The organism is Acinetobacter sp. AS167, assembly GCF_037152175.1.
Classification (GTDB): Bacteria; Pseudomonadota; Gammaproteobacteria; order Pseudomonadales; family Moraxellaceae; genus Acinetobacter.
In genome coordinates, this window is the sequence record NZ_JBBCMP010000008.1 from 1 (window position 1) to 57,671 (window position 57,671).

The 57,671-nt window shown below is 39.2% G+C and carries 48 protein-coding genes and 1 riboswitch (1 of these 49 running past the window's edge); of the genes, 31 read left to right on the plus strand and 17 right to left on the minus strand.

All coding sequences use genetic code 11. From position 1 onward, the window contains the following. Positions 1-538 precede the first annotated feature (538 nt). A complete protein-coding gene (locus WFN33_RS13585; protein WP_336953605.1) occupies positions 539-1,681 on the plus strand; it encodes a PQQ-dependent sugar dehydrogenase in 1,143 nt (380 codons plus the stop codon). Between the two features lie 166 nt (positions 1,682-1,847). After that, positions 1,848-3,092, plus strand: coding sequence for an esterase-like activity of phytase family protein (locus WFN33_RS13590; RefSeq protein WP_336953606.1), 1,245 nt, complete (start codon positions 1,848-1,850; stop codon positions 3,090-3,092). Positions 3,093-3,177: 85 nt separating this feature from the next. Here the strand turns inward: WFN33_RS13590 and WFN33_RS13595 are convergent, their stop codons facing one another. Together WFN33_RS13595 and WFN33_RS13600 are read right to left on the minus strand one after the other, a co-directional pair. Continuing rightward, positions 3,178-3,945 carry a hypothetical protein gene (locus WFN33_RS13595; RefSeq protein ID WP_336953607.1) on the minus strand — a complete coding sequence of 256 codons (768 nt, stop codon included), beginning with the start codon at positions 3,943-3,945 and terminating at the stop codon, positions 3,178-3,180. 441 nt (positions 3,946-4,386) lie between these two features. Beyond that, positions 4,387-7,878: a PAS domain-containing hybrid sensor histidine kinase/response regulator gene (locus WFN33_RS13600; protein WP_336953608.1), complete on the minus strand. Its 3,492-nt coding sequence runs from the start codon at positions 7,876-7,878 to the stop codon at positions 4,387-4,389. 185 nt (positions 7,879-8,063) lie between these two features. Between WFN33_RS13600 and WFN33_RS13605 the strand changes: the two genes are divergently transcribed. The 4 genes from WFN33_RS13605 to WFN33_RS13620 all read left to right on the plus strand — a co-directional run bounded on the left by WFN33_RS13605 (position 8,064) and on the right by WFN33_RS13620 (position 13,147). Beyond that, positions 8,064-8,396, plus strand: a complete 333-nt coding sequence (locus WFN33_RS13605; protein ID WP_336953609.1) for a DUF485 domain-containing protein — start codon at positions 8,064-8,066, stop codon at positions 8,394-8,396. A gap of 1 nt (position 8,397) precedes the next feature. Continuing rightward, a complete protein-coding gene (locus WFN33_RS13610; protein ID WP_336953610.1) occupies positions 8,398-10,113 on the plus strand; it encodes a cation acetate symporter in 1,716 nt (571 codons plus the stop codon). A gap of 218 nt (positions 10,114-10,331) precedes the next feature. Beyond that, a complete protein-coding gene (locus WFN33_RS13615) occupies positions 10,332-11,012 on the plus strand; it encodes an ion channel (RefSeq protein ID WP_336953611.1) in 681 nt (226 codons plus the stop codon). Positions 11,013-11,179: 167 nt separating this feature from the next. Next, positions 11,180-13,147, plus strand: a complete 1,968-nt coding sequence (locus WFN33_RS13620) for a BCCT family transporter (protein WP_336953612.1) — start codon at positions 11,180-11,182, stop codon at positions 13,145-13,147. Positions 13,148-13,221: 74 nt separating this feature from the next. On the opposite strand, the gene omp33-36 is transcribed toward WFN33_RS13620, so the two are convergent. Then, complete coding sequence (gene omp33-36 / locus WFN33_RS13625) at positions 13,222-14,106, minus strand: porin Omp33-36 (RefSeq protein ID WP_336953613.1); 885 nt, start codon at positions 14,104-14,106, stop codon at positions 13,222-13,224. 876 nt (positions 14,107-14,982) lie between these two features. On the opposite strand from omp33-36, the gene blaOXA reads away from it, so the two are divergent. Beyond that, a complete protein-coding gene (gene blaOXA / locus WFN33_RS13630) occupies positions 14,983-15,828 on the plus strand; it encodes a class D beta-lactamase (RefSeq protein ID WP_336953614.1) in 846 nt (281 codons plus the stop codon). A 286-nt stretch (positions 15,829-16,114) separates the two neighbouring features. Beyond that, positions 16,115-17,827, plus strand: a complete 1,713-nt coding sequence (locus WFN33_RS13635; protein ID WP_336953615.1) for a GGDEF domain-containing protein — start codon at positions 16,115-16,117, stop codon at positions 17,825-17,827. A gap of 176 nt (positions 17,828-18,003) precedes the next feature. On the opposite strand, the gene WFN33_RS13640 is transcribed toward WFN33_RS13635, so the two are convergent. Both WFN33_RS13640 and uvrA read right to left on the minus strand, forming a co-directional pair. Continuing rightward, positions 18,004-18,573, minus strand: a complete 570-nt coding sequence (locus WFN33_RS13640) for a hypothetical protein (protein ID WP_336953616.1) — start codon at positions 18,571-18,573, stop codon at positions 18,004-18,006. 253 nt (positions 18,574-18,826) lie between these two features. Further along, positions 18,827-21,658 carry an excinuclease ABC subunit UvrA gene (uvrA, locus tag WFN33_RS13645; protein WP_336953617.1) on the minus strand — a complete coding sequence of 944 codons (2,832 nt, stop codon included), beginning with the start codon at positions 21,656-21,658 and terminating at the stop codon, positions 18,827-18,829. 478 nt (positions 21,659-22,136) lie between these two features. Here uvrA and WFN33_RS13650 point away from each other — a divergent pair, with 478 nt between their 5' ends. Then, positions 22,137-22,901, plus strand: a complete 765-nt coding sequence (locus tag WFN33_RS13650) for a hypothetical protein (RefSeq protein ID WP_336953618.1) — start codon at positions 22,137-22,139, stop codon at positions 22,899-22,901. Positions 22,902-23,001: 100 nt separating this feature from the next. Next, complete coding sequence (locus tag WFN33_RS13655; RefSeq protein WP_151801796.1) at positions 23,002-23,355, plus strand: GlpM family protein; 354 nt, start codon at positions 23,002-23,004, stop codon at positions 23,353-23,355. A gap of 111 nt (positions 23,356-23,466) precedes the next feature. Here WFN33_RS13655 and WFN33_RS13660 read toward each other — a convergent pair whose 3' ends face one another. Then, entirely contained in the window at positions 23,467-24,099 is a 633-nt protein-coding gene (locus WFN33_RS13660; RefSeq protein ID WP_336953619.1) for a TIGR00730 family Rossman fold protein, read from the minus strand. 373 nt (positions 24,100-24,472) lie between these two features. On the opposite strand from WFN33_RS13660, the gene WFN33_RS13665 reads away from it, so the two are divergent. From WFN33_RS13665 to WFN33_RS13695, 7 genes are all read left to right on the plus strand, one after another. After that, positions 24,473-26,056: a TerC family protein gene (locus WFN33_RS13665; RefSeq protein WP_336953620.1), complete on the plus strand. Its 1,584-nt coding sequence runs from the start codon at positions 24,473-24,475 to the stop codon at positions 26,054-26,056. Between the two features lie 182 nt (positions 26,057-26,238). Further along, positions 26,239-26,706, plus strand: a complete 468-nt coding sequence (locus WFN33_RS13670; RefSeq protein ID WP_336953621.1) for a YchJ family protein — start codon at positions 26,239-26,241, stop codon at positions 26,704-26,706. Positions 26,707-26,767: 61 nt separating this feature from the next. Further along, positions 26,768-27,412 carry a trimeric intracellular cation channel family protein gene (locus tag WFN33_RS13675; protein ID WP_004725253.1) on the plus strand — a complete coding sequence of 215 codons (645 nt, stop codon included), beginning with the start codon at positions 26,768-26,770 and terminating at the stop codon, positions 27,410-27,412. 61 nt (positions 27,413-27,473) lie between these two features. Continuing rightward, positions 27,474-27,977, plus strand: coding sequence for a GNAT family N-acetyltransferase (locus tag WFN33_RS13680; protein ID WP_336953622.1), 504 nt, complete (start codon positions 27,474-27,476; stop codon positions 27,975-27,977). A gap of 54 nt (positions 27,978-28,031) precedes the next feature. Then, positions 28,032-29,351: a niacin transporter NiaP gene (gene niaP / locus WFN33_RS13685; protein ID WP_336953623.1), complete on the plus strand. Its 1,320-nt coding sequence runs from the start codon at positions 28,032-28,034 to the stop codon at positions 29,349-29,351. Positions 29,352-30,083: 732 nt separating this feature from the next. Then, on the plus strand, positions 30,084-32,303 hold the full coding sequence (gene parC / locus WFN33_RS13690; RefSeq protein WP_336953624.1) for a DNA topoisomerase IV subunit A: 2,220 nt from the start codon (positions 30,084-30,086) through the stop codon (positions 32,301-32,303). Between the two features lie 149 nt (positions 32,304-32,452). Continuing rightward, positions 32,453-34,126 (plus strand): long-chain-fatty-acid--CoA ligase, encoded by a 1,674-nt coding sequence (locus WFN33_RS13695; protein WP_336953625.1) that lies wholly within the window; start codon positions 32,453-32,455, stop codon positions 34,124-34,126. A gap of 91 nt (positions 34,127-34,217) precedes the next feature. Here WFN33_RS13695 and WFN33_RS13700 read toward each other — a convergent pair whose 3' ends face one another. Beyond that, the gene (locus tag WFN33_RS13700) at positions 34,218-34,643 is read right to left on the minus strand and encodes a hypothetical protein (protein ID WP_336953626.1); all 426 of its coding nucleotides are present in this window, start codon (positions 34,641-34,643) and stop codon (positions 34,218-34,220) included. 67 nt (positions 34,644-34,710) lie between these two features. On the opposite strand from WFN33_RS13700, the gene WFN33_RS13705 reads away from it, so the two are divergent. Together WFN33_RS13705 and ppa are read left to right on the plus strand one after the other, a co-directional pair. Then, positions 34,711-35,109, plus strand: coding sequence for an MAPEG family protein (locus WFN33_RS13705; protein ID WP_336953627.1), 399 nt, complete (start codon positions 34,711-34,713; stop codon positions 35,107-35,109). Between the two features lie 121 nt (positions 35,110-35,230). Next, positions 35,231-35,755, plus strand: a complete 525-nt coding sequence (ppa, locus tag WFN33_RS13710) for an inorganic diphosphatase (RefSeq protein WP_151801800.1) — start codon at positions 35,231-35,233, stop codon at positions 35,753-35,755. Positions 35,756-35,855: 100 nt separating this feature from the next. Here ppa and WFN33_RS13715 read toward each other — a convergent pair whose 3' ends face one another. Continuing rightward, a complete protein-coding gene (locus tag WFN33_RS13715; RefSeq protein ID WP_336953628.1) occupies positions 35,856-37,181 on the minus strand; it encodes an OprD family outer membrane porin in 1,326 nt (441 codons plus the stop codon). 309 nt (positions 37,182-37,490) lie between these two features. Between WFN33_RS13715 and WFN33_RS13720 the strand changes: the two genes are divergently transcribed. From WFN33_RS13720 to WFN33_RS13730, 3 genes are all read left to right on the plus strand, one after another. Continuing rightward, positions 37,491-38,261 carry a TorF family putative porin gene (locus WFN33_RS13720; protein ID WP_336953629.1) on the plus strand — a complete coding sequence of 257 codons (771 nt, stop codon included), beginning with the start codon at positions 37,491-37,493 and terminating at the stop codon, positions 38,259-38,261. A gap of 286 nt (positions 38,262-38,547) precedes the next feature. Then, positions 38,548-38,787: a hypothetical protein gene (locus tag WFN33_RS13725; RefSeq protein ID WP_336953630.1), complete on the plus strand. Its 240-nt coding sequence runs from the start codon at positions 38,548-38,550 to the stop codon at positions 38,785-38,787. After that, positions 38,784-39,554 carry a TorF family putative porin gene (locus WFN33_RS13730; RefSeq protein WP_336953631.1) on the plus strand — a complete coding sequence of 257 codons (771 nt, stop codon included), beginning with the start codon at positions 38,784-38,786 and terminating at the stop codon, positions 39,552-39,554. Before WFN33_RS13725 ends, WFN33_RS13730 begins: the two co-directional genes overlap by 4 nt. Before the next feature lie 64 nt (positions 39,555-39,618). Here the strand turns inward: WFN33_RS13730 and WFN33_RS13735 are convergent, their stop codons facing one another. The 3 genes from WFN33_RS13735 to WFN33_RS13745 form a co-directional block, all read right to left on the minus strand. Then, positions 39,619-40,128, minus strand: coding sequence for a GNAT family N-acetyltransferase (locus WFN33_RS13735; protein WP_336953632.1), 510 nt, complete (start codon positions 40,126-40,128; stop codon positions 39,619-39,621). A 33-nt stretch (positions 40,129-40,161) separates the two neighbouring features. Continuing rightward, positions 40,162-41,649, minus strand: coding sequence for a YifB family Mg chelatase-like AAA ATPase (locus WFN33_RS13740; protein ID WP_336953633.1), 1,488 nt, complete (start codon positions 41,647-41,649; stop codon positions 40,162-40,164). Between the two features lie 71 nt (positions 41,650-41,720). Continuing rightward, the gene (locus WFN33_RS13745; RefSeq protein WP_004725282.1) at positions 41,721-41,948 is read right to left on the minus strand and encodes an accessory factor UbiK family protein; all 228 of its coding nucleotides are present in this window, start codon (positions 41,946-41,948) and stop codon (positions 41,721-41,723) included. Between the two features lie 291 nt (positions 41,949-42,239). Between WFN33_RS13745 and glnK the strand changes: the two genes are divergently transcribed. From glnK to ftsW, 9 genes are all read left to right on the plus strand, one after another. Beyond that, on the plus strand, positions 42,240-42,578 hold the full coding sequence (glnK, locus tag WFN33_RS13750; RefSeq protein WP_004725283.1) for a P-II family nitrogen regulator: 339 nt from the start codon (positions 42,240-42,242) through the stop codon (positions 42,576-42,578). Positions 42,579-42,645: 67 nt separating this feature from the next. After that, positions 42,646-44,052 (plus strand): ammonium transporter, encoded by a 1,407-nt coding sequence (locus tag WFN33_RS13755; protein WP_336953634.1) that lies wholly within the window; start codon positions 42,646-42,648, stop codon positions 44,050-44,052. Between the two features lie 144 nt (positions 44,053-44,196). Then, positions 44,197-44,661 (plus strand): transcriptional regulator NrdR, encoded by a 465-nt coding sequence (gene nrdR / locus WFN33_RS13760; protein ID WP_004725286.1) that lies wholly within the window; start codon positions 44,197-44,199, stop codon positions 44,659-44,661. A 34-nt stretch (positions 44,662-44,695) separates the two neighbouring features. Beyond that, the gene (ribD, locus tag WFN33_RS13765; RefSeq protein ID WP_336953635.1) at positions 44,696-45,808 is read left to right on the plus strand and encodes a bifunctional diaminohydroxyphosphoribosylaminopyrimidine deaminase/5-amino-6-(5-phosphoribosylamino)uracil reductase RibD; all 1,113 of its coding nucleotides are present in this window, start codon (positions 44,696-44,698) and stop codon (positions 45,806-45,808) included. Next, positions 45,805-47,109 carry a DNA adenine methylase gene (locus WFN33_RS13770; protein WP_336953636.1) on the plus strand — a complete coding sequence of 435 codons (1,305 nt, stop codon included), beginning with the start codon at positions 45,805-45,807 and terminating at the stop codon, positions 47,107-47,109. Before ribD ends, WFN33_RS13770 begins: the two co-directional genes overlap by 4 nt. Positions 47,110-47,201: 92 nt before the next feature. Then, entirely contained in the window at positions 47,202-47,861 is a 660-nt protein-coding gene (locus WFN33_RS13775; RefSeq protein ID WP_336953637.1) for a riboflavin synthase, read from the plus strand. Positions 47,862-47,969: 108 nt separating this feature from the next. Next, positions 47,970-48,515, plus strand: a complete 546-nt coding sequence (locus tag WFN33_RS13780; RefSeq protein ID WP_004725292.1) for a VTT domain-containing protein — start codon at positions 47,970-47,972, stop codon at positions 48,513-48,515. Positions 48,516-48,774: 259 nt separating this feature from the next. Then, positions 48,775-50,121 (plus strand): UDP-N-acetylmuramoyl-L-alanine--D-glutamate ligase, encoded by a 1,347-nt coding sequence (gene murD / locus WFN33_RS13785; RefSeq protein WP_336953638.1) that lies wholly within the window; start codon positions 48,775-48,777, stop codon positions 50,119-50,121. Positions 50,122-50,144: 23 nt separating this feature from the next. Beyond that, complete coding sequence (gene ftsW / locus WFN33_RS13790) at positions 50,145-51,341, plus strand: putative lipid II flippase FtsW (protein WP_336953639.1); 1,197 nt, start codon at positions 50,145-50,147, stop codon at positions 51,339-51,341. Between the two features lie 49 nt (positions 51,342-51,390). Here the strand turns inward: ftsW and gluQRS are convergent, their stop codons facing one another. From gluQRS to WFN33_RS13820, 6 genes are all read right to left on the minus strand, one after another. Next, positions 51,391-52,305: a tRNA glutamyl-Q(34) synthetase GluQRS gene (gluQRS, locus tag WFN33_RS13795; RefSeq protein WP_336953640.1), complete on the minus strand. Its 915-nt coding sequence runs from the start codon at positions 52,303-52,305 to the stop codon at positions 51,391-51,393. Between the two features lie 4 nt (positions 52,306-52,309). After that, on the minus strand, positions 52,310-52,834 hold the full coding sequence (dksA, locus tag WFN33_RS13800; RefSeq protein WP_336953641.1) for an RNA polymerase-binding protein DksA: 525 nt from the start codon (positions 52,832-52,834) through the stop codon (positions 52,310-52,312). 209 nt (positions 52,835-53,043) lie between these two features. Then, positions 53,044-53,853, minus strand: coding sequence for a 3',5'-cyclic-AMP phosphodiesterase (cpdA, locus tag WFN33_RS13805; protein WP_336953642.1), 810 nt, complete (start codon positions 53,851-53,853; stop codon positions 53,044-53,046). A gap of 9 nt (positions 53,854-53,862) precedes the next feature. Then, on the minus strand, positions 53,863-54,483 hold the full coding sequence (locus WFN33_RS13810) for an NUDIX domain-containing protein (RefSeq protein WP_336953643.1): 621 nt from the start codon (positions 54,481-54,483) through the stop codon (positions 53,863-53,865). Between the two features lie 75 nt (positions 54,484-54,558). After that, complete coding sequence (gene thiC / locus WFN33_RS13815) at positions 54,559-56,454, minus strand: phosphomethylpyrimidine synthase ThiC (RefSeq protein ID WP_336953644.1); 1,896 nt, start codon at positions 56,452-56,454, stop codon at positions 54,559-54,561. A 136-nt stretch (positions 56,455-56,590) separates the two neighbouring features. Beyond that, positions 56,591-56,724: riboswitch (TPP riboswitch) on the minus strand. 53 nt (positions 56,725-56,777) lie between these two features. Continuing rightward, positions 56,778-57,671, minus strand: the 3' portion of a protein-coding gene (locus WFN33_RS13820) for a hypothetical protein (protein ID WP_336953645.1). Its footprint extends 162 nt past the window's final position; only the last 894 of its 1,056 coding nucleotides appear in the window; its start codon lies beyond the right edge, outside the window; the stop codon is at positions 56,778-56,780.

The following is a 57,671-nucleotide window of genomic DNA, read 5'->3' on the forward strand; positions in this document are numbered from 1 at the left end:
GTGAAACCTCTTAGCGCTGATGGTAGTGTGGGGTTACCCATGTGAGAGTAAGTCATCGCCAGCTTTTAAATCTAAAACACCCCGGTCTCTAACGAGAACGGGGTGTTTTTTATGCGCAGTGCTTATTATCGGAATAAAAGAGATCTAGTCATATTAAGTAAATAGAAATATGCACAAGAATTAAAGTGCATAAACAACTGAAAATTAATACATTTTTGTAAATGCAAAAAGAAAACCCCATCATCCTGATGGGGTTTTCTTCGTATTGGTGTGTTAGATTTGACTCCTGTCGAATCTCACGTCCTGTGTGTTTTCTTGTTCTCAATGAGACTTCCTGTCTCTTTATGCTTTGTATGATAAGCGCAATGTCTAGGTCAGTATATTCGCTAATCACTGCGATTGTTGTAGGTTAAAGCTTACAAGATGATCCAATTAAAAATTAAGACCCAATTCGCTCAGTTACCAATATAAAATGGTGAGATGGATACTTTTGTTTAAAATAAATCGATAAGTCATAACAATATTGAGGGAATTTAAAATGAAGGCTTTTCGACAGTGCTTAATCTATTTGCCCCTATTGCTCAGCTGTAGCTTGTTGAGTGCATGTAATGCTCAAAATAATCAAACCACTACGGCTAATTCTTTAATTAACCAGAGCTATCAGGTCCAAAAAGTAGCGACATTTGGTGAACCTTGGGCAATGGCTGAGTTAGCTGATGGTCGTTTACTGATTACTGAAAGGAGAGGAAAGTTAAAACTGTTTGATCCTTCTACATTGAAAAGTATAGAAATTTTAGGGCTTCCCGAAGTGGCTTATGGTGGGCAAGGGGGCTTAGGCGATATTGTTCTACATCCTGATTTTGCAAACAATCATCAAATTTATTTAAGTTATGCCGAAACAGGAAAAGGGGGATATGGTGCGGTTGTGATTCGTGGTGAATTAAATCTTCAAGAGAAAAATCCCCGAATAATCAATATCAAAAGAATTTGGGAACAAGTTCCTAAAGTTTCAGGGCAAGGGCATTATGCACATCGAATGATTTTTGCAAAGGATGGTAAGCTCTGGATTAGTTCTGGTGAACGCCAGAAATTTGATCCTGCTCAAGATATGAATTCAAACTTAGGCAAAGTTTTAAGACTGAATGATGATGGTACTGTTGTTGCAGATCATCCATTTACTCAACAAGGTGAGATTGCAAAACAAGTATGGTCGTTGGGTCATCGTAATCCATTAGGTATGGCTTTTGATGCCAAGGATCAATTGTGGGTGGTTGAAATGGGGCCTAAAGGAGGAGATGAGTTAAATCTGATTAAGAAGGGCGAAAATTATGGTTATCCGATTGTTTCCAATGGTGATCATTATTCAGGAAAATCCATTCCCGATCATGCGACACGTCCTGAATTTAAAGCGCCAGAAATCAGTTGGACACCAGTGATATCACCCTCCAGTTTGGTCTTTTATCAAGAGGAATTATTTCCGAAATGGAATCATAAAGCCTTGATTGGTGGGTTATCTTCAGAGGCGATTATTGTGGTTGATACTGAATCAAAGCCTGTTCGTGAGGTACAGCGTTTGAACATGCAGCAACGCATTCGAGATATTCATCCCGCGCATAATGGTTCGATTTGGGTTTTGGAAGATGGGAAAAGTGGGGGGCTATTAAGATTGTTGCCTAAGTAAAAAATTAATTTAAATTAAGGAATTATTCAGCCTACTAATGCTTATATGATGAGTGAAGCATGTCTACGTATTATAAAACTGACGCAGTATTGTCATTGAAATGACCTCAAAATGTCATGCTATTGGTTTCTAATAAAGCTCATTTAAATCAATAAAAAAGACCTTTATGAAAAAAATTGCTTACTCTGTTTTAGCGTTAGGCATATTGGCTTTAACCGCATGTAATGATGATGACAAGGATTTCTCATTTGAATCATCTGTCTCCGTACCGACCTTGGTTTCATTTGCCAAACTTGATGTCGAAACTTATGCAGCTGGCCCAAACTCAGGTACCTTTGTAAAGGGCGCCAATGGCATATTCCCGCCTTTTAAAGGTCAGCCAGTTCAAGGTTTCTCGGGTGCTGTAAAGAACGGTGATGGCACTTATATGGTCATGGCAGACAATGGCTTTGGTACACAAGACAATTCATCTGACTTTCTACTACGTATTTATCAAGTAAAACCTGATTTTCGGACGAAATCGGCAGGATCAGCAAAAGTTCAAGTGATGAGCTTTGTTCAGCTTCGTGATCCCAATAAATTAATTCCATTTACAATCATTAATCAAAACAGCACTGATCGTTTGCTTACCGGGGCAGATTTTGATCCTGAATCGATTCAACGTACTGCGGACGGTACCTATTGGATTGGTGATGAATTTGGACCATATTTACTGCATTTTGATAAAGATGGAATACTGCTTGATGCACCGATAGCATTACCTCATCCATTGAAAGCTGGTGTGGAATTACGTTCTCCGCAAAATCAATTCAATAAAGCCAACCTAAACTATGTAGAGCCTTTGGTTCTGCAAAGTGGTGGCTTTGAAGGAATGGCATTGTCTAAGGATGGTCAATATTTATATCCTTTGTTAGAAAAACCGTTAAAAGGCGAGACAGCACAACAGTTGCTTATCTCACAATTTGATGTGAAGAAGAAAGCGTATACTGGTCGATATTATTATTTTACCTTGAATGCCAAGGCGACCAATATTGGTGACTTCCAAATGTTTGATGATAAGTCTGGCATTATCATTGAGCGTGATGCGAGTCAAAACAAGTTAGATGGTTATAAGAAGCTGATTCAAATTGAATTAGGGGATTCTGGTAAAGCGGTAAAACGTTCTGACTTAGTTGATCTTATGAATATTGCCAACCCGAATAATTTATATGGTACAGCGCGAGATGGGGATATTGGTACAGCAACAACTTTTGCTTTTCCATTTGAAACCATTGAAGATGTGATTATTGAAAATAAAAACACTTTAACTGTTTTAAATGACAATAACTTCCCCGGTTCATCAGGACGAAATGCAAAGCGTGCGGATGATAATGAAATTATTCAGATTAAATTGCCTAAAGCGTTGTATTAATAAGCGATAAAATATATTGGTGCTTCACTCTAACAAAGCCAGTCAATTGACTGGCTTTCTTTCTACATCATTCAAGTATGAGGGATTAAGCTAAACAGTCTTGTTTCGAAACTTGATCAGGGCAACCCAATGGATTTAAAGCACATTTTAAATCTTCAATTTGTTCATGGGTGACATAGCCTTTAGATTTTAGGTAATCTGCAACTCGGTCATCACGTAGACTTAAGAATGCTGCATCATAAACACCTAAATCTACAAATAACGCAGCTGCTTCTAAGCTATTAAAACGGTCTAGAAACACATCATTGCCATACATCAGGAAAACATGGTCGTAATCTGCATGTGCATCGATTTTTAAACGAGCTGCTAATGTTGTTGGAGAGGTTTTGATAAAAAGCAAATCTGATAATTCATCAAATTGGGTCATATCTAAGATATTTTCCCCAGTTTTTACTTTACCTAACCATGCTTTAAAGACCAGTACCGCACCGCCACGCAGTAACATGCTCCACACTTGATGGCGAACTTCATCATTTAAGCATTCGCATTCATCTTCGAGACGTTGAACCAGCTTTTCTTCTTGTTTCGCTAATTTATCAAATAGACCTAAGCCTTGAGGATGGTAAGCAACAGGGGTAAACACATCAAATTTTAATTCCTCAAATACTTGAAGTGCTAAAGGCACCGCAGCTTGATAAATCGTGTTGAGTGCTTGGATTTGTGTATCGTGGAGTTTGCTATGTTTAAAAAGATCTTGCCAATCAATTTCAGGCAAGATTGCATTTGCACCATATTGACGATGAAATTGTTGAGCTTGGTGTAGCCCATGTGGAACAGTTTCTGAAATATTCATGGTTAAAAATCCTATTTAAAATTGAATTCAAGCGCTGTTTTTGTTTTCCTAAACATGAGCGTGATTTTGTCTTGTAGTAATTTTTGATTTATCTGAGATGCAATAGGAATACGACTAAAGTTGTAGATGGGGTAAAAAGTGTTTTTTTATTTTTTAAAATCATATAAATAGAAAATTGTAACTAACTATACAAGTGTATATTTGATATTTTGATGTTATTTGCCATAGAAAAGAAGGCTTTGAAGTTTTTAGTCAATAAATGGGTTCGAGTTTTACTTTTTTTTGAATGCTTTTGCACAAAGCTTAAAAAAAATTGCTATTCCACTTAAAAAATTGCGTTACAAAACCTCTAGAATGTAACGATCTAGAGGTTGTAAATGTTTCAAAACATTAAAGAAGAACGTGATCAATAAATTGAAATGAGTTGAAAGTAGTGGAAGATTATTTAGAAATCTTCAAGCCAGATAACCATGCACGTAGAGAAGCAGGTTTCAATGGTTTCTTCAACAACACCACGTTGAGGTCTTTAACACGCTCAGGTAATTCAGGATCAGAATCAGCAGTAATCAGTGCTGACGGAACATTTTCCTGACGGTTTTCGACAATAAAATCTAAGCCAATTTTACCATGATTTAAATGCTGATCAACCAACCAGACTTGAATGTTTTCTTTTTGAATAATTTCCAAAGCTTGTTCAGGTTCAGTGGCTTTAAACACTTGATAACCCCATTTGGTCAGTAGCGTTGCCATACCTTCTAAGATTGTATCGTCATTGTCTAAACATAAGATTTTATAAGCTTTGGCTTTTAATGGTACCGCTTGTATAGGTGTTGAAACGACTTTAGGTGCTGCTACCATTGGCACATCAATCATAAAGCATGAGCCTTTGCCAAGCTCAGAGTAAACATGTACAGGATAATCAAGCAAACTGGTCATACGTTGCACGATTGCTAGCCCAAGTCCAAGCCCTTGTTCACCCCATGGCGAGGTATGTCCACAACGCTCAAATTCTTGAAACAACTTAATGCGTTGCTCTTCTGCAATCCCTGGACCTGTATCCCATACACCGATACGGATATGATTTGGACGATTAGACGCGCGCAATACACCAACAATCACACGTCCACGAGCAGTATAACGTAAGGCATTACTGACAAAATTTTGGATGATACGACGGATCCATTGTGGGTCGGTATCAATCCAGAATTGGGCATCATGGACATGCAATTGGATATTGCGTTGTGCGGCGATTGATTTAAATTGTAGTTCTAAATCACTCAATAAATCATGCAACGGATAAGCTTGGCGTTTCGGTTGGATTGAACCACCTTCCAATCGAGCAATATCCAAAAGGGCAGATAACATGCTCTCGGCACCATGTAAGGCACGATCAAGCTGCTGTAAGGTTTTACGGTCTTCATCTGATTGTACGCTTTGTTCTAAAGCAGTACTGAATAAGCGTGCTGCATGCATTGGTTGAAGCAAATCGTGACTAGCTGCTGCAATAAAGCGACTTTTTGACATATTAGCTTTGTCGGCTTGCTCACGTGCCAGTTGTTGTTCAGATAAGGCATTTGCAAGCTGTTGGGTACGATCAGACACGCGTGCTTCTAGTACCGCTTCATTTTCACGGAATGCGGTAATATCGGCAAAGGTTGTGACAAAACCACCCCCTTCAATGGGGTTACCACGCATTTGAATCACACGGCCATCTTTACGAATCCGTTCAAATTCATGAGCGCTACCGACTTTCATCCAATGTATTCGTTTACGTACATGCTCTTCTACCGAGCCTGGACCACATTCGCCACGTTCAGCGTTGTAACGAATCAAATCGGCAATGGGACAACCGACATAGACTAAATCTTTTGGATAATCAAACAGTTTTAAATATTGGTTGTTCCATGCGACCAAACACATGTTTTCATCAACCACACTCACCCCTTGGGTCATGTGGTCAATCATGGTCATGATGAGATTTTGGTTAAAACGTTGCCATTGTGAAGCTTGGTCGAGAATATTTGCCACTTGACCTAAAGCCAAGCCATTATTGACCATGGCTGTGGTGAGTAGTGTTCGTGCTGAGGCTGCACCGATTGTTCCTGCAAGGTATTGCTCAGTAAACCGCCACCACATCCCATTGGCACTACTATTCTCATTGAGCACCACATTATTCATAGTACAAAACTGTTGAAATGCGTGGGTTGCTGGGCCTTCGCCTGTAATACGCTTAGCAAGTGCAATCAGATCACCGACTTTAAGTTTAGCGACATCATGGTGTAAGTAATTAATATCAGTAGAGGTGTTTTGTGTAGGTAAGGGCTTAGTTTCATAGTAGAAAAAGCTCTCTGCCTGAATTTGTTCAGCAATACTTGGGCGATAAATACGAGAGACCCAAATATATAAGGTAATATTTAAGCCAAGTGCCCAGATGACACCATGTGTAAGCGGGGCAAAAGATTCAAAGCCAAATAAGGCTTCTGGTCTTAACCATTCAATATTTATAGGTCCAAACATCAAAAATTGATGTGCAAATTGGCTATATTCAACAGGTAGGCTACGTAAAATCGTGGGTAATAATAATGTATATGACCAAAGTATGAAGCCAACGACTAAACCTGCATAAACCCCTTGGCGACTTCCTCCACGCCAGTATAAACCGCCAATAAGCGCAGGCGAAAATTGTGCAACCGCACTAAATGCCAATAGCCCAAAGGTGGATAGTTGGTCAATATCATTAAAGAAGTGGAAGAATAAAAAACCGAGTAGCATCACCGCTAAAATACAAACACGACGAGTAAATTTAAGTACTTGTGGTAAGCGTTTGTCATGACGGGAAAGAATGCCAAACTTCCATAGAGAAGGCATAATCAAGTCATTACTGAGCATGATGGACAGTGCCACAGAGGATACTAAAAGCATACCAGTTGACGCTGAAAAGCCGCCTAAAAATGCCAGTAACGATAACCAGTCTTGATTATAACTAATCGGCAATGAGAGTACTGCAACATCAGGAATAGTTAGATATTTGGGTGCTGCATGAAGAGCCCAACTGGCGATTGGAATAATAGCAATAATGGTTAGAATCAAATAGGCAGCAAACCAACGTCTTGCACCACGAATATGTTTTTCATCGCGTAATTCAACCACTGCAACATGAAACTGACGGGGTAAACAGATAATTGCCAATGAGGCTAATAACGTTTGAACCCAGAAGGTGTCTGGCACACCAAACAGTTGTACTTCATGAAAAGTCTTTTGCACATCCTGTGAGATTTGTACAATATTTTGTGGATGATCAAAAATAAAGAAAAATGCCACACAAAGCAGGGCAAATAGTTTTACAAATGATTCAAAAGCGACAGCAAGCATTAAACCGCCATGTTGTTCCGTATTGGCGATTTGTCTTGTTCCAAACATCATCGCTAAAATCGCTAATACAGCAGTAAGACCAAGCACCCCATTGGTGGTGGTGGAAACTACTTGGGTATTGTGATCGAGCATGACGGAAGCGCTAAGCGCAATGGCGCGTAATTGCAGTGCTAAGTAAGGAATGATGGCGATTACAGCCAAGATTGTGACTAAGGATGCTAATGTTCCACTTTTACCATAACGTGCTGCCACAAAGTCGGCAATCGAAGAAATCGCATGATGTTGACGCACACGACCTAAGCGACGCCAGATGTCATAACCCAGCCAGACAAATAATAAAGGTCCTAAATAAATCGGCAGGAAAATAATCCCTTCACGTACTGCAGCACCTGTTGCCCCGTAAAACGTCCAAGATGAGCAATACACGCCCAATGTTAGACTAAAGAGAAGCATCCTGCCGCGCGTACTTAATCGACTCGCATGCCTCTCACCAAAGAAAGCACAAACGAATAGAATGAGGATGTAAAGGGCCAGAACCCCTATAATTAACCAACTGTTCATAAGGACTGCAGTATAAAAATCTGCGCCTATAATAACGCATCCATGAACTGTCTCGTTTATTTTGCTCAAAATTTAACGACCAAAGTCTAAGTTACGAGAACCCCACAATATTGTTAATTTTGACCATGTAAAAAAATATTAAAAAAAGCAACCAGTGTTCTGGTCGCTTATCAAGGAGCATGGTTATGGATGAGAGACAGGTAGAGGCGATTCTACAAAATCCAAAATTCAAGGAAATGGTTGCTAAAAAAAGTAAATTGAGCTGGACATTAACTGCAATTATGTTGTTCGTTTATGTTGGCTTTATGCTTTTAGTAGGCTATAACAAAGAATTTTTAATGAGTTCATTTAGTGGTGGTATAACTACTTGGGGGATTCCTTTAGGTCTGGGAATTATTGTTTTATCTTTCGTTTTGTGTGGTGTGTATTCATATATTGCCAACAATAAATTGGATCAACTGAATGCAGATGCAATGAAAGAAGTAGAAGCAATCACCCACGAAAAAGGACTGCACTAAGATGAAATGGAACTCTTTAAAGACTAAAGCAGCTCTTGCATCTACTGCACTGCTTTCTACTGTTGTACAAGCAGGCCCAGATTTAGGTGAAGCTCAACAGCAAGCAACCAACTGGCATGCAATCATTATGTTTGCAATTTTTGTTGGTTTAACTTTGTTCATTACCAAATGGGCTGCAAAACAAACCACAAATACCGCAGATTTCTATACCGCTGGTGGTGGTATCTCAGGTTTCCAAAATGGCTTAGCGATTGCAGGCGACTATATGTCTGCTGCATCGTTCTTAGGTATTTCTGCATTGGTGTTTAGCTCAGGCTTTGATGGCTTGCTTTATTCACTGGGTTTCATGGTTGGCTGGCCAATCGTATTGTTCTTGGTTGCTGAGCGCCTACGTAACTTAGGTAAATATAACCTGTCTGACGTGGTTTCTTTCCGTTTAGAAGAAAAACCAGTACGTACACTTGCAGCAATCAGTTCGCTTGTTGTTGTGGCTTTCTATTTGATTGCTCAAATGGTGGGTGCAGGTCAGCTGATCAAACTGTTATTTGGTTTGAACTATAACATCGCAGTTGTGATTGTTGGCCTTCTGATGATGGCTTATGTGATCTTCGGTGGCATGTTGGCAACAACTTGGGTACAGATCATTAAAGCAGTGATGTTACTTTCAGGTGCAACATTCATGGCGTTCATGGTGATGCATTCTGTCGGTTATAGCTTCTCTGAAATGTTCAGACAGTCTATTGATGTATTTGCAAAAGTACATGATGTCAGTCTTGATGATGCAACCAAAATTATGGGGCCAGGCAGTTTGGCGAAAAACCCACTCGATGCTTTGTCACTTGGTTTAGCACTCATGTTTGGTACAGCAGGTTTACCACACATTCTTATGCGTTTCTTTACAGTTAAAGATGCCAAAGAAGCGCGTAAATCTGTAGTTGTTGCAACAGGCTTCATTGGTTACTTCTACTTATTAACTTTCATTATCGGTTTCGGTGCGATCCTTTTCGTATCAAACAATCCACAATTTATTGATGTTGCAAAAATGGCTGTAACTGGCAAACTAGAATTAGTTGGCGGTAACAACATGGCAGCGGTACACCTTGCAGATGCAGTAGGTGGCGATCTGTTCATGGGCTTTATTTCAGCAGTTGCTTTCGCAACGATTCTTGCGGTAGTCGCAGGTTTGACACTGTCAGGTGCTTCAGCAATTTCACATGACTTATACGCAAACGTACTGAAAAAGGGTCAAACAACTCCTGAATCTGAATTACGTATGTCGAAGATTGCAACACTTGGTCTTGCGATCTTTGCGATGATTTTAGGTATTTTGTTCGAGAAACAAAACGTTGCCTTCATGGTAGGTTTAGCATTCTCTGTTGCGGCGTGTGCAAACTTCCCAGTATTGGTTCTTTCAATGTTCTGGAAAGGCTTGACTACACGTGGTGCTGTTGTTGGTGGTGTTGTCGGTCTAGTGACAGCGGTGACTTTAATTATCTTGTCTAAAGCGGTTTGGGTAGACACATTAAAAATCTCTGATACTCCGATCAACTCATTCAATGGTCCTGCAATCTTTGCAATGCCATTAGCATTCATCTGCTGTTGGTTGTTCTCTGTGACAGACAAATCTGCACGTGCAGAGGCAGAGCGCAAAGCATTTGATGCACAGTTTGTACGTTCACAAACAGGTATTGGTATCTCTGGTGCTTCAGATCACTAAGTGATTGGAGATCAGCCTAAAAAACACCTTCTCGAAGGTGTTTTTTTATGGAGGATGCAAAGCCAGAGTTCAATCATCCTAGGTTTAGCCTTTAAGCCATATTAAGCTTGTTTTATGCTGATTGATCAGTTGAATGATCACGAAAAATTGAAAGGATTTAAGAAACCCAATGAATATGTTAATTTGAATGTTTAAAAGAACAATCAGAATCAGAAAATATGCGTTCAATGCTCGAATTTTGGAAAGGTTTTAAACAATTACCGTCAGCATGGTTATTGTTGGTCCAGCTGCTTATTTTAGTTTTATCTGTCTATACCAATGCCAGTAGAAGTTATCAAATTTTAACTTGGTTACTGGGTGTCTCTGCATTATTGATTATTGCCAAAGTGATTCGACAAACACCGACATTTACACTGTTGGGCTTAACCTTTGTCACAGGGGCATTTGTACTGTCCTTTCTGATGCTGATCGGTTTTCATTCTGTTACTTTGCAAATCTTTGCACATTCATTTGAAGCAGCCGCTTATTTTTGTGCAGCATATGGCCTAATCCGCTATATGTTTGCAGATCGTTATTTAACCAAAGATGAGTTGTTTGCTGCGGGTGCGGTATTTACCCTGATCGCATGGGGATTTGCCTTTTTATACAGTATCTGCCAATTGATGGTTCCACAGAGCTTTCAAAACCCAAATCATGTTGCAGACTACCAATCTTGGCTGGATTTACTATTCATTAGTTTTAGTCTGCAATCGGCCACAGGATTGTCTGATTTGATTCCTGTTGCACCTGCTGCGCGGGTGATTTCAATGTTGCAAATGTTCTGTGGCGTGATGTATTTTGCCCTGATCGTCTCACGGATGATTGCCCTGCAATATATTGAAAACAAACCAAAATCATGAGTTAATGATCTTGTTACATTTAGTAAATTGTTGAAAATGTTAATTTAAATTATAATGTGGCCTGAATCCAATCGCTGTTCTACAGGATTCGTCTTTTTTCACACCTGTGAATGCCTTTTTTTGACTTTAAAAAGTCTGTCCATTGAGTATAAAAACCTGGGGGAAATATGCCTTCCAAAAAAATCACTTGGTTTGACAATGTCAATCCAAATGTTTTCTTGAGCACTGTTGGAATTATTGCGCTTTTTTTAGCCGTTGTTGTCTTTGCACCAAATGCCTTTGAATTGATTACCCAAAGGATGAATGGATGGATTACTGATTCATTTAGTTGGTTCTATGTTTTATCTGTCGCAATATTTTTAATTGTACTGATTTTTATTGCCTTTTCTGACATGGGTAAAATCAAGCTTGGACCAGATCATAGCCAGCCTGAGTATAGTAATGGGTCATGGTTTGCCATGCTATTTACTGCGGGTATGGGCATCGGGTTGATGTTTTTTAGTGTTGCAGAGCCTGTCATGCATTATGTCAATCCACCTACAGGTGATCCACAAACCATTGAATCTGCCCAAGAAGCAATGAGAATTACCTTTTTTCATTGGGGCTTACATGCTTGGGCTATCTATGCGGTTGTGGGCTTAACGCTGGCTTATTTTGCTTTTCGCTATAACTTGCCACTCAAAGTTCGTTCGGGTTTATTTCCGATTATTGGTCAACGAATTCATGGTCCAATCGGAGATGCGGTAGATACTTTTGCCACCATTGGTACGGTATTTGGTGTGGCTACCACGTTAGGGTTTGGGGTAACTCAAATTAACTCTGGCTTAAATTATTTATTTGGCTGGGAAAGTAATATTAGCACCCAAATCTTTTTGATTATTGTGGTGAGTACGCTGGCTTCATTGTCAGTTTTCTTAGGATTAGACAAAGGAATTAAACGTCTCTCTGAACTGAATCTGATTTTAGCCTTGGTATTGCTAGGTTTTGTATTCCTAGCCAGTTCCAGTATTTATATCCTACAAGCAACCATTCAAAACGCTGGACAGTATATTTCCAATTTGTTTAGCATGACCTTTAATTTATATGCTTATCAATCGAATGGCTGGATTGGTGGTTGGACCATCATGTATTGGGCATGGTGGATATCTTGGTCACCATTTGTTGGTATGTTTATTGCGCGTGTTTCAAAAGGTCGAACTATTCGAGAGTTTATTGTTGGTGTACTGCTTATTCCGACAGGCTTTACCTTGATCTGGATGGGTTTTATTGGCAATGCTGCCTTGTTCAGTATTATGGAACAAGGGCAGGTTGGGCTAATTTCTGCGGTACAAAAAGATTCATCAGTTGCATTGTTTGAATTTTTAACCCATTTGCCTTTTTCAGGTGTATTTAGTCTTATTGCGACACTGCTGGTGGTCTTGTTCTTTGTTACCTCTGCGGATTCTGGTGCATTGGTGACCGATTATCTCACTGCGAAAACAGAAAATTCGCCGATATGGCAACGCTTGTTCTGGACTGTTTTAATGGCGGTGTTGTCGATCATTTTATTAATGGTCGGTGGGCTAGGCGCATTACAATCGGCTACCATGATGAGTGCCTTACCGTTCACCTTTATCATGCTGCTGTTGTGTTGGGGCTTAGTCAAAGCATTGCGCTTAGATGTCACCAAAATGCAGGCTTTACAAGTGGCAAGAATCACGCCAAGAGCTGTACAAAATCCACGTAGTTGGCAGCAACGTTTAGGCTTAATCATGCACTATCCGCATACGTTGGCCGAAGTACAACATTATATTCAGGTTGATGTGATTAAGGCTTTTGAAAGTATTCGTTTTGAGTTTAAACGCCGTGATTTAAATGTGGTGATTAAAGAAACTGAAGACGGTATTCAACTCAGTGTGGATCATCATGATGAGTTCAATTTTATCTATAAAGTGATTGCACGCAAAATGGTTGCGCCAAGCTTTATGATGAATGAAGAACATCAGGAAACAGATGATTTTTATCAAGCAGAAATATTTTTAAGAGAAGGTGGTCAAAATTATGATGTGATGGAGTGGACGCAAGAAGACTTGATTCAAGACATCATTGACCAATATGAACGTCATCTACATTTCTTAAATGTATTGAGAAACTAAGTTATTTATTTAAAAGCAAAGGCAATAAAAAAGGACTCGTATGAGTCCTTTTTTTGATTCAATTTCTAAGCAAATTAGAAACGGAATTTAGCGTTTAAGCCAACAGTTTGCGTATCACCAACATACGAAATTGCTTGACCTTTATTCGCTTCGTAGTTTGCATTTACGTAGCTAGCACCAACTGCAATAGCAGGAGTGATGAAGTAGTTTACGTTTGCACCCCAAGCTGAATCAGGTGTACCTTCGTAGCTAGACGCTGCGTAAGAAGCACCAACGCTTAATTGTGGGTTCAAATAGAAATCAGTTTTGAACTGGTATGCAGTTGCATCACCATAGATAATGCCTGATTCAAACGCTAAAGACATATTTGTACCGTCAATACCGCCAACGTATTTAGCACGTGCAGTAATTGCGTCTTGGTCTTCACCAATTGTTGCAGCTTCAGCAGTCGCTTTAGCAACGCCGTTACCCATAACATTGAATGCATCCAAAGCAACTTGGTCAGCAACGTTAGTATAACCAACAGCGACTAAGAAGTTTTGAGTAGGAAGAGCACCCACTTCTAATGCAAAACGATCGCCTTGATCGTTTGACAAGCCATTTTTACCGTCAAGGATTGTGTGGCTATAAGAAGCACTCGCGTATGCAGGTACATATGGAGTAGGAACATAAAGTTCAGCTTTAGCGCCGTAGTTATGTACAACTACATCAGCGTCTAATTCGCCATAGTTATATGCTAAAGAAACATTTGATGCTTGGTTTAAGAACGCCGCTTCAGCCAATGGACCTTTTGAAGAGTCAACATTTTTGAAGTAGTAAGTACCTTGCAAACCACCAGTGAAATCTTTGTCATTTTCAGTCGTATCGATATACTCTGATTGACCTTGAATTTCGAATTGGTATGCTTGAGCGCCGGTCATGGCTAATAATAAAGCAGTGGCTAAACCGAGTTTTTTCATAATCTTTTCCAATAGGAGAAATTGGTGAAACAGACGGCATTGTATTGTAACAAGATATTAAGTCAATGATGTTTAAGGCCAATGTTTACAAAGTAGATACATGAAATTCACATTGTTCAAAAAACGCACATCTGAGTGGCTTTGCGTCAACCTAGAAAAAAACTGAATCAGAACAACAAACTAAATTCAGACAAAAGTTTTATTTCATATAAAACTGAGATCAAATTGTTAAATTAATGCATTTGTTTTATTGTTTATTTGTATATTTTAATCGATATTACCGATGGTTGTTTTACGATCAATGTCAAGAAAATGTCATTAAATTCTGCTTATTTTTAGAATTAATTTGTGACTTTATAATCATTTTATATTTAAATTGTATTTTTATTCTCATTTATTTGTAAAAACGATAAATAATTTATATCCGATCAATTTAATTGGTTTTACAAAGTAAAAGATATTTTGGATAATGAGTCAATAAAGTTCATTTATTTAAATGAATTTTTTTGAAATTTTGAGTTTATATGCCCAGCTTTCCCCAAAGTTGGGCTTTTTTTTATTTTAGATTCAAAACAAAATGCATTAAACAGAGAATAAAATATTGCACCAATATAGAGCATAATTATGCAAAATATAAATTAGCTTGGCATGATTCTTGCCAAAAAAAATCCCAATTTTCAAAGAAAACTGGGATTTTTCGCCAAAATCTGGAGCAAATCAATAAATTCTGCTGAGGAATATTAATAAATTGCCCTAATGAGGTGCATTATGCACCAATACATTGCATCTGTAAATATTTTCTTACATTCAATTTAAAAAATAATTTATAGGCTCATCTACACTATTTCAGATGTAATCGATACCTAAGTAAATTTTATGAGTAATCACATATTTAAAGTCAAAATAAAAACCAGTCTATGGATTCTCCTGATTAGCGTGGCATTTTCAGGGTGTGCCTCCGATCTTAAATTGCGTGATTCAGTTTCATCACAAAGAAAAAATGAAATCCCTTTATTGTTTAATTATGCTCAAACTCAAGCTGTCTTTGTGACCTATGACGGAACTCACCTTAAACGCTATGGAAATGATTTAAATCGAGCTAAGACCTCGTATATCCCAGCTTCTACTTTTAAAATGTTGAATGCTTTGATTGGCTTGCAACATGGTAAAGCCACAAATACTGAAATATTTAAATGGAACGGGGAAAAAAGATCTTTTCCTACATGGGAAAAAGATATGACCTTGGCAGAAGCAATGCAGGTTTCAGCTGTACCTGTATATCAGGAGCTAGCGCGACGTATTGGTTTGGACTTGATGAGTCAAGAAGTCAAGCGTGTTGGTTTTGGCAATACACAAATTGGTCAACAGGTCGATAATTTCTGGTTGGTTGGACCATTGAAAATCACCCCAGAACAAGAAGCTAAATTTGCTTATCAATTGGCAAAGAAAACATTGCCTTTTGATGATGCTGTACAACAGCAAGTCAAAGATATGCTTTATGTCGAAAGACGTGGTGATTCCAAGCTTTATGCTAAAAGTGGTTGGGGAATGGATGTTGAGCCACAAGTAGGTTGGTACACAGGATGGGTGGAGCAGCCGAATGGTCAGATCACCGCTTTTGCTTTAAATATGCATATGCAGACAGGGGATGACCCTGCTGAACGCAAGCAAATGACATTAAGTATCTTGGATAAATTAGGTTTATTCTTTTATTTGAGATAACCGCAGTAGATAAAAAAATGCCCAGTTTATTGGGGGAAACTGGGCAATAAAAAAGATATATTTTCAAATCGTGAGAATTTCTATCTAAGTCTGATTTTATGCAAATTCTATTGATATGTAAAATGTGAATTTTGAATATTACTCATCTATTAAAACGATAATATAAAGGAGCTGAACGCTGTAGATTAAACTTGATTATGTGGAGTAGTTTATGTGTATATATTCTATAATATAAACAAAATTTCTTTAGCTTTATTACGATATAATTTCCCACAGGACCATGGTGATGGTGCATGAACTCAGATCAGAACAAATAAGCACCCGTTTGCTTATCCTCATGTCAGTCATCATTTTGTCTGTTTTATTAATTGCTGTTCCACAAATCATCAGTAATTATCGAGAGTATAGCCGAGCAAATCGAGCTTTAGTCAATATTCAAGCCTTGCAAGTTTTTGCTGAAACATCCAATAAAATTTCACGGGAAAGAGCGCCAACAAATAAAGCAATGTCGAGCTCGACAGCAAATTTTCCAGACAGAATAAAAGAATTGCAGGACTTTCGTAAGGATGTAGATCAGCAGATTAATTTAACCGTCGAGACCTTAAACAAAGCAGGGTTTACCAGTTTGGCGGATCAAGTTAATGTTCAGTTAAGATATGATTTGAACATCGCCCGTAAACAAGTTGATGCATATTTAGCCTTACCGTTAAAAGAACGTAATTCAGTGCAAATGGATCAAGTGATTCAGGGAATGTTTCGGGCGTGGGACAGTTGTAGAGTCATGTTGCAGCAATTAATCAATCATTCAAAAAAGAATAATAGCGATGTGACTGACTATGCTTCAATTGTGCTGATATTGGCTGATTTGCGTGATCAATCTGGACGGGTCGCGTCTAACATCATGGCACCCCTGAGCTTTTCCGAACCCCTGCCTGAATATAACAAAGCACGCTCGTTACAAACGCAAGAACAGGTTAAATATTTATGGCGTTTGATGGATACCATGCAAATAGAGTCTTTAAAAACCCCTGAGTATCTTTATTTATATGGTCAGGTGAAAACTCAATTTATTGACCAAGGTTTACCCATCGTAAATCGTTTGGTGCAAGAGAGTAGAAATCAGCAGCCGTATTTTTTAACGGCAAACCAACTCACAGATGCAATCGTGGATAAGTTTACCACGGTGGTAAATTTACAAAAATATCTACTTGAAACGCATGCCTTAAGTGCGCGCCATCGAATGGAATCGGAGCAACGTCAATTTTTTATTACGCTATTTATTTCTCTTTTGTCATTGTCGGTAGCAGTTTTTACGATGTTATATACACGTAAAAAGTTATTTGAACCTTTGATATATGCAAGAAATATGATTTTGGAACTATCACAAGTTCAACAACGTGATTATTTAGGGGATGCTTCGATACAAACCAAAGAGGTGCATACCTTAACCGATGCGCTTGATAAATTAAAAGAAATGCTCAAACAACGCGATGCTTTTGAATTTCAATTACAAAATAGTGCCAACACCGATAGCTTAACGGGTGTTTCAAATCGATTGGCTTTAGACGTTTATTTAAAAAATATTGCGACACAAATGGAGCGATTTCAAGAGTTGACCTTGATCATGGTGGATATTGATAATTTTAAATATGTGAATGATCGCTTTGGACATATTTTAGGTGATTCGGTTATTGTTGAGATTGCTCGGTGTTTAAAAGCAAATATTGCGCAATCTGATTTAATTGTACGTTTTGGTGGTGATGAGTTTTTAATTTTGATTGATCGCATCCAATGGGATTGGGCATTACAAATTTCTGAAAGTATTTTGGCTGATGTATCTAGGTTAAGTTTTAATAGTTCTATGTCTACAGAGCAGTTGAATGTTTCTGTCAGTATTGGCGTTGCGACAGGGGCTGAAAGTTGGGAAGCATTGTTTACACGAGCAGATGCATCATTATTTAAGGCCAAAGCACAAGGTCGAAACAAAGTTGTGGGCTGATTGGCTGATTTTACAGTCTATAGTGATATAAATATAAAATAAAAGCATCTAAGAGAGGCTTTGAAAATAAAGATTAAATGAAGTGGGTATTGAACAAGAGCATATGGCTCGTGATGACGATTAAGCAGTTTGGACGTATTGATTTAACATCATCATTCAATGGTGATAACGCTAAATTATTTTGAACTGACTTTAAGCAACTCTGCATACAATTGATTTAAAAATTTTTGCTGTTCTGTATTCTCTTGAAAGTGACGTTGATACAGCACACTACAGCTTTCTACATCGACAATATTATTTAGATTAAATGACCAATCATTGGTATTTTTAATACTAATCCCCAGATTATCGCCACAGCGTTGCCATTGTTTGGAGAAGCCAGAGTTTTGATTGGGAGCAAGCTGCTTAAATTCTGCTTTAAGGCTAAAGCCGCGCATTTCTGAGTTGGTGAATTTGTTGATCGTACTGATGGGTACGCCGCCCCAAGTAATGGTTTGTCCACTCGGCATGGAGATGCCTTGTAGTTCACTTTCATTCATTAACTGACTTTGTCTGCCAGTTTTAAAGCCCTGTTTTTCGTAGGTTAAAGTAGAGCCCACAGGAAGCTGTATTTTTTTAATCAGTAAGGGCTGGGTGGTGATAAAATAAGGATTGTCGGGTCTGCCATTACCACCTGCAATGTTTATGCTACAACTGCTGAGCAAACAGATACTTGGGACTAAAAGGCATGAGTAAAGAAGCTTCATAAGGAAAATATCCTGTGCTATGTATTGATCTTGCCTTGTTTGAATGAGAAATGCAAAATTTGCTTTAGAAAATCCCCAAATTACGCAGATGATTATTGAAATATATGAAGAAAAAGGCTGATAATCTGAGTTTTATAAAAATTATATGAGCTATTTAATTTGGAGCTCAGATGATTAATCTCTCCCTAAGTCCTGTGAGAGAAAGAGGGAAACACCCTCCTTATTTAAAGGAGGGTGTGGAAGATGTAGTGAATTACTTCAACAGCGGTTTTAAGAACTTCGCTGTATGTGAAACTTTAGATTTCACCACTTGTTCTGGGGTGCCTTCCGCAATAATCTGACCACCACCTGCGCCACCTTCAGGGCCTAAATCAATCACCCAGTCCGCCGTCTTAATCACATCGAGATTATGCTCAATCACCACAATGGTATTTCCTTTATTGCGTAGTTCATGAAGAATATCGAGCAGTTTGGCAATATCGTGGAAATGCAAACCAGTGGTTGGTTCATCCAGTACATACAAGGTTTTACCTGTATCACGTTTTGCCAGCTCACGTGCCAGTTTGACCCGTTGCGCTTCACCACCCGATAGCGTTGTTGCAGACTGACCTAAGCGGATATAACCTAGCCCGACTTGGTTTAATGTTTCCAAACGACGGTGAATCACTGGGATTGCATCAAAGAAATGCATCGCATCTTCGACTGTCATTTCCAATACGTCAGAAATATTCTTGCCTTTATAACCAACTTCCAAGGTTTCGCGGTTATAACGCTGACCATGACAGTTGTCACAAGGCACATACATATCGGGTAAGAAGTGCATGGCAACTTTGATCATACCATCCCCCTCACACACCTCACAGCGTCCACCTTTAACGTTAAACGAGAAACGACCTGCAGCATAACCACGGGCTTTGGCTTCAGGGGTTTGTGCAAACAATTCACGAATCGGGGTAAACAAACCGGTATACGTCGCTGGGTTGGAACGTGGAGTACGTCCAATCGGACTTTGGTCAATGTCTACCACTTTATCAAGGAACTGTAAGCCATCAATCGAATCAAACTTTTCAGCAGTTAAGGTGGTTGCACCATTTAATTGCGTCGCTGCAAGTGGTAATAGGGTACGGTTAATTAAGGTGGATTTACCTGAACCTGAAACACCAGTCACACAAGTCATCACACCTAAAGGAATCGTCAAATCAACATTTTGTAAGTTATGCCCAGATGCACCCATCAGTTTAATTTGTTCTTCAGGTTTCGGTGGTTTAACACGCTCTTTGGGTACAGCAATTTTTAACTTACCAGATAGGTATTTTCCTGTTAGTGAGTTCTCATTGGCTGCGAGTTCATCATAGGTGCCTTCGGCAATGATATGACCGCCATGTACACCAGCGCCTGGACCGATATCAATAATATGGTCAGCTGCACGGATTGCATCTTCATCATGTTCAACCACTAAAACCGTATTACCAAGATCACGCAAACGAACTAGTGTTTCCAATAAACGATCATTATCACGTTGATGTAAACCAATGGATGGCTCATCTAAAACGTACATTACCCCCATTAGACCAGCACCAATTTGTGAGGCTAGGCGGATACGTTGTGCTTCCCCACCTGAAAGTGTTTCAGCAGAGCGAGACAGACTTAAATAGTTCAAACCGACTGATACAAGGAAGTGCAAACGCTCGCGAATTTCTTTAAAAATTTTATCGGCAATTTCACCTTTGGCACCTTCAAGATTTAAATCTTGATAGTAGCTTTCAGCATCCCCAATCGACATTTTGGTAATTTGGGCAATGGTTTTATCTTTAACACGGACATGACGTGAAATTTCATTTAAACGTGAACCGCCACAAGCATCACAAGCGGCATTAGATAAATACTGCGCCAGATCATCACGGACATAATTAGATTCAGTTTCACGATAACGACGTTCTAAATGAGGCAAAATTCCTTCAAAAGGTTGTACCCGATTATGTTTACGACCACGCTCATCGATATAACTAAGATCAATTTTTTCTTTGCCTGTACCATAGAGAAATTTCTTTTTCGTATCAGCATCGAGTTCATTCCAAGGGGTGTCTAAAGAAAACCCAAAATGATCTGCAACTTTCTGAATCATGCTGTAATAGTATGGACGTTGTCTGTCCCAGCCACGGATTGCACCTTGGCTAATAGAAACATCTGGGCTTGGAATCAGTTTTTCAGCACTGAAATGACTACGGGTACCTAAACCGTCACAGACAGGGCATGCACCAAATGGGTTATTGAACGAGAACAGACGTGGCTCTAGTTCAGCAACAGCACGGTCGCATTCAGGGCAGGAATGTTTTGCTGAAAATACACGGTCAGGATGTTCACCACCCATCCACGATAAAATCGCCAGATCACTGCCTAAACGTAATGCTGTTTCAAAGCTTTCGGCAATTCGGTTACCCAAGTCATCACGGACTTTAAAACGGTCAACCACAACTTCAATGGTGTGCTTTTTCTTTTTATCAAGTTCTGGGGGTGTATCGATATCAATCACTTCACCATCCACGCGCGCGCGGACAAAACCTTGGCTCTGTAATTGCTCAAACAGGTTGCTGTATTCACCTTTACGTTCACGAACAACTGGTGCAAGGAGCATCAATGCTGTGCCTTCCTCCAGTCCTTTCACGGCATCGACCATTTCAGAAACAGTCTGTGCAACCATCGGCAAGTCATGCTCTGGGCAGTAGGGTGTGCCAACACGCGCATACAGTAAACGTAAATAGTCGTAGATTTCAGTAATGGTTCCTACGGTTGAACGGGGGTTATGGCTGGTAGATTTCTGTTCAATCGCAATCGCAGGGCTTAAACCTTCAATTGAATCAACTTCAGGCTTTTCCATTTGTGAAAGAAACTGACGTGCATACGCAGATAAAGATTCGACATAACGGCGCTGACCCTCAGCATATAAGGTATCGAAAGCCAGAGATGATTTCCCTGAGCCTGAGAGTCCTGTGATGACCACAAACTTGTCACGTGGAATATCGAGTGACACATTTTTTAAATTATGGGTACGTGCGCCTCGAATACGGATATGACTTTGACTCATAAAAGCTTTCTCGAAATTATGCGAATTAAAGGGGTATATGATAGCGATTTAATTTTGTTCAAGCTGTAAAAAATAGTTTTTAAACGACAAATTGTGTCATGTAACTGACCATTTAAAACTGTGATGGAGTTTGAGTTTTTGAATAAAATAATAATATTCATATGTTTATGATAGTTTTCAATAATTTTTAGGGTCGCATTCAGCTAATTTAAAATCAAAGCTATAATTTATTTAAAATAAGTCATTGAAGAAAAATGAGATATGCAGTCAGTTTTTTGATGCTGTGCTGATTTCTGAATACTTATTTCGATATTGCATAAGTTAGAACGAATAAACCAGATCAGCTTTAAGATTGGTCATGTGATGTAATCAATAATCACTTATCTAAAAAAGAGAATTGTTAGACAAAAATTCTGTGATTAACTATTGTTTTTATTATAAAATGTGTGAAATATATCGCACTTGTGGGGGCTTGAAAATGAATATACGAAAAATTATATCAGTTGTTTGTTTTGCATTTTCTTGCAATGTCTTGGCAGGCGAGACTTCACAAGTTTTATTTGATCAAGCGTTCAATTTAAAACCCAATCAATTATACGAATTAGAATTAGAAAATGTACAAGCGGGGGATCAGATTTGGACAGCGGTTTATTTGGTTGGACGACAAAATTATCCAGGACTTACTGCAAAAGTTGAGTTTATCATGGACAATCATGGCCTGTTAAATAAAGCCAATCCCAGTGAGCATGCTGTATATCAAACACTGATCGCAGAAAATTTGACGCAAACCAATCAATATTCACTCAAGCAATTCAAAGGCTTAAACACATTCATCGAAGATACGTCAGAACAGCTGATTACAGATCCGATATTGGAAAAAACTGATAGCATACGTATTTATAGTCAAGTAAATGACTGGATCCCTGAATACAACACTTATGAACCCACCAAAGTGAAATTTGGCATTCAAAATCCTTTGGATTTTGACATTGTTGCGGCTTATGTTTTGGTGGGCAAAGGTGAAAAGCCTGCTGAACTCAGTGAATTAAATTTTAAAAATATTCAAGCTACTTATGCCTCACCTTTGCCTCCAGTACCAGCCGATTTTACTCAAGCGGAAGTGAATAAATCTGAGATGCACTTGAGTAGAGGTGAGCTAAAATTTATCTTTTTTATTGTGATGGCGATTGTCATGGGTTTGGTTGCGTTTATTAACCGAGGCAAATTAAAACGCGCTTTTTAAAGGTTTAACTTATAGCGCATTAAATTTCTAATATTTTAGATTTCAAATTTACATGCTTGGCGTAAACTCTTGCACTGATCATGTGTTCGAGTAATTTTAGATGTTGTCTTTATTTTTGAAATGTATTCTGGGTGCAGCAGTGGTTTTGTTGATTTCAATTCTTTCAAAAAGTAAGGCATTTTATATTGCAGGTTTAGTTCCACTTTTTCCAACATTTGCATTGATCGCACATGTGATTGTGGCGCAGGAAAAAGGTGCTGAAGCCTTAAAGCAAACAGCCTTATTCGGGCTGTGGTCGTTGATACCGTATTTCATTTATTTGTTCATGGTTTATTTACTGGCAACTAAGCTTTCGATGTGGTCTTGTTTAGGGATTGCAACGTTATGCTGGATTGTAGCTGCTGCTGTGTTGATTTATGCATGGCAATTATTTCAGAATGGATCGGTTTTATGATTTATTGAATCAAGAAAAAGAGTTGCAATGAATACTTTTGAGTTGATTGTAAAGTTCATGAGCCTTTGATCAAGGCTCATTTTTTAGGGATGAATTTTAATAATGAGATATTTAAACAATAAACTGTTTTGGGCTTTCTAGGTTCTTAATGGCATTGTAAATTTCATCTGCATGATTACACACAATCAGTTTTGCCCGATGTTGAGGCGGTAAAAAGCCTTCAATAACAGCATGGTCTAATTGCGCAATCAAATGGTCATAGAAACCATTGACGTTATATAACATCATCGGTTTTTGATGTTGATTCAATTGTCCCCATGTCGCGACTTCTAGAATTTCTTCAAAGGTACCAAAGCCACCTGGTAGAGCGACAAAAGCACTCGCGCGTTCAGCCATCATAGCCTTACGTTCATGCATGTTTTGTACAATATGTAATTCTGTTAATTGGTTATGGGCAATTTCATAATCCAGCATAAATTCGGGAATAACACCCACAACATCACCACCATGTTCCGTGACCGTATCTGCAACTTGGCCCATTAAGCCAATACTTGCACCGCCATAGACGATCCCAAAACCTTGTTCTGCGATACCTTGGGCAAGTTGGATGGCTTTTTCTCGATAGGTGGGGTTATTTCCGGGTCGGGAACCACAATAGAGTGCGATTAAACATTGTGTGGCTTTATGTTGTTGTTGATCTAATTCGAAAGGTTTATTCATCATTACAGGCAATACACTATTCATAATTTATTTTTTCACCTTAACTTATCATGTTCTTATACATTTCTACTACTTTAAGTAAGAAATGTGACAAAAACATGTTGTATTATCGGCGCTTTTGCAATGATTTGTATCACTTTGATTTTGTATTTAATTTTAGATAAATCAGTAAAAATCCTGATAAATGAGATGAAATTCCTATCTGGATTGCCTATAATTAACGCTTATTTATCAACAAATGAATCATCATGGGTAGTGGTTGTAGTCGCTCCGAAAATGCACAATCTTTAGACAAAATAATAGTTCAAAATACACTAAAGTTTTCTTATCAATTCCAAAATTTACAGTTCTCACATGCTGAAAATAGCTATTGCACATTTTCAATGGAGCAAGATCAATGATACTTGAGTGGATGTCTGATCCTTCTGCATGGATTGGTCTTGCAACTTTAGTTGTTTTAGAAATCGTTTTGGGTATTGATAACCTTGTGTTTATTGCAATTTTGGCAGAAAAACTTCCGCCTGAACAACGTGATAAAGCAAGGATTATTGGGCTTTTACTTGCCCTCTGTATGCGAATGGTGTTACTGGCATCCATTGCATGGGTGGTGACATTAACCGAACCATTATTCCATCTCTTTGAGCATGCTTTTTCTGGGCGTGATTTGATCTTGCTGTTTGGTGGTGTGTTCTTATTGTTCAAAGGCACAATGGAACTACATGAACGCCTTGAAGGTGGTCAGGATCTTAAAGAAGAAAATCCTGTTCATGCTGTATTTTGGATGGTCATTGTCCAAATTGTTGTTTTAGACGCCGTATTTTCCCTAGATAGTGTGATCACCGCTGTGGGAATGGTGAAAGAACTCTCAGTGATGATGATCGCTGTGGTGATTGCCGTAGCTATTATGCTGTGGGCATCAAAAGCCTTGATGGACTTTGTCAATAAGCACCCGACAGTCGTGATTCTATGTCTTGGCTTTTTGATGATGATTGGTTTTTCATTGATCGTCGAAGGTTTTGGTTATCACATTCCAAAAGGTTACTTATATGCAGCGATTGGTTTCTCGGTACTGATCGAGTTTATGAACCAAACCATGCGTAAAAACCAAGAGAAAATGGTGACAACGACCGACTTACGTTTCCGTACAGCTTCAGCAGTCTTGAAAATGTTAGGTGGAAAAAGTGCCGATAGTCAAAATGGTAAAGCGGATGATGTGATCGCAACACAAGCACTGGCAGATGAAATTTTTGATGATGAAAATGGCGCTTACCATAGTGTTATGGTTCAAGGGGTCTTGGGACTATCAGAACGTCCTGTAAAATCGGTCATGACACCGCGCCCTGAATTAGAATGGTTAGATTTGGATGAAGACGAAGCCAGCATTAAAGAAAATTTGATGGCAATGTCACATTCTCGTTTAATTTTGGCCCATGGTGAATTGGATAATATCGCGGGTATTGTTTTAACCCATAAAGTCTTGAATGATTATATCGAAACGGGTGTTTTAAATTTTGAAAAACACTTACGCGAGCCTGTGATTGTGCATGAAAATGCACAAGTATTGATGGTGATGGAGCAACTTCGTCAGGCACCCTTACAAATGGCGATTGTATTAAATGAATATGGGTCAATTGAAGGGATTGCAACGCCGATTGATGTGCTTGAAGCAATCGCAGGCGAGTTCCCTGATGAAGATGAACTAGAAGCTGCTGCGGAAAGTCTTGAAGATGGTTCGTTGATCCTTGAAGGTTCAACCGATATTCGTCATGTTTCTTTGCTGTTAGGTCGTGATTTAGTCGATGAGTCAGAACAATACTCAACCCTTTCGGGTTATATCTTGTTCCATCTCGGGCGTTTGCCTGAAAATGGTCAAAAGCTTCAAGTCGATGGTTATGAGTTTGAAGTGGTAACGATGGATGGGCATAAGATTGAGAAGGTGCATATTATGGCATTAACAAAATCTAAAGATGCTGAGTCCTAATGGATTTGTTGTAATGAAGCCAGTCGAAAGACTGGCTTCTTTTTATTTTGTTTTTGAAAATAATGATTTAAACCATATCGTTAAAATGATGTCTGAATGGCATCATTCATATAGAAAGAATAGGTTTCGATTTCCAGCTGGGTTGGATTATCATTGAGCCTATTCAGATTTTGAGTATTTTCATGTCCAATCTATCCTGCCCATGTGGTTCAGCGCTTTATGCTGAATGTTGTCAGCCGCTACACTTGGGACAGAACAAAGCCAAGACAGCAGCACAATTGATGCGTTCGCGTTATAGCGCTTTTGCCAAACATGAGATTGATTATATTGTTCAGACCACTGCGCTTGGGCAGCAACAAGCTTTGGATGTTAAAGCGATTTCAGATTGGAGCAAAGCCAATCAATGGCTCAGTCTCGAAGTGGTACAAGCCCAAGAAAAGCTGGATAAAAATCATGCTCAAGTTGAATTTAAAGCACATTTTCATGATGGTCAGCAGGCTCAAATACACCATGAAGTTTCACACTTTGTCCAGCATGATGATGTATGGTATTTCTTAGATCCAACCACAGATCAGCCAATCACTATGAAACAGCCATGTATTTGTGGATCCGCCAAAAAATTTAAGCAATGTTGCGCACAATTTTTATAACTATTAGTTCGTTTTTGACTTAAAATAGCGCGCATCTTTTCCCATCAGTGGATGAAGGGCAATGTTACTGACGATTATTTATATTATAGCCATTACAGCAGAAGCCATGACTGGAGCGTTGTCCGCAGGACGACGTAGTATGGACTGGTTTGGGGTGATACTGATTGCCTGTGTCACTGCACTCGGTGGCGGTTCTGTGCGAGATGTTTTACTCGGACATTATCCACTGACTTGGGTCAAACATCCTGAATACCTTGTCCTGACGTGCTGTGCTGCCTTTGTCACCATTATTATTGCCAAATGGATGAAGCACTTACATTCCATTTTCTTATTATTGGATGCTTTAGGCTTAATTGGTTTTACCATTATTGGCTGTCAAATTGCCTTGCAAATGGGCCATGGTTTTGTGGTTTCCGCCGTTGCTGGAGTATTAACAGGGGTATCTGGTGGTATTCTACGAGATATTCTGTGTAATGATGTTCCATTGGTATTCCGTCGTGAATTGTATGCGTCGATTTCCTTTGTTGCAGTGATTTTCTATTGGTTCTGTATTGATTTTGGTTTATCGCTTGAAATTACTGTGGTTTCTACTTTAGTTTTTGGTTTTGCATTACGTTGTGTGGCGATTTATTTTGGTTTGGAAATGCCGAAATTTATCTATAAAGATGATGATGAACAATCGGCATCTTCTAAAGATGAGTCCTAAGGATGAATGCTTGAAGAGCAACTATTGATTGTGAATTCCTGCATTTAACTTTGAGCTTGGTATGTCATATCGGATTCATCAAAATATTAAACTTGAAAAATTTACAGACATAGATTTTGCTGTGTATTTTGAATTGGTCAAAAATATTAAAGTCATGCAAATGATTACCGAAAGAGCATTAACGCTTGAGGAAGCACATTCAGAATTTAGTAAGATTTTATCTAAGAATGCCTATGATGTGGCATTGGGAAATTATAAAATTCTTGATGCTCAAACACATGAATTTATGGGTTTAGCCAAAATTGAATTGGATCAACCAATAGCACGAACAGCGGAATTGGGCTATATGCTTTTACCCGAATACTGGGGGAAAGGCATTGCCAGTCAGGTTGTAGCATTTTTAATTGACCATGCAAAAAAACAACCCCATTTAACACATCTCATGGCTATTATTGATCCTGAAAATATACCTTCAAGAAAAATATTGATAAATAATGGTTTCCATTCTAAAGAATTTAAAGATTTTGACGGACTAGCAGGAGAAATTCTCCTGTTAAGTCTTTAAAGTTAAACAGCGTGCCAAAGTTATTTCTGCTTTTACATATTTGTTGAGTGCATTATGGATTTAGTATCACGTGTACAACGCTTACCCATAGGGAAATTTCACTATACCTTACTCTGGGTAATTGGACTGGGCTGGATGTTTGATGCCATGGATACAGGACTCATTTCCTTTATTCTCACCAAAATGGCAGAAGAATGGCAAATGACCCCTACTGAAAAAGGTTGGGTGGTCTCCATAGGCTTTGTGGGTATGGCAATTGGTGCTGTATTTTCAGGTGGGTTGGCCGATCGAATTGGTCGTAGAACAGTCTTTGCGATTACCTTAGTGACCTATAGCATTGCAACCGCATTATGTGCTTTTGCGCCGAATCTGACTTGGTTATTGGTATTCCGTTTTATTGTCGGATTAGGGCTGGGTGGCCAACTTCCTGTGGCTGTGACTTTGGTCAGTGAATATATCCCCGCTCAAGTACGTGGTCGATTTATTGTACTTTTAGAAAGTTTCTGGGGACTTGGCTGGCTTGTTGCTGCACTTATTTCTTATTTTGTGATTCCTGAGTATGGTTGGCATATTGCATTTTTGATTGGTGGTTTACCTGCCATTTATGTTTTTATGATTCTCAAAAAAGTGCCAGAGTCTGTTCCCTATCTGATTAATCGTGGACGAATTGAAGAAGCTCATGCATTGGTACAGAAACTGGAACGGCAATGTGATGTGGAAGTGATTGAAACCATTGAAGTCAAATCTGTTTCAGCAAAACAAACAATTACATTTTCACAACTTTGGTCTGGTAGTTTTGCTCGCCGAACTTTGATGTTGTGGTTGATTTGGTTTGGGATTGTTTATTCTTATTATGGTATTTTTACATGGTTACCAAGTCTGCTGGTCAAGCAGGGTTATACCATTGTGCAGTCTTTTGAATATGTACTCGGGATGATTTTGGCGCAATTACCCGGTTATGTGGCTGCGGCTTGGTTGGTGGAAAAGCTTGGACGTAAAGCAACCCTCGCTGGTTTTATTGGTCTGTGTGCGCTTTCTGCTTACTTCTTTGGCCAAGCGACCTCAGTCAATATGATTATGTTGTGGGGATGCTTAATGTCGTTCTTTAATTTGGGTGCATGGGGGGTTTTATATACTTATACGCCTGAACAATATCCAACCAATATTCGTGCTTTTGGCTCAGGCTGGGCATCTGCAATCGGTCGTATGGGGGGGATTGTCGCACCGTTGGTGGTGACCCATATGATGGTGGCAAGTGATGGGTTTAGTTCAGTCTTTATGATGTTTACGATTGTACTTTTCGCTGTTGCCGCTGTGGTTTTGATCTTGGGTGAAGAAACCAAAGGTAAGACCTTAGAAGAGATTGGGTTATAGTTGTTTATTGAAATATATAAAAGAAAAGAGCAGAAAAAAACTATAGTAAAAAAAATTATAGAATGGCTGATATAGGGTTAATCTTACCTCTCAGCCATTTTAATTTCTCTAACGTTAAAATTAAAAAAACCAATCATTTATAGAGATATTATCAAATAGATCAGACCAGTATTGAGGGCGGAATAATGAAAAGTAAAATAGGATTAAGCTTTTGTATTGTTTATCTTTTACTTACCGCATTTTGTCTTTATATCGCGTTAGATCCAATGACGGATAACAAAGGAAACTTTGTTTTCTTACAATTACCCATAGGTTTTCAAGTGTCAGCACTTAATGCAATTGGCTTAGGCCCTTTATTCGAACGGCTGTCTTGGACGCAAGCGTACAGTTTTGTAGTTCCTGTTACTTTGCTGCTTCTATATGGGATCGGGTGGTTGTTGAGTTCGAGCATCCATTCTATAAAAACGCGAAATGGGTCACTTCAATAAGTTTGAGCATTTATAAATTTCATTGGAAATAAACTGCATATCCAAATTTTAAAATACCAATTTAAATAAAAGTTGCTCATTTGTTAAAAAATGGATAATTTTACCTCATTAGAAAGATCTAAAGACGCAATTTGTCGTTGTAGGGTACACTTGCACTTGTGTAGTCAGACCCTGCGACTTAGCATAAGAACGTAGATACATAAACATTTATTTAGAACGAACTTATTTAGGATAAAAGGTTGTTATGACAAGCCTTGCGCATCATGCGACAGAAAACCGTTCCGTAGCAGAATTTACAGAACAAGCTTACCTTAACTATGCCATGTACGTGATTATGGATCGTGCATTGCCACACATCAGTGACGGTTTAAAACCTGTACAACGCCGTATCGTTTATGCGATGAGCGAATTGGGATTAAAACCAAGCGGTAAGCCGAAAAAATCTGCACGTACAGTCGGTGATGTATTGGGTAAATACCATCCGCATGGTGACTCAGCGTGTTATGAGGCCATGGTCTTGATGGCACAGCCGTTTAGTTATCGTTACCCGTTTATTGAAGGGCAAGGTAACTGGGGTTCACCTGATGATCCTAAATCATTCGCAGCCATGCGTTATACCGAAGCCAAACTTTCACCCTATAGTGATCTGTTACTTTCTGAATTAGGTCAAGGCACTTGTGATTGGCAAGATAACTTTGATGGCTCAATGAAAGAACCAGTTAGTTTACCTGCGCGTGTACCGAATATTTTACTGAATGGTACGACAGGTATTGCGGTAGGTATGGCAACCGATATTCCACCCCACAATTTACGTGAAGTCGTTAAAGGTACGATTGCTTTAATCCGTAATCCAAACTTAACGGATGAAAAAATTGCAGAATATATCCCTGCACCTGACTTACCGACCAAAGCAGAGATTATTACGCCACGTGATGAATTATTAAAAATTCAAATGACTGGACGCGGTAGTTATCGAACCCGTGCAGTATATACTATTGAAAAAAATGAAATTATTATCACTGAGCTACCATATCAAGTTTCTGGCTCGAAAGTCATCACCCAAATTGCTGATCAGATGCAAGCTAAAAAACTGCCATTGGTCAGTGATTTACGCGATGAGTCAGACCATAAAAATCCAACCCGTTTGGTAATTGTATTACGTTCAAACCGCATTGATGCCGATGCAGTAATGAGTCATTTGTTCGCGACAACCGATTTAGAATCGAGTTATCGTGTCAATATGAACATGATTGGTGCAGATGGGCGCCCACAAGTCAAATCAATTCGTAGAATTTTATTAGAATGGATTGAAATTCGTAAGAGTACTGTCACACGTCGTCTGCAATATCATTTGAATAAAATTGAAAAGCGGCTACATATTCTCGGTGGTTTGATCATTGCTTATTTGAACATTGATGAAGTGATCAAGATTATTCGTGAAGAAGATCAGCCTAAACCGGTGTTGATGCTGCGTTTTAATATTGATGAAGTTCAAGCAGAAGCAATTTTAGAGCTCAAGTTACGCCATTTGGCAAAACTTGAAGAAATGGAAATGCGCCGTGAACAAGAAGAACTTGAGGCGAGAGCAGCTGTGATTCGTGAACAACTTGCAAATCCTGAGTCATTAAAATCTTTGATTATCGAAGAGCTCAAAGATGATGCGAAAAAGTTTGGTGATGATCGCCGTTCACCAATTGTACAGCGTGAGGAATCACAAGCAATTAGTGAACAAGATTTAATGCCTGCTGAAGCGGTAACAGTGATCCTTTCTGAAGCGGGTTGGGTTCGTGCAGCAAAAGGTCATGATATTGATATTGAAAAATTAAGCTTCCGGGCTGGTGACCGGTACCTAAGTTCAGCACAAGGTAAGTCTAACCAGAAAGTATATATTTTAGATGAAAAAGGACGAAGTTACGCTTTGGCCATTAATAGTTTGCCATCGGCTCGTGGTTTAGGAGAACCGTTGAGTTCAAAACTTTCTCCTGCCAATGGTGTGGGCTTTATGCAAGTTCTCATTGAAAATGAAGAAAAGGAAATAGTTGCTGTAAGTTCAAAGGGTTATGGCTTTAAATCACACGCTAAACAATTGGATACAAACGCTAAAGCGGGTAAAACATTCCTGACCGTTGCTGAAAATGCGACAGTAATGCCAATCGAAGTCATTGAAAATCATACTCATTTGGCTATACTCAGTTCAGCAGGACGCCTACTTTTAATTGAGTTATCAGAGTTGCCAACGCTCAATAAAGGTAAAGGAAATAAGTTGATACAACTTGAAACCAAAGAGTCTATTCAGTTTATGTTAACTTTGAATTTAGATGAGGTAATACAAGTGCTTGCAGGGCAGCAACAATTAAAATTAAAAGGGGATGATTTGCAGAAATATATCGGTAAACGCGCCTCAAAAGGTCAATTGTTACCGCGTGGATATCAAAAAGCAAATAAACTGTTGATTCAAAGATAAAACTAGCATCCTGGGATTGAAATACGTTATATATGCAAAGTGTTCGTGAAAATGGATGCAATATTGAGCACAAAGAAGCCAAAAAATTATGTTCAATATTGAGAAAAACAGTTTAAAACTAAGGATTACTGATTGGAGATTATGGCATTATGGAAAAAATTTGGTTCACTGAATATCAAAAGACTGGAATTCCAGAAACAGTAGAATTGCCACAGGAAAATAGCTCTCTTATTGATATTTTTGAGCGTAATTTCCAAAAGTTTGGTTCACGTGATGCCTTTATCTTCATGGATAAAGTGATGTCATTCAGTGACCTTGAATTGGCAAGCCGTAAATTTGCAACGTATCTGCAAAGCTTAGGTTTGGCAAAAGGTTCACGTGTTGCTGTGATGATGCCTAACGTCCTTCAGTATCCAGTTGTCGCTTTAGGTGTATTCCGTGCAGGTTTGGTACTTGTGAATGTGAATCCACTTTATACAGCACGAGAATTAGAACACCAACTTAATGATTCAGGTGCTGAAGCATTGGTCATTGTTGAAAACTTTGCGACTGTTTATCAAGCGATTATTGGCAAAACACCTGTAAAACATGTTGTTGTTGCATCCGTTGGCGATATGTTGGGTACTTTAAAAGGTACTTTGGTGAATTTTGTTTTACGTAAAGTGCGTAAACAAATTCCAGACTGGAATATTCCAGGACATATTAAGTTTAATGCAGCATTGGCAAAAGTAAGCCCAAGCAATTATAAACGTCCAACCATGACCCTCAGTGATACTGCTGTACTTCAATACACAGGTGGTACTACGGGTGTTTCCAAAGGGGCGGAGCTGACGCACCGTAACTTAGTTGCAAACTTGTTGCAATGTGATGGTATTTTCCAAAGTAAATTTGGTCAAGGTGATGGTGCGAAAGACGATCGTATCTTCTGTGCTTTACCGCTTTATCACATCTTCGCATTCATGGTGTGTGCGATGTATGGTATGTATAAAGGTCAGGCAAATATTCTGATTCCAAATCCACGTGATTTACCAGCGGTGATTAAAGAATTACGTAAATACCAACCGGGTTTCTTCCCTGCGGTAAATACCTTGTTCAATGCACTGGTACATAATGAAGAATTTAGACAGCTTGACTTCAGTAAGTTAAAAATGGCGATGGGCGGCGGTATGGCCGTGTTACCGTCAACTGCTGAAGAATGGAAAAAAGTTACTGGAACCATCATTATTGAAGGTTATGGGTTATCTGAAACTTCTCCAGTCGCAACTGCGAACCCGCCTGCAACGACTGAGTTTAGTGGCACAATTGGTATTCCGTTACCATTGACTGATGTCGCAATTTTAGATGATGATGGCAATCATTTGTCACAAGGTGAGCAGGGTGAAATTTCGATTCGTGGTCCTCAAGTGATGAAAGGTTATTGGAATCGTCCAGATGAAACTGAAAAAGTTATGACAGCTGACGGTTATTTCCGTACAGGTGATATTGGTTTCATGGACACACGTGGTTATTTTAAAATTGTAGATCGTAAGAAAGATATGATTTTAGTATCTGGCTTTAACGTTTATCCTTCTGAAATTGAAGAAGTGATAGCTCAACATCCGAAAGTTCTTGAAGTGGCAGCAATTGGTGTACCTGATGAAAAATCTGGTGAAGTGCCAAAATTATTTGTGGTGAAAAAAGATCCATCTTTAACCACAGAAGAAGTGCTCGAATATGCAAAAGAAAACTTAACAGGGTATAAACGCCCGCGTTATGTTGAGTTTATGGATGATTTACCAAAATCTAATGTAGGTAAAATTCTCCGTAAAGATTTACGTAAGTAATTGAAAAATTAAACATAAAAAAGCGCCAATCGTGGCGCTTTTTTATGTTCTATCGAAAATAATAGCTAGGTATATTTGTTCAATTCAAAATCTAATTTTTATGAGAACGAATATACCAACCATCGATATAGGGGCGGCTTAAGCCAACAATCCCTGTAAATGTCAGCATGGTTCCCATTTGACGACCTAGTGCTGAGGGGTTAATACTGCCATAGCTAAAATAGATATCAATTAAACAGTACACGATAATAATGGCTAACCAAAAATATAGATTCATACGCTTTATGCCGACGGCAAAAAAGGCCGCCACCAGAACGACGAGCGTTCCCAAGGTAGATTGCCAATTATAATTTGCACAAATCACGCATAATAGAAAAGCCAAAATTGGCAATACAATTTTAAGAATACGATCAATCTCAGCTTGTTGATGGCGCTGCTTTTCTAAAACCTCAAACAATTCATTTTGATCTGGTTGCACGTTATTGTCCTCACTACACAATTTTGCAAAACTCTGCATTTAACAAAAAATATTCTGTTCATGCCATGCTATGATAACTCGCATTAACACTTCATGAGAAAAAATCATGTCTGGGATAGATGGCATCATATATTTAATTCTAATTGCCTGTTTACTTCCTTATGTTTTTACCATTATTGCGAAAGCATCTGGTGGCTTTAAAGCTGCTGATAATCAGAATCCGCGTGAATTTTTAGCAAAAACCACGGGTTTAGCTGCACGTGCCAATGCAGTACAGCAGAATAGTTTTGAGAGCCTACCTTTATTTATTGCTGCGATTCTGATGGCTGAATACATGGTGGTCTCACAACATTTGATTATGATGTTAGGGATCGCCTATATTGTTTTACGCATTATTTATGGGATTTGCTATCTTGCTAATATTTCAGCACTACGGACCATCATTTGGGCTTTGTCCGTAGCTTGCCCAATTATTTTATTGTTATTGGTTATTCGAATGGTCTAAGTAGTTTTCGATAAAATTCATTCATTTTGATGATGCAAAATGTATAATCCGCATCTGTTTGCGCAATTTAGCGTTATAATCGACAAGATTTTAAATAAGACCTCACTTGAAAGAGTATCCTATGAGCTATAGCAATATTCCTGCTGGTAAAGATGCACCAAATGACATCTATGTAATTATCGAAATCCCAGCAAATGCTGCACCGATTAAATATGAAGTAGATAAAGATTCAGACGCTTTATTTGTAGATCGTTTCATGGGTACAGCGATGTTCTACCCAGCGAACTATGGTTATGTACCAAATACTTTGTCTGAAGATGGTGACCCATTAGACGTATTGGTTGTAACTCCACACCCATTGGTACATGGTTCAGTGATTCGTTGTCGTCCTGTTGGTAAATTAAATATGGAAGATGATGGTGGTATTGATGCGAAGCTTATCGCAGTTCCACATGACAAATTGACTCCACTTTATAAAGATGTGAAAGAATATTCAGATCTTCCAGCTTTGTTAATTAACCAAATTGAGCATTTCTTTGCACATTATAAAGATTTAGAGCCTGGTAAATGGGTTAAATTGACAGGTTGGGAAGGTTCAGAAGTTGCAAAAGCTGAAGTATTGAAAGCAATTGAAGCTGCGAAATAATCCTGATTTAAGCGAAGTTTAAAGATAAAATAATCTTTAAACCCATAAAAAACCTGCATTATTAAATGCAGGTTTTTTGTTTCTTTGGATTTATTCTAAATTAGAAAAATTTCACAGGAATATCTAAGAAAATACGCCATTCATTGGTATCACCAATGTAGACAGGATTATACGCTTCACTTGCACGGTAGTAAGAGTGACGTAGACGTAAGCTCGCATCTTTTGCAAAACCACTTTGCATGGTGTATTTCACCTGATTAAAGAATTCACGTTCTTGTGCATCATCAGTGACATTGCGGACTTTAATATCCCAACCATACACAAATGCTGTGGTCCAATTTAAGCCAGGAACACCATAATTGCTAAAATCTAGGTTGTATTGAACTTGAGCTGATTTTTCATGATTACCAATAAAATCAGACATATAAGAGTTTGGTAGATAAATACTTTGGAAACCATCAGCATTTTGACCATAGTCATAACCGACATCACCTGTATTTTGTTGATAAGCCAACATAACAGTATGTGGACCTTGGTTATAAGTAGAAGACAATGCCCAAATATTATTGGTTTTTTCTACGCCTGCTTTACCTGTGCTTGAGTAATCAACATCGACAGGACCAGTTGCAGAATAGGTGTTGGCATTTTTATCAAACTTGGTGTGATAACCACTGAAATCAAAAGTTAAAGAACTTTGATTTGCTAATGGGTATTTATAATTGGCATTAATATAATGACGTTCTAAGGCATTTTTAGAGTCTAAACCATAATAAGATGCAGTAAGCTGGTCATCAAATTTGTATTTGGCACCCCAAACAATCGCATCATCCAATTTATTACCATCTGTTTTGATCTGATCAGACATTTGGTCTTTGGTGAATTTACCCGCAACTAGTTCTAAATTTTTAATTTCATGGCTGGTTAATAATGTCCCTGTGAAATATTCAGGGACAAGACGTGTTGTATTACTTGCAAGTACAGGGAGGTCTAAAACTTGAGTACCATAACGTACAGTCGTATTTGAGAAACGAGCTTTTACATTTGCTCCACCACGTGCCCAATGATCATATGGATCAACTCGTCCATTTGCATCTCTTGCACCATTATTTTTGAGTGCAATCATGTTATTGCCAGCATGGTTGTTCGGACCGATTTTAAAAGAACCATCGCCAACCACACCAACACCGAAACCGACGATACCTTGAGTGAAGCCTGAATCTAAGTCGACAATTGCAGTTTGTGCAAATGAGCTTTGATCGTCAATACCATGTTTTTTATCACGAAGGATATAGCCTGTACGAAACAATACAGAACCTTTGGCATCTTCAACGAACCCTTTTGCATCACTTTGTTCGCTAGCAAATGTAGGGGATATTAGAACCGCGTTAATTAATACAGCTAAAGTAAGTTTTGGAGCATTCAACATGAATTGCCTCGTGAACGAGAATAGATTGCACTGACTGATCGAATTCAGAACAGATTGTGGATGAATTGTATATTTAATCTATAAAAAGGGAATCTCTTTTGCTTAAAAATATTACATTTCTGTAATCTTTTACACAATATTAATTTCTTTTCTTATGAAAAAAATTTCTAAAGAGTTATTAAAATACTAATTTTGTGTGAAATATGAAATAAATTGGAAAATATGCTGAATTTATCTCCATGTTTTTTACCAAAAATTTAAAAACACAGTAAAATTCGCCTTTATTTATACGCCCACCCATTTGTTATCATGAATTCACTTATTTCTAAACTATTACGGGCAATGCCTATCTGTATAGCGTCGTGCCCAGCATTTGCTGAACAAGCAAATGTTTTGGTTAAAAATGGCATGATTTCTGGAAATGTGGGATTGGTATCTAAGTATATCTATCGAGGAGGAATTGAAAATGATGATATCGCTGTTCAAGGTGGTTTAAGTTATGCACATAAAAGTGGCATCACGTTTGGCTATTGGGGTTCTACACTGAGCTATAATCCTACAGATGTTATGCAAGATCATGGTTTTGAAAATAATTTTTATTTGGCTTATGCTCAGGAAGTTGCGCAAAATTGGAGCTATAGCTTAAGAACCACCGCATATGTTTATCATAAAGGCGGTACTATTTATGCAGATCAAGCAGATCATCGTAAAACTACATATACAGATCTATCTGCTGAACTGAGTTATAAAAATTTAACCGCAGGTGCTTCAGTGATGTTAGCTGATGCATCCTCTGCCAATGCTGGTGATATTTATCTAAGCATTGCGTATCGTCATGCTTTGGCTCAAGATTTTATTTTTAACACTTCTATTGGTGCATCTCTTTATAACAGTCATCGTGATGACAGTATTGTGCAGACAGAACAGGATTTTACATTGAGCGAAATGCGCTTGGGGCTCAGTAAAACCATTGCCAATACAGGTGTTACTGCTTCATTAGACTATGTGATCGGTGGTAAAGATCGTTTGGGTGAAGGTTGTAAGGACAATATGTTATTTGGTTTGGCTTATAGTTTTTAAGATTAACTTATAGTTTTTAATAAGAAGAATATGCCTGAGAATTAGCCTTTCTTATTTTATCAAAGTGTATGACCGAAGATAGGAAATGCACTTTTTTTAGGCGTTTTTAAAACTGTGTGCTTTTTTTGAGCAAAAGAACAATATGCACCATTACAATAAACTGATATGAAAAGCATAAAGTAATATTTATACGTTTTTTATGACAACAATAAAGCACCTTATAGAAAATTTACGCTCAGATTTTTCATACTATTTTGCATTAAAACCATGCTTAAAGTAGGTCAATATGAATCAGCTCCATCAAGTGATGCTTGAAATAGCATATGTTCAACAGCTGAAGAATAAAAAAAATTATCCACAATATTTTAATTCTAAAACATTGATTATAAAAATATTAATATGTATTTCTGAATTTTATAAAAAGCTTGAGTTTCATTTTGGCATGGCAATTGCTAATTGCTTAGGGAGTTCATCAAATTTTAGCATAACAAATAAACATCGTATGATGGGGGAGCACTCAAGATGAAATTCTCAACTAAAGCACTAACATTGGCAGTTCTATCGTCTACAGCAACAATGGCAATGGCGGAAGACAACGCACTGTCAAAATTAGGTTTAAGCTTTGCAGGTAGTGCTGCCGTAACGAGTGACTATCGTTTCCGCGGTATGACTCAAACATTAAGCGACCCAGCAGTACAAGCGGGTTTTACCTTATCGCATAGTTCTGGTTTATATGCGGGTCTTTGGGGTTCAAATGTGAATTTTGGTTCATCTGATCCACATTTAGAATTAGATCCTTCTATTGGTTATACAACAGCCTTGGCGCTATCTCCAACCTTTAAACCAACTTTGGATGTTGGTGTTGTTGAATATAATTATCCAAGTGCAAGCAGTGATTTTAACTGGACTGAGTTTTATGCAAAATTAATATTTGCAGACGTCTTGATTAAAGGCAGTAGTCTATTGACCAATGTGAACTATACCAATGACTGGGCAGCAGTCGGTGGCAACAGTTGGAATTTTAACGTTGGCTATTCAGCTCCATTTGGTGATACTGGTTTCGGTGGGCTTGCTAATGTTGGCTATACTACAATGGATGAAAAAGCATTACCTGATGGTAAAGACAATTATGTCGACTGGAAAGTTGGGGTGAATTATGCGGTTAGATCTATTCCTGGGGTAACTGCGGAACTTGCTGCAGTCGGAACCAATATTGATACTGATGGATTCACTAATTCTGTGAAACGTGGTGTTGAAACAGGTGCCGTGTTTACTTTAACTAAAGCTTTCTAAGAGCAAATTAAAATAAATAAAGGTGACCATGAGTCACCTTTATTTTTTGCGATTTTGAAATCAGTTAGGCTTTCACTTCAAATGCTGGATGATATTTTACCGTTCCATGTGGAATGCTTTGGTTAAAAGCAAGGACTTGAAAATATTCAGCAGGCACATCGTCAAGAATCAAACTGGCGTGTGGCTGAAAGCCAAATTTGGAATAATAGGCAGGATCTCCAAGCACAACACATCCTGCTGCATTGAGTTGTTGTAACTGCTGTAATGCGTGTTGGATTAAAGCTTTACCAACACCTTGTTGTTGATATTCTGGTGCAATTGAAATTGGGCCTAAGCCATACCAATGTTGTGCGCCAGAAGAAATTTCAACAGGTGAAATCGCCACATGCCCAATAATCTGTCGATCCAATTCAGCAACAACTGAAATAGTTAATTGATTTGCATCCCTGAGTGCATTGACGATCAAGTGTTCAGTATGGTCGGTATGCGTTGCATTTAGAAAAACCAGTTGAGTGAGATTGAAAATATTTTCAATGTCGTCTGCATGTTCGTTGCGTAGGCTTAAATTTAGCATGCTATGTATTTTCTATATGTCATAGGTTAGATTCTAAGATTGAGTTCCACGATATGACAAGGCTTCAGTTAAATGCGCACTTTGGATTTGCTCACTTTGAGACAAATCTGCAATAGTTCTTGAGACACGTAAAATACGATGATACGCCCGCGCAGATAAATTTAAACGTTGTTGTGCCATTTCGAGCATTTGCTTAGATGTTTCATCTAAAACCACATATTTTTCTAAGTCTTTTGGCGATAAGCTGTGATTTAAATGGCCTTGTCTTTTGATTTGGAAGTCAAAAGCATCAATCACCCGTTCCCGTACTGTTGCTGAATCTTCGACAGGTGTTTGATCCTGTAATTCTTGGGCTTTTAATGGTGGTACATCGATATGTAAATCAATACGATCTAATAATGGACCTGAGATTCTATTTTGATAGCGTTTAATTGCTTCAGCAGAACACTGGCATCGACTGTCCTGATTAAAAGCATAACCACAAGGACAGGGATTCATTGCTGCAATCAATTGAAAGTTTGCAGGAAATGTAATTTGGCGTGATGCTCTAGAAATAACAATTTCTTTAGATTCAAGTGGTTGTCTTAAAACTTCGAGTACTTTTTTATCAAACTCAGGCAACTCATCTAAAAATAGCACACCTAAATGCGCTAGGGTAATCTCTCCTGGTTTTGGATTTGAACCACCACCGACGAGGGCGATCGCTGATGCAGTATGGTGAGGGGTGCGAAATGGACGTTGTCCAAAATGATGTTTTGCCTTTGCAATTGAATAAATACTGGCAACCTCAAGATTTTCTTGTGGATTTAAGGCTGGCAAAATACTCGGTAAGCGAGAAGCTAAAAGGGTTTTACCGGTACCTGGCGGGCCTTTAAATAAAATAGAATGTCCACCTGCGGCTGAGATTTCTAAAGCACGCCGTGGGCGTAATTGCCCTTTAACATCCGATAAATCAAATTTGTAGGCATTATTTTGCTGTATTTTTTGTGTAGCAGTGACCTCAATTTTGTGTAGATTTAAGAAATGCTCACACACCTGTTTTAAGTGCTGAGCAGCAAAAACTTGAAATTCAGGCAATTGCGCTGCTTCAGCGGCATTTTCCTGTGGCAGCATCAATTGATGTTTGGCCATCTGACATGCCATTGCAATGGTTAAGGTCCCTGTGATTGGTCTTAAGTGTCCATCTAGTGCTAATTCACCAATAAACTCAAAATGATCTGTGACATTTTCAGGAAGTTGTCCCGTGGCAATTAAGATACCCAGTGCAATGGGTAGATCTAGACGAGAGCCATCTTTGGGAAGATCCGCAGGTGCGAGATTGATGGTCAAGCGCTTGGTTGGGAATTGATAGCCACTGTTAATGATGGCTGATCGAACGCGATCCTTACTTTCACGAACTGCTGCTTCAGCTAAGCCAACAATTGTTAAAGAAGGAAGCCCTGCACTAACATGGACCTCAACTTCAATTAAAGGTGCATGCAGCCCGAGCAAGCCTCGGGTATAAATTTTGGCTAAAGACATTGTTGTTTTCCACTGGTGCTTTATTTTTAATCATTATTATATTTTTTGCACCAACAAAGTGCAAATTTAGTTTATTTTTTATCCTGAATCAGCACCTCAAGTGCTTTGACCTGTTCTTGTAAATCGGTCAATCGTAAATTGGCATTATTTAGTGCAGTCTTTTGGCGTTCAATTTCGTCTTTTGAAACGATATCCATTTTAGAAATGGCTTCGTTTAGCAAAGCGCGCAAATTATGTTCTATATCTTTTTTAGGCTGATCGACCTGTTCTAAAATTGCTTGTAATAATGTTTCAATCATGAGGAATCCAAATTAGTAAAGCTCTTCGCCTAGTGTAACATCGCGTATTCATTTTATTTAAGTAATTTTTTATCCGCTGCTTAAAGCATAATGTCTCCTATAATTTAGCAATGAAATCTAAAAAAACACGCAATATTATGTGTTTTTTAAAGTTGCAACTTCACCTAAGTATATACAATAGGTTATAAAGGCAATGCATGTTGATTGAATTAATCACCCCAACCATTAATAAGATTGGCATGAAAATTGAACATAAAACCTTACTGGTGAAATAAGCCGAAGGAAAACAATATGAAGCTCGTAACTGCAATTGTAAAACCGTTTAAATTAGATGACGTGCGTGAAGCACTGTCTGATATAGGCGTTCAAGGGATTACCGTAACTGAAGTTAAAGGTTTTGGTCGTCAAAAGGGGCATACTGAACTTTATCGTGGCGCTGAGTATGTTGTTGATTTTCTGCCTAAAGTGAAAATCGAAATCGCAATCAGTGATGACATGGTAGATTCAGTGATTGAATCTATTACACGCGTTGCTAGCACTGGCAAAATTGGTGATGGAAAAATTTTCGTGACTAATTTAGAGCAAGTAATTCGTATTCGTACAGGTGAAACAGGTCCAGACGCTGTTTAATTTGGCACGAAGATTGCTGGTTATGTATATCAATACATAACTCACAAAATTAGGTTGGGGGATACGAATGAAAAAAATGCTATTAGCGCTCAGCCTGTCTGGCGCACTTCTTGGCGGATCAGTTGCGTGGGCAGAAGAAAACGTAGCTGAGCCTGCATCTACAGCTGTTGCAACGGCAAGTGATGTGACTGCGACAGTCGCCGATACATCGGCAACCGTTGCGCCTGAAACGGTGGCTGCCACAGCTGCGCCAGCAGCAGAAGTAGAAAAACCAACTTTAAATACAGGTGATACAGCGTGGATTCTTGTATCTACAGCACTTGTATTGCTGATGACAATTCCCGGTTTAGCATTATTCTACGGCGGTATGGTGCGTAAGAAAAATGTGCTTGCTACTATGGCGCAAAGCTTTACTGCTGCAGCAGTGGTCAGCATCGTATGGGTGGTCATTGGTTATTCACTTGCATTTGGTTCTGGTAATGCTTTTATTGGTGGTTTCGATAAAATCATGTTATCTGGGATTACAACAGATGCGCTGAGTGGCACAATTCCAGAAATTCTTTTCGTTATTTTCCAAATGACTTTTGCGATCATTACCGTTGCCATCATCAGTGGTTCTGTGGCTGATCGTATGAAATTTAGTGCTTGGATCACGTTCATTACAATTTGGGTCATTATTGTTTATGCACCAATTGCTCATTGGGTATGGGGCGGTGGCTGGTTAATGAATGATGGTGCGCTTGATTTCGCGGGTGGTACTGTTGTTCATATTAACTCTGGTGTTGCAGGTTTAGTTGCTGCGTATTTGCTGGGTAAACGTATGGGCTTGGGCAAAGAATCTATGGCGCCACACAACTTAACCTTAACTGTATTGGGTGCAAGCTTGGTATGGGTCGGTTGGTTTGGTTTCAATGGTGGTTCTGCTTTGGGTGCAAATGGTTCAGCAGCGTATGCTTTAGTAACGACTCAAATTGCAGCAGCAGCTGCAGCAATTGCTTGGTTAGTGGTTGAAAAAATTGTTCGTGGTAAAGGTTCAGTATTGGGTGCGGCATCGGGTGCAGTTGCTGGTCTGGTTGTGATTACGCCAGCGGCAGGTTTTGTGACTGTAAGTGGTGCGTTGATCATGGGCTTAATCGGTGGTGTAGTATGCTTCTGGGGGATCTCTGGTCTTAAACGTATCCTTAAAGCAGACGACTCATTGGATGCGTTTGGTTTACACGGTGTAGGCGGTATTGTTGGTGCGATTTTAACAGCTGTATTTGCAAGCTCATTCATTATGGGTGATAAAGCACCAACGGATGTAATGCATCAATTATGGGTGCAAGTTGAAGGTGTGTTAGCAACCATCGCATACTCAGCAATTGTGACTTTTATCTTGCTTAAAATCATCGATGTTGTGATTGGGATCCGTGTTGAATCTGATGATGAACGTATGGGGCTCGATTTAAGCCAACATGGCGAACGTATCGAATAATTAATAAGATCTGAATAATAACTATATATAGTATAAAACAGTCCGTAAGGGCTGTTTTTTTTCCATATCTTGCGAAAGGCTCAACAAAATCAGGTTTTTTTGCTACACTAGCTGAAATCATGAATTTTGTTCAATAAAACCACTATGCACTGTCCATTTTGCAATGCTGCAGATAGTAAAGTAATCGACTCTCGTTTGGCTGCTGAAGGTAGCCAGATTCGTCGACGTCGTGAATGTATCAGCTGTGGCGAACGTTTTACGACATTTGAGAGTTATGAGGTGGTGATGCCACGTGTGACCAAGTCAGATGGTAAAAATGAACCATTTGACGAAGCAAAATTACGACGTTCTTTAATGCACGCCTTACAAAAAAGACCTGTGACTCAAGAACAGATTGAAACCGTCATTAGTGATATTCAATTACAAATTCGCCGTTTGGGTGAACGTGATGTACGTTCACGCACCATTGGTGAAATCGTCATGAAATCTTTGTTTGCATTGGATCATGTGGCTTATGTGCGTTTTGCATCGGTGTATCAGGATTTCCAAGATATCGATGCTTTTCGTCATCAAATTGAACAAATGCAAGATCGTGGGCAAGACCACTAATTTTATTTTTTGAACGTTATTGATTAGGAATTTTATGTCTGAGTTTGATTCAAACTCTAAACCCGAAGATTGTTTAAACATAGATCAGGTTTGGATGCAGAAAGCAATTGAGCTTGCGAAGCTTGGACAATATTCCACACGACCAAACCCGAACGTCGGTTGTGTCATTGTAAAAGATGGACAATGGGTGGGAGAGGGTTATCATCCTCGAGCTGGGCAACCACACGCAGAAGTTTTTGCAATGCGTCAAGCAGGCGAGTCTGCGAAAGGTGCAACTGCTTATGTTACATTGGAACCTTGTGCGCATTATGGCCGTACACCACCTTGTGCCAAAGGGCTGGTTGAAGCGGGTGTAAGTAAGGTTGTTGTTGCATGTGCTGATCCAAATCCTTTGGTGGCTGGTAAAGGTGTTGATATCTTACGTCAGGCAGGGATTAAGGTTGAAACAGGGATCTGTGAGCAACAAGCGGCACAACTCAATAAAGGCTTTTTAAAGGCAATGGCAACAGGGTTGCCTTATGTTCGTTTAAAAGTTGCTTCCAGTTTAGATGGCCGTACTGCAATGGCATCTGGTGAGTCTAAATGGATTACTGGGGCCGAATCACGTCAAGATGTTCAGCATTGGCGGGCCATTTCAGGTGCAGTGATTACTGGGATTGATACTATTTTGGCAGATGACCCACAATTAAATGTACGTTCATTGGGCGATATTGATATTGCAAAGATTGTACAGCCTAAGCGCGTGATTTTAGACCGACAAGGTCGCTTGCCACTCAATGCTCAAATTCTTAACACACCTGAAACAGTGGTGGTCATGGGGCCATTTCGTCAAGAACTTGCTAAGCTGGGCGTGGTACAATTAGAAGTTCAATCTTTAAAAGATTTGCTTGCTACTTTAAAAGATTTCCAAATTTACGATGTGTTGGTTGAAGCTGGTGCGACATTATCCACTGCATTTTTGCAGGGAAATCTGGTGGATGAATTAATCAGTTATGTTGCCCCGACCTTTTTAGGACAATCAGCACGTGCCATGTTCAATGCCGAATTTGAAACGATGGCACAACAATTACGTTTTAAGTTACAAGATGTTCATCAGTTTGGTGATGACATTCGCTTAAGACTTATCCCTTCACAAGAGTCAGTATGAATCCAGAGTCAACATCATCGGTTTACCATAAACGTCGTCATGCTGCGCGTACAACAGATGAATATCTTTTTCATCAGTTAGTTCCCTATTTAGGAAACAAACGCCGTTTGTTGCATCTGATTCTTGAAGCGCTTGAAATCACAGGAACTTTGAATCCTAAGGGTAAACGCGCCCCAATTTTTGCCGATTTTTTTGCTGGCAGTGGTGTGGTTTCGCGCTTAGCTCGTCAAAATGGCTATAGGGTGATTGCCAATGACTGGGAACCTTATAGTCATGCATTAAATCATGCCATTTTGGCATGCACAGATGCACCTGCATTTAAAGAATTGGGTGGATATCAGAAAGCCATCGATTATTTAAACCGCTTGCCTGAAGTGAAAGGGTGGGTTACCCATAACCTTTGTCCGCGCAATGATGAAATTTATGACCCTGCACGAGACCGTTTATTTTTTAAACGCCGCAATGGGATGCGCATAGATGCAATTCGCCAGCAAATTGCTACTTGGCAAGCACAGGGTGCAATTGACGATGTAGAAATGAGTGCGTTATTGGCACCTTTGCTCTATTCGGCAAGTTTTGTCAGCAACACCAGCGGTGTATTTAAAAGCTTCCATCATGGTTGGGGTGGAAAAACCCAAACTGCGTTAGAACGTATTGAATCTTTATTATGGCTAACACCCAGCCGCTTTAGTGAAGTAGGACATAATCAACAGAAAACCCCTATGGCAGAAGTGTGGTGTGTGGATGCACAGCATTTGGCGAATCAGATGAGTGGTTTTGAAGTTGATGTGGCTTATCTAGATCCACCGTATAACCAACATGCCTATAGTAGCAATTATCATGTGCTCAACTCGCTAACACTTTGGGATCAAACTGATTTACCTACACCGGATACAAAAGGTTTTAAAAGCGGGATTGACCGTGCATGGCGTAAAGAACGTCCAAGTCCTTATAATTCCTCTAAGTATGCACAAGAAGCCTATGAGAATTTACTGGAAACCATTAATGCGCGTTATATTCTCACCAGTTACTCCACTGATGGCAATATTGAAGCCAAAGACTTATTGGCAGCTAATCTGAAACGTGGCAAAGTCACCTTATTGACTCAGGATGTGCCTCGCTATCGTGTCAGTAAACAACGTCAGTCTGAGCGCGCACGTGTTCTTGAGTTTATTGTGATCACCGATACCCATGCCAAATCCGGACCACCATTGCGTCAGCTGTTGGGTCAACTCTATCATTTTGCAGAATTGGGTGGTGTGGATACATCAGGTGTCAGTACGCAATTGGCCTTATGGTAACAACTCGCCTTTGCCTTTAAAATATGTAGCAAGTGCAAAATAAACAAGATTGAACTTCATCAGTTTCTCTCACTGCAGCAGTAGGTAGAATTATGTTCACAGGTATCATTGAAAGTTTGGGTAAAGTCGAAAGTTTACAAAATGTAGGTGGTGATGTGCGCTTACGTATTCAGACTGACTTGGATATGTCAGATGTGCATTTGGGCGACTCTATTGCGACCAATGGGATCTGCTTAACTGTGATCGACTGGGGTAACAACTGGTATGCTGCTGATGTATCCCGTGAAAGTTTAAATCGTTCGACTTTAGCAAGTTGGAAAGCGGGGCAGGCGGTCAATGTAGAAAAAGCAATGTTGCCAACAACACGCTTCGGTGGACATATCGTCAGTGGGCATGTCGATGCTGTGGGTGAAATCACCGTAGTACGTTCAGATGCTCGCTCACTGTATTTCGAAGTCACTGCACCTGTTGAAATTGCTAAATATTTGGCTGAAAAAGGTTCTGTGACTGTAGATGGAATTAGCCTTACTATCAACCATTTACGTGGAAATATATTAAGTTTAAATTTAATTCCACATACTGCTGAACGGACCAATATTGGAACGTGGAAAGTGGGTTCTCAAGTGAATTTAGAAGTGGATGTATTGGCACGTTATATAGAAAGATTGTTACTTGGTGATAAAGCTGCTGAGCCAAAAGCAGAGTCTAAACTCAGTATGGAATTTCTGGCAGCCAATGGTTTTTTAAAATAAATAAAAACAAAACCCGATTAAAAAAGCCTAATTTATTTAGGCCTTTTAATATATACATGATTAAATTAGGCTAATATATCGTGAATTCTTCTGTAAGAGAGTTGAGTATTGCTTGAATTTTTATTGCATTTAGAACAATTATTGCCCACTTTTTTAGAGAATTACGGGTTGTGGATTTATGCCATTTTGTTTCTAATCATTTTTGCAGAAACTGGCTCAGTCTTTATGTTTTTTCTCCCTGGCGATAGTTTATTGATTGCTGTCGGTGCTTTATGTTCTACCGCTGAATCTGTGCATTTGCACTATATGGGTGTGTTGCTGATTATTGCTTCAATTTTGGGTTATATGGTTAACTATTATACTGGGCGTGCGCTAGGTTTTAAGTTTTTCCATGCGCATTCACGTTGGTTTAAGCCTGAATATATTAAAAAGACCAATCATTATTTTGAAAAGCATGGCGGGAAAACCATTCTCGTTGCCCGTTTTGTGCCTTTTGTTCGTTCTTTTGCTCCTTTTGCAGCAGGTGCAGGGCATATGAAAATGCCTGTATTCATGTTGTATAACATTTTAGGCGGATGGATTTGGATTGCGCTATTGCTTGGTGCGGGTTATGGCGCGGGTAATTTATTATCTTTACTGCTCGATTCATTTTAATCAGATTTAGACAGTCGTAAACTGCCCCGATGAATAAGCCGAATATGGATCCTCAACATTCGGCTTATTCATGTTGAGAATAGAATAAAATCACGAGGGGTTTTATTTAAAAAATCAGATGTATTTATCAAAATAATTTGCTGCTATTTTTACGCACTGACACAAAAAAATATCTAGAAAGTGCAAACAGAAAAAGCTTTCAAATCGCCAAAGTGCTAACATTTTGCAAGTTTTAAAATCTTAATGCTGGTGAGCAAAAATGTTAATACAACGTGGTGGGTTAAAAGTTGTGGCTGGGCTTGGAATTTCAGGCGTTTCAGCAGTAAATTTTCTTCATGAAAATGGCTACCGTGTTGCAGTCACAGATTCTCGTGAAGTTCCACCAGGACATGAGCAAATTCCAGCAGCAGTTCAAACCAGCTTTGGTCAACTCGATCAAGATTTACTTTTGCAAGCTGAAGAGATCGTCATTAGTCCCGGGTTAGATCCTCAGTTACCAGCAATTCAAGCTGCGATTGCAAAAGGCATTCCAGTCATCAGTGAAATTCAAATTCTCCGCCGTGCTACAGATAAACCGATTGTGGCGATTACTGGCTCAAATGCAAAAAGTACCGTGACCACTTTGATTGGCCTAATGGCGCAAGAAGCAGGAGTAAAGGTTGCGGTAGGGGGTAACTTGGGTCGCCCAGCTTTAGATTTAACCCATGATGATCCAGATGTTTATATCCTTGAGCTTTCCAGCTTTCAATTGGAAGCAACCTCGAGTTTAAATGCCGAAGTGGCTGTGGTCTTGAACATGAGTGAAGACCACTTGGACCGTCATGGGGATATGGCAGGTTACCATGCGGCAAAACATCGTATTTTCCAAGGTGTGAAAAAAGTCGTATATAACCGTGACGATTCATTGACGCGTCCATTGGTGCCAGATGTTACACCGATGCAAAGCTTTGGGCTCAATGCACCTGATTTAAAACAATACGGTATCCTAAGAGAAGATAACGGTACGATTTGGTTAGCGCGAGGTCGTGAACGTCTACTCAAAAGTTCAGAGATGTATATTCAAGGGACACATAATGTTGCCAATGCTTTGGCATGTTTAGCTCTAGGTGAAGCGATTGGTTTGCCTATAGACAAAATGCTTGAAACCTTAAAAACATTTAAAGGTTTAGAGCATCGTTGCGAATTCGTTAAAGAAGTCGATGGTGTGCGTTATTATAATGATTCTAAAGGCACCAATATCGGTGCAACTTTGGCTGCATTGGATGGCTTAGGTGCTGCAATTGAAGCACAAGATGGTCAGGTTGCGATTATTCTGGGTGGTCAGGGCAAAGGACAGGATTTTACTGCACTACGTGAGTCTCTGCAAAAATATGCCAAAGTTGCAGTACTGATTGGTGAAGACAGCTCAATTATTGAAAACGCCATTACAGGGACAACAGAACTTCTACATGCAGCATCTTTGCAACAAGCTGTAGAACTTTGTCAACAACATACGCATGCGCAAGATGTAGTGCTATTATCACCTGCATGTGCAAGCTTTGATATGTTTACAGGCTATCCTGAGCGTGGTCATCGCTTTGTTGAATATGTAAATGCTCTAAACTAAAAAGAATCATAAGGAAATAAAGTATGGCTGGGTTAGCTCAGACGACTATAAGTAAGATTAACCAAGTGTATGATCGTTGGATGCCAAAATTTCCGGCAGAGATTACACCACGTAATGTACTGATATTTTGCGTCATATCATTGTTATGTATTGGAACGGTGATGGTGGCTTCGGCTTCAATGCCTTACGCAGAAAGAATGCATGAAAACGAATTTCACTATGTGATTCGCCATGCAATTTCGATTGTGGTGGCTTTTGTTGCGGCCGCAATTACCTATCGAGTTTCACTCAACCTTTGGTTTAAAAATACCTTTCCATTGTGGTTGATCACCATTGCTTTATTGCTCGCCGTTTTAGTTGTGGGTACTGAGGTTAATGGCTCAACACGATGGATTCGTGTTGGGGGATTTACCTTGCAGGCAACCGAAGTCGCCAAGGTGATGATGGCGATATTCACGGCGGACTATGTGGTCCGCCGTGCTGAAGAAGTCCGTAATAATATTAAGGGCTTGGTACGTCTTGGTGTGGTGATGTTGCTGACGGTCGGACTGATTATTGCAGAACCTGATTTAGGTGCAACTGTGGTTATTGCAGTTTCGATGCTGGGTGTATTCTTCTTGGCTGGTGCGCCTATGATCCAGTTTGGCTTTGCATTTGGTGCGATTCTAGTGGCATTTGTATCATTGATCGTGTTTGAACCTTATCGTTATGAGCGCTTAATGTCATTCTCAAACCCTTGGGCTGATCCTTTGGGCTCAGGTTATCAATTGTCGAATGCATTGATGGCGTTTGGTCGTGGTGAATGGTTTGGGGTAGGCTTAGGACATAGTATTCAAAAAATGTCTTATCTACCAGAAGCACATACCGACTTTATGTTGGCAATTTTAGGTGAAGAGTTCGGTTTCTTTGGTATTTCGACTGTTTTGTTGCTCTCGTTTGTGATGTTGATTTGCTGTATTCGTATTGGTCAACGTGCGCTCAATCATCAATATTTGCGAGCAGGTTATTTGGCTTATGGGATTAGCATTATTTTCTTATTACAGATCTTAGTGAATGCAGGCATGAATATGGGAATGTTACCAACCAAGGGGCTGACGCTTCCATTTATTAGTTATGGTGGTTCATCTTTAATTATGTGTGCGGTGATGATCAGTTTAATTCTTAAAATTGATGCAACCACCAAAGATGCTAATCCAGCGCGAGAAGAGTCCAGTTTTTAGCAATTTATTTAATTTGAATAAAAAAGCCATTTGATCAAAAGTGGCTTTTTTATTGGTAAATGGCTTTTATCTCTGTTCCTTTGGGAATACTTGTAATATCCCACTGAGTGATGGCTTGAACCAACATTTTATCTGGCTGATCTAAGTCCACTGGCGCTTGTCCAAGCGCTATAATCGCCTCTAAAAGCAATTCAGACGCATGTTTGACATCAAGGGCTTGAGCATGGTTCTGTTTAGAGAGTTTTTGCCCTAGATGATTCATTGCAAGCGGCAAGTGCATATATTCAAGAGCGGGATAGCCTAAAAGCTGCCCTAGCCAAATTTGACGTTCAGTATTATCCAATAAATCCGCACCACGTACCACATGGCTGATCTCTTGTAAATAATCATCGACAACGACTGCCAATTGATAGTTGATAATGCCGTCACGACGTGTGAGAACAAAATCACCTAAATCGTGGTGTAAATTAGCGCAATGTTGCCCTTGTAATCGATCATTGAAACAAATATTTTGATCAGACACTTTTAAACGAATGGCTTGGTTTTCGAAGTCGAGCTGTTTGTCTCGGCAAGTTCCAGCGTAGATATGATTTGACCCTAATATTTTTCGGGTACATTCACAAGCATAAACTAAATTGTTTTGTTTGAGTTGTTCGATTACTGACTGGTAAATGTCTAAGCGATGTCTTTGATAAACGATTTCAACATCAGATTGGAAACCAAAAGCGTCTAGACACTTTAAAATGTGCTGTTCACTATCTGGATAAATACGTGGAATATCCGTATCTTCTATTCGGACGATCCATTGCCCATGATGAGCTTTAGCATCGCAATAACTCGCAACAGCAGTCACCAAGGAGCCAAAATGTAACGGCCCTGTGGGTGAAGGTGCAAACCGTCCTTTGTATACAGTATTCTTCCTCCCTCCCTTTGGAAAAGAGAGGGGTGGGGAGGAATTTGACACAGCGTTAACCGTTATTTTGCTTCTCTTTGATCTCAGCAAGGGTTTTGCAATCGATACATAAAGTTGCGGTTGGTCGTGCTTCTAAACGGCGTAAACCAATTTCGATACCACACGTTTCACAGAAACCATAGTCGTCATTTTTAATCGCTTCAATAGATTGCTCTATTTTGCGAATAAGTTTACGTTCACGGTCACGGGTACGTAACTCAATGGCAAACTCTTCTTCTTGCGTAGCACGGTCATTTACATCAGGTAAAGAAGAAGATTCATCTTGCATTGTATTTAGGGTGCGATCCACTTCCGACATCAATTCAGCTTTCCATGCCAGCAAAATTTTACGAAAATGTTCGAGCTGCCCCTCAGACATGTATTCTTCATTTTTCTTTGGCTGATAAGGCTCGATACCGAATAGACTTGCTGTAGTACCGTTTTCATTGGTCTTCGGCTTGGTTTTACGCACTCGCTTTACAGACTTATCATCTGCTGCTGTTTGTTCTTCCAAGACTTGATTTTGGTTGTCATTCGCCATAAAGGGCATTCCTCATCATATACGTATTATCTATACGCAAAAAATATGGTGATATGCAAGTATTTTTTATCACTACCAACAGAATGAATCTATCGGGGGCGTCATCATATAGATTTTTTTACCAAGATGAAAGTCACCTAACCCTGAATTAGACTTTCTGCATATCTCGTTGGACGAATAACTTAATAGAAAAAAACAAAAATGAAAAGCTAGTAACCTGAAATTTCTTCATTAATTGTAACTTTGAAGTGATCCAAGCGGTGTACAAAGGTCTCAAATTCACCATTGGCTTTTAAATGTAAGCAACGGTAACCAGGTGCAATTGGATCAAATGAAAACTCTTGGCTGAGTGGTTTAAATTGCACACAAGTCGCAGGCGTAGAAATAAAATGTATTCCATTCCATATATTATAGGACTCTTGATGAACATGACCATGTAAAACAGCTTTGATGTTATCAAATGGTTCAAGTACAGCTTTTAATTCATCTGCATTTTTTAACTTGTGCTGATCGAGCCATTTCGAATGCATATCAAAAGGATTATGATGACAAGCGATGAGTATGAATTTGTCGCTCATTTTTTCCAATAACAGTTTTAGATGTGCCAATTGTTCTGTTTGAATGTTTCCATCAGTACGCCCGCTCACAGCACTATTCAGCAAAATGATACGCCATTGATCTAACTCAATAACTGCGGGAATCGGTTCTGGCGCATGGAAGGGAAACAAGTTCAGATTGTCGTGATTTCCTGGAATTTGATAAAAATTGATACCAAAACGCTGCATATAATCTAAATAGCGCGCATAGGTTTCTGGAAACGCAGCTTGAGCCAAATCACCTGTATGTAAAATTAAATCGATATTTTTATAGCGTTGCTGAATATCATTCATAACGGCATGAAAGCTTTCTTCAGGATTAATCCCGACAAATTCAGCCTCAGGTCTATCCATCAGATGTGTATCTGTGATTTGGATAATTACTCTATCTTTATCAGTTTGCGGCAATATCTCTGATTGCATGCCTTTCCCCTAGACATTTTCAAATGTATGCAAGTGCTGTTGTAGCCATTGCAAAGCCATAATCACAGGCGCATTTTTTAAACGATTACTTTGTAATAAGATGCACAGATCTGAATAATCAATGATATGAAGTTTGATATTTTCACTTTCATCAGGCATACCAAACACCCCACCTTCAGCGGGTAACGCTGCTTGAGCAACATAGAGATGGAAGATTTCATCACATGCACCAGCAGATGGATAGAAGCTAAACAAGTGTCTGATTTGATTTAATTCACATCCAGATTCTTCAACGCTTTCTCGCCGAATGCAACTTTCTGGAGATTCATCTCCATCGAGTACACCTGCGATGATTTCAAGTTGCCAAGGTGAAACAACATCATCAATCGCCCCCACACGAAACTGTTCAATCAATGCAAATTTCTGTTGCTGATCATTATAAATCAGTACGCCAGCAGCCTCTTTACGGCGAATCAATTCACGTTGGATGGTTGTGGTATATTCAGTTTGATTAAATAATCGGTGTCGCAAGCTCACTTTTTCGACTTGAACAAAACCTTTAAAGGCATATTCACGAGATTGTATTTCTACATCATTATGTGTGTAGGTTGCTTGCTGAATGATGTTCATGTGCACAGTTAGGATGAAACATATTCATTTCATCCTAACTGAGAAATAGTGAAAGACAAAAGTTTTTTTTAAACTTTACACTTTATGGTACAACTTTTGCCCTTGTTCCTGATAAACGGATTTCATGGTTTTGAGACCATCTTCTATAACCGTTTTGTTATTTACAGAGTGTGCTGCATTTTGTTGATTTTGTGCATAATCTCGCACGTTTTGAGTGATTTTCATCGAGCAGAACTTAGGTCCGCACATTGAACAGAAGTGTGCGGACTTATGTGCCTCTTTAGGCATAGTCTCATCATGCATCGATCTTGCTGTATCTGGATCGAGGCTGAGATTGAACTGATCTTCCCAACGGAATTCAAAGCGTGCCTTAGATAAAGCATTGTCACGGACTTGTGCACCCGGATGTCCTTTAGCTAAATCAGCAGCATGTGCTGCGATTTTATAGGTGATAATCCCGTCTTTAACATCTTTCTTATTGGGCAGGCCCAAATGCTCTTTTGGGGTCACATAACACAGCATGGCCGTGCCATACCAACCAATCATTGCTGCGCCAATCGCAGAAGTAATGTGGTCATAGCCTGGAGCAATATCTGTGGTGAGTGGCCCAAGGGTATAGAACGGTGCTTCTTGACAGACTTCAAGTTGCAGGTCCATATTTTCTTTCACCATATGCATTGGAACATGGCCTGGCCCTTCGATCATGACTTGAACATCATGTTTCCATGCTCGATGGGTCAGTTCACCTAAAGTGCGTAATTCTGAAAATTGCGCTTCATCATTGGCATCTTGAATACAACCTGGGCGTAAACCATCACCTAAGCTGAAAGACACATCATAGGCTTTCATGATTTCGCAGATTTCATCAAAATGTGTATAGAGGAAATTTTCTTCATGATGTGCCAAACACCATTGCGCCATGATCGAACCGCCACGTGATACGATCCCAGTCAAACGATTGGCTGTCATTGGCACATATCGCAATAAGACCCCAGCATGAATGGTGAAATAATCGACACCTTGTTCAGCTTGTTCAATTAAAGTATCTTTAAAAATTTCCCATGTGAGGTTTTCTGCAACACCATCGACTTTTTCAAGTGCTTGATAAATAGGAACTGTACCAATTGGAACAGGCGAGTTACGGATAATCCATTCACGAGTTTCGTGGATATTTTTACCTGTCGATAAGTCCATGATGGTGTCTGCACCCCAACGGGTTGCCCATGTCATTTTCGACACTTCTTCATCTATTGATGAACCCAAAGCTGAGTTTCCGATATTGGCATTAATTTTCACCAAGAAATTACGTCCAATAATCATGGGTTCGCATTCAGGATGGTTAATATTGGCTGGAATGATGGCACGCCCTTCAGCGACTTCCTTACGCACAAATTCAGGGGTGATTTGCATAAGATTGTGGGCGCCAAAATTTTGTCCTGCATGTTGGCGCATATCTACACCCTCATGCTGGCGTTGATTTTCACGAATGGCAATGTATTCCATTTCAGGCGTAATAATACCTTGCTTGGCATAATGCATTTGAGTGACATTATTGCCTGTTTTTGCACGACGTGGTTTTTGAATATGGGCAAAACGTATTTCAGCAGTACGAATATCTTTCAGACGTTCTTGACCAAATTTAGAGGTTAAGCTGGCTAAATGCTCAGTATCCGCACGTTCTTCAATCCAAGATTCACGTACATTGGGTAAGCCTTTATTCAAATCAATGTGTACGTTGGGATCGGTATAAACACCTGAAGTGTCGTAGACCATAATTGGTGGATTTTTTTCACCACCAAGGCCTGTTGGGGTATCCGTGAGTTCAATTTCACGCATCGGTACTTGAATATCTGGGCGTGAACCTTGAATATAAACTTTTTTAGATGCGGGTAAAATTCGAGTCAGATCTTTGGCTTCTTGCTCGTGTTGAGCCAATTGATCAGCAGGGGATAGATTCGTTAATTGGTTCATTACAATGATCCTTATGAATGACATCAACGAATCAAGCACGACCAAAAACGGTGGCAAATCTAGTCTATTTTATCTGCTAAATTCATCATCAGAATAAAGCGCTATTGCGACAAAAATAGATAAACTATGGGCTGTCAGTTTTTAGATGCTTGATTCCTACGCAGGTCTTAACCTGATCAGGTTCAACGGTACTTTAGTTTAAGTTTTGGCAAGGAGATGCAAAACTGACTAAATCTCAGCGAGGTATTACTCGCGCTCCGTCAAGCGATGTTCAAATCTTAGCATGTTCTTATTGAAAATATGCTGGCATACAGATATCAATTTCAATTATTTTCTTGAGCCAGAATTACCTCGACAGATTTTCTAATTTTTTGTTCAAATGCTTCACGTTGTGCTCGGATGTCTTGCTGTTCAGCTGAATTATCTTCAGGATACTGGCTAGATGGTTTTGGCATTTGTTGCCAAAGCGTTTCACTTGCATTGATTAAATTCACAAATTTCTGTGCAGTTGGGCTACTTGCAGTTTTACTTCCTGCAATTTTTTCAATCGCTTTGATTGCTTGTTCATCTGCAATTTTATCGTCATCGAACCAGAGCGTGCGAGTGTTGTCCTCGCCTTGAAAAAGTGCACTACGGTATTGTTCAATGTTCTCTACGACTTGATGTTTAAAATGGTTGTTGGGGTAGTCTTTATTGAATTTTTCCCAATATAACAGTCGATTGGCCACTTCATCAAAACTAATTGCTAACCCTGCGTCCATAATATAGTTGGCACCTGTATACTCTTTACGGATCTGTTTAAAGTAGACCTGATCTGATTTTTCTAAATAGGGTGCAAAAGTATCCAGATCATATTGTGGATGCTGTACAAAGGTGTACTCACCTTCGCCGATATAAAATTTTGCTAAATATAAGTCTTTTGCGTGATCAACTAAATATTTCTCACGTGGTTTTAACTTTTTATACAGTTCTTGTTTTTGTTGAGCTGTCATCGACTGACTGTCTGCAAGTGTGTCGGTCATATATTGAAATACTTCAGGCGAGGCATCTGCGATGAGTTTTTGATAAATGTTTTCAATTTTTGCTTGCCATTGATAGCGTGTTTTTAATGGAGTAGATGCGAGACATTTTTTAAATAATTGATTGAGGTCATTTAAATCTTCAACGATAACCTTTTTTTCTAATTTTTTGATGCTTGTATCTATCTCGTTACAGTT

Bases quoted from the DNA above. Each gene is read 5' to 3' on its own strand.
- murD (WP_336953638.1), top strand. From the start codon at position 48,775: ATGTTAATACAACGTGGTGGGTTAAAAGTTGTGGCTGGGCTTGGAATT.
- ribD (WP_336953635.1), top strand. From the start codon at position 44,696: ATGTCTGAGTTTGATTCAAACTCTAAACCCGAAGATTGTTTAAACATA.
- WFN33_RS13700 (WP_336953626.1), bottom strand. From the start codon at position 34,643: ATGCAGAGTTTTGCAAAATTGTGTAGTGAGGACAATAACGTGCAACCA.
- WFN33_RS13615 (WP_336953611.1), top strand. From the start codon at position 10,332: ATGCGTTCAATGCTCGAATTTTGGAAAGGTTTTAAACAATTACCGTCA.
- WFN33_RS13745 (WP_004725282.1), bottom strand. From the start codon at position 41,948: ATGATTGAAACATTATTACAAGCAATTTTAGAACAGGTCGATCAGCCT.
- WFN33_RS13670 (WP_336953621.1), top strand. From the start codon at position 26,239: ATGTCCAATCTATCCTGCCCATGTGGTTCAGCGCTTTATGCTGAATGT.
- blaOXA (WP_336953614.1), top strand. From the start codon at position 14,983: ATGAGTAATCACATATTTAAAGTCAAAATAAAAACCAGTCTATGGATT.
- parC (WP_336953624.1), top strand. From the start codon at position 30,084: ATGACAAGCCTTGCGCATCATGCGACAGAAAACCGTTCCGTAGCAGAA.
- nrdR (WP_004725286.1), top strand. From the start codon at position 44,197: ATGCACTGTCCATTTTGCAATGCTGCAGATAGTAAAGTAATCGACTCT.
- WFN33_RS13590 (WP_336953606.1), top strand. From the start codon at position 1,848: ATGAAAAAAATTGCTTACTCTGTTTTAGCGTTAGGCATATTGGCTTTA.
- WFN33_RS13730 (WP_336953631.1), top strand. From the start codon at position 38,784: ATGAAATTCTCAACTAAAGCACTAACATTGGCAGTTCTATCGTCTACA.
- WFN33_RS13775 (WP_336953637.1), top strand. From the start codon at position 47,202: ATGTTCACAGGTATCATTGAAAGTTTGGGTAAAGTCGAAAGTTTACAA.
- WFN33_RS13735 (WP_336953632.1), bottom strand. From the start codon at position 40,128: ATGCTAAATTTAAGCCTACGCAACGAACATGCAGACGACATTGAAAAT.
- WFN33_RS13810 (WP_336953643.1), bottom strand. From the start codon at position 54,483: ATGAACATCATTCAGCAAGCAACCTACACACATAATGATGTAGAAATA.
- thiC (WP_336953644.1), bottom strand. From the start codon at position 56,454: ATGAACCAATTAACGAATCTATCCCCTGCTGATCAATTGGCTCAACAC.
- niaP (WP_336953623.1), top strand. From the start codon at position 28,032: ATGGATTTAGTATCACGTGTACAACGCTTACCCATAGGGAAATTTCAC.
- WFN33_RS13715 (WP_336953628.1), bottom strand. From the start codon at position 37,181: ATGTTGAATGCTCCAAAACTTACTTTAGCTGTATTAATTAACGCGGTT.
- WFN33_RS13595 (WP_336953607.1), bottom strand. From the start codon at position 3,945: ATGAATATTTCAGAAACTGTTCCACATGGGCTACACCAAGCTCAACAA.
- WFN33_RS13585 (WP_336953605.1), top strand. From the start codon at position 539: ATGAAGGCTTTTCGACAGTGCTTAATCTATTTGCCCCTATTGCTCAGC.
- WFN33_RS13725 (WP_336953630.1), top strand. From the start codon at position 38,548: ATGAATCAGCTCCATCAAGTGATGCTTGAAATAGCATATGTTCAACAG.
- WFN33_RS13640 (WP_336953616.1), bottom strand. From the start codon at position 18,573: ATGAAGCTTCTTTACTCATGCCTTTTAGTCCCAAGTATCTGTTTGCTC.
- WFN33_RS13600 (WP_336953608.1), bottom strand. From the start codon at position 7,878: ATGAACAGTTGGTTAATTATAGGGGTTCTGGCCCTTTACATCCTCATT.
- WFN33_RS13635 (WP_336953615.1), top strand. From the start codon at position 16,115: ATGGTGCATGAACTCAGATCAGAACAAATAAGCACCCGTTTGCTTATC.
- ppa (WP_151801800.1), top strand. From the start codon at position 35,231: ATGAGCTATAGCAATATTCCTGCTGGTAAAGATGCACCAAATGACATC.
- WFN33_RS13695 (WP_336953625.1), top strand. From the start codon at position 32,453: ATGGAAAAAATTTGGTTCACTGAATATCAAAAGACTGGAATTCCAGAA.
- uvrA (WP_336953617.1), bottom strand. From the start codon at position 21,658: ATGAGTCAAAGTCATATCCGTATTCGAGGCGCACGTACCCATAATTTA.
- WFN33_RS13660 (WP_336953619.1), bottom strand. From the start codon at position 24,099: ATGAATAGTGTATTGCCTGTAATGATGAATAAACCTTTCGAATTAGAT.
- glnK (WP_004725283.1), top strand. From the start codon at position 42,240: ATGAAGCTCGTAACTGCAATTGTAAAACCGTTTAAATTAGATGACGTG.
- omp33-36 (WP_336953613.1), bottom strand. From the start codon at position 14,106: ATGAAAAAACTCGGTTTAGCCACTGCTTTATTATTAGCCATGACCGGC.
- WFN33_RS13770 (WP_336953636.1), top strand. From the start codon at position 45,805: ATGAATCCAGAGTCAACATCATCGGTTTACCATAAACGTCGTCATGCT.
- WFN33_RS13675 (WP_004725253.1), top strand. From the start codon at position 26,768: ATGTTACTGACGATTATTTATATTATAGCCATTACAGCAGAAGCCATG.
- WFN33_RS13655 (WP_151801796.1), top strand. From the start codon at position 23,002: ATGTTGTCTTTATTTTTGAAATGTATTCTGGGTGCAGCAGTGGTTTTG.
- WFN33_RS13605 (WP_336953609.1), top strand. From the start codon at position 8,064: ATGGATGAGAGACAGGTAGAGGCGATTCTACAAAATCCAAAATTCAAG.
- cpdA (WP_336953642.1), bottom strand. From the start codon at position 53,853: ATGCAATCAGAGATATTGCCGCAAACTGATAAAGATAGAGTAATTATC.
- WFN33_RS13620 (WP_336953612.1), top strand. From the start codon at position 11,180: ATGCCTTCCAAAAAAATCACTTGGTTTGACAATGTCAATCCAAATGTT.
- WFN33_RS13705 (WP_336953627.1), top strand. From the start codon at position 34,711: ATGTCTGGGATAGATGGCATCATATATTTAATTCTAATTGCCTGTTTA.
- WFN33_RS13665 (WP_336953620.1), top strand. From the start codon at position 24,473: ATGATACTTGAGTGGATGTCTGATCCTTCTGCATGGATTGGTCTTGCA.
- WFN33_RS13720 (WP_336953629.1), top strand. From the start codon at position 37,491: ATGAATTCACTTATTTCTAAACTATTACGGGCAATGCCTATCTGTATA.
- WFN33_RS13755 (WP_336953634.1), top strand. From the start codon at position 42,646: ATGAAAAAAATGCTATTAGCGCTCAGCCTGTCTGGCGCACTTCTTGGC.
- WFN33_RS13610 (WP_336953610.1), top strand. From the start codon at position 8,398: ATGAAATGGAACTCTTTAAAGACTAAAGCAGCTCTTGCATCTACTGCA.
- WFN33_RS13650 (WP_336953618.1), top strand. From the start codon at position 22,137: ATGAATATACGAAAAATTATATCAGTTGTTTGTTTTGCATTTTCTTGC.
- ftsW (WP_336953639.1), top strand. From the start codon at position 50,145: ATGGCTGGGTTAGCTCAGACGACTATAAGTAAGATTAACCAAGTGTAT.
- WFN33_RS13680 (WP_336953622.1), top strand. From the start codon at position 27,474: ATGTCATATCGGATTCATCAAAATATTAAACTTGAAAAATTTACAGAC.
- WFN33_RS13740 (WP_336953633.1), bottom strand. From the start codon at position 41,649: ATGTCTTTAGCCAAAATTTATACCCGAGGCTTGCTCGGGCTGCATGCA.
- dksA (WP_336953641.1), bottom strand. From the start codon at position 52,834: ATGGCGAATGACAACCAAAATCAAGTCTTGGAAGAACAAACAGCAGCA.